30 protein-coding genes (1 of these 30 cut by a window edge) are annotated in these 40,697 nt (G+C 57.4%); 13 read left to right on the forward strand and 17 right to left on the reverse strand.

Features of this window, described 5'->3' with window-relative positions; genetic code table 11:
• Positions 1-627, reverse strand: the beginning of a protein-coding gene (locus tag P1X16_RS26745; protein WP_277235530.1) for a sensor histidine kinase. It extends 2,421 nt beyond the left edge of the window; 627 of the gene's 3,048 nt are visible here — the first part of the coding sequence; the start codon lies at positions 625-627; its stop codon lies off the left edge, out of view.
• A gap of 254 nt (positions 628-881) precedes the next feature.
• On the opposite strand from P1X16_RS26745, the gene P1X16_RS26750 reads away from it, so the two are divergent.
• The 5 genes from P1X16_RS26750 to P1X16_RS26770 all read left to right on the forward strand — a co-directional run bounded on the left by P1X16_RS26750 (position 882) and on the right by P1X16_RS26770 (position 4,805).
• Positions 882-1,451, forward strand: a complete 570-nt coding sequence (locus P1X16_RS26750) for a hypothetical protein (RefSeq protein WP_277235533.1) — start codon at positions 882-884, stop codon at positions 1,449-1,451.
• A gap of 200 nt (positions 1,452-1,651) precedes the next feature.
• The gene (locus P1X16_RS26755) at positions 1,652-2,224 is read left to right on the forward strand and encodes a DUF3575 domain-containing protein (RefSeq protein ID WP_277235535.1); all 573 of its coding nucleotides are present in this window, start codon (positions 1,652-1,654) and stop codon (positions 2,222-2,224) included.
• Positions 2,225-2,327: 103 nt separating this feature from the next.
• On the forward strand, positions 2,328-2,939 hold the full coding sequence (locus P1X16_RS26760; RefSeq protein WP_277235536.1) for a hypothetical protein: 612 nt from the start codon (positions 2,328-2,330) through the stop codon (positions 2,937-2,939).
• 6 nt (positions 2,940-2,945) lie between these two features.
• Positions 2,946-4,115 (forward strand): serine hydrolase domain-containing protein, encoded by a 1,170-nt coding sequence (locus P1X16_RS26765; protein WP_277235538.1) that lies wholly within the window; start codon positions 2,946-2,948, stop codon positions 4,113-4,115.
• Positions 4,116-4,190: 75 nt separating this feature from the next.
• Entirely contained in the window at positions 4,191-4,805 is a 615-nt protein-coding gene (locus P1X16_RS26770; protein WP_277235540.1) for an FMN-binding negative transcriptional regulator, read from the forward strand.
• Between the two features lie 176 nt (positions 4,806-4,981).
• On the opposite strand, the gene P1X16_RS26775 is transcribed toward P1X16_RS26770, so the two are convergent.
• On the reverse strand, positions 4,982-6,835 hold the full coding sequence (locus P1X16_RS26775) for a T9SS type A sorting domain-containing protein (protein ID WP_277235542.1): 1,854 nt from the start codon (positions 6,833-6,835) through the stop codon (positions 4,982-4,984).
• A 68-nt stretch (positions 6,836-6,903) separates the two neighbouring features.
• Positions 6,904-7,110 carry a hypothetical protein gene (locus P1X16_RS26780; RefSeq protein ID WP_277235544.1) on the reverse strand — a complete coding sequence of 69 codons (207 nt, stop codon included), beginning with the start codon at positions 7,108-7,110 and terminating at the stop codon, positions 6,904-6,906.
• Between the two features lie 714 nt (positions 7,111-7,824).
• On the opposite strand from P1X16_RS26780, the gene P1X16_RS26785 reads away from it, so the two are divergent.
• Positions 7,825-9,765, forward strand: coding sequence for a PKD domain-containing protein (locus tag P1X16_RS26785; protein ID WP_277235546.1), 1,941 nt, complete (start codon positions 7,825-7,827; stop codon positions 9,763-9,765).
• A 386-nt stretch (positions 9,766-10,151) separates the two neighbouring features.
• Entirely contained in the window at positions 10,152-10,736 is a 585-nt protein-coding gene (gene nudK / locus P1X16_RS26790) for a GDP-mannose pyrophosphatase NudK (protein WP_277235548.1), read from the forward strand.
• Positions 10,737-10,933: 197 nt separating this feature from the next.
• Here nudK and P1X16_RS26795 read toward each other — a convergent pair whose 3' ends face one another.
• The 4 genes from P1X16_RS26795 to P1X16_RS26810 all read right to left on the reverse strand — a co-directional run bounded on the left by P1X16_RS26795 (position 10,934) and on the right by P1X16_RS26810 (position 17,050).
• Positions 10,934-12,301, reverse strand: coding sequence for a TolC family protein (locus tag P1X16_RS26795; protein ID WP_277235550.1), 1,368 nt, complete (start codon positions 12,299-12,301; stop codon positions 10,934-10,936).
• A 37-nt stretch (positions 12,302-12,338) separates the two neighbouring features.
• Positions 12,339-15,428, reverse strand: a complete 3,090-nt coding sequence (locus P1X16_RS26800) for an efflux RND transporter permease subunit (protein WP_277235552.1) — start codon at positions 15,426-15,428, stop codon at positions 12,339-12,341.
• Between the two features lie 35 nt (positions 15,429-15,463).
• The gene (locus tag P1X16_RS26805; RefSeq protein WP_277235554.1) at positions 15,464-16,576 is read right to left on the reverse strand and encodes an efflux RND transporter periplasmic adaptor subunit; all 1,113 of its coding nucleotides are present in this window, start codon (positions 16,574-16,576) and stop codon (positions 15,464-15,466) included.
• Positions 16,577-16,768: 192 nt separating this feature from the next.
• Positions 16,769-17,050 carry a metalloregulator ArsR/SmtB family transcription factor gene (locus P1X16_RS26810; protein WP_277235556.1) on the reverse strand — a complete coding sequence of 94 codons (282 nt, stop codon included), beginning with the start codon at positions 17,048-17,050 and terminating at the stop codon, positions 16,769-16,771.
• A 221-nt stretch (positions 17,051-17,271) separates the two neighbouring features.
• Between P1X16_RS26810 and P1X16_RS26815 the strand changes: the two genes are divergently transcribed.
• The 4 genes from P1X16_RS26815 (at position 17,272) to fabF (ending at position 20,210) form a co-directional block, all read left to right on the forward strand.
• Positions 17,272-17,862 carry a TetR/AcrR family transcriptional regulator gene (locus P1X16_RS26815; RefSeq protein WP_277235558.1) on the forward strand — a complete coding sequence of 197 codons (591 nt, stop codon included), beginning with the start codon at positions 17,272-17,274 and terminating at the stop codon, positions 17,860-17,862.
• Positions 17,863-18,011: 149 nt separating this feature from the next.
• On the forward strand, positions 18,012-18,752 hold the full coding sequence (locus tag P1X16_RS26820) for an SDR family NAD(P)-dependent oxidoreductase (RefSeq protein WP_277235560.1): 741 nt from the start codon (positions 18,012-18,014) through the stop codon (positions 18,750-18,752).
• Between the two features lie 40 nt (positions 18,753-18,792).
• Positions 18,793-18,927: a hypothetical protein gene (locus tag P1X16_RS26825; protein ID WP_277235562.1), complete on the forward strand. Its 135-nt coding sequence runs from the start codon at positions 18,793-18,795 to the stop codon at positions 18,925-18,927.
• A 29-nt stretch (positions 18,928-18,956) separates the two neighbouring features.
• Positions 18,957-20,210 carry a beta-ketoacyl-ACP synthase II gene (gene fabF, locus P1X16_RS26830; RefSeq protein WP_277235563.1) on the forward strand — a complete coding sequence of 418 codons (1,254 nt, stop codon included), beginning with the start codon at positions 18,957-18,959 and terminating at the stop codon, positions 20,208-20,210.
• A gap of 108 nt (positions 20,211-20,318) precedes the next feature.
• Here the strand turns inward: fabF and P1X16_RS26835 are convergent, their stop codons facing one another.
• From P1X16_RS26835 to P1X16_RS26880, 10 genes are all read right to left on the reverse strand, one after another.
• The gene (locus P1X16_RS26835; protein ID WP_277235565.1) at positions 20,319-21,650 is read right to left on the reverse strand and encodes a glycosyl hydrolase family 28 protein; all 1,332 of its coding nucleotides are present in this window, start codon (positions 21,648-21,650) and stop codon (positions 20,319-20,321) included.
• 298 nt (positions 21,651-21,948) lie between these two features.
• Complete coding sequence (locus tag P1X16_RS26840) at positions 21,949-22,407, reverse strand: hypothetical protein (RefSeq protein WP_277235567.1); 459 nt, start codon at positions 22,405-22,407, stop codon at positions 21,949-21,951.
• A 178-nt stretch (positions 22,408-22,585) separates the two neighbouring features.
• Positions 22,586-24,073: a CehA/McbA family metallohydrolase gene (locus P1X16_RS26845; protein WP_277235568.1), complete on the reverse strand. Its 1,488-nt coding sequence runs from the start codon at positions 24,071-24,073 to the stop codon at positions 22,586-22,588.
• On the reverse strand, positions 24,063-25,157 hold the full coding sequence (locus P1X16_RS26850) for a phosphatidylinositol-specific phospholipase C1-like protein (protein WP_277235570.1): 1,095 nt from the start codon (positions 25,155-25,157) through the stop codon (positions 24,063-24,065). The genes P1X16_RS26845 and P1X16_RS26850 overlap by 11 nt, the downstream gene beginning before the upstream one ends.
• 99 nt (positions 25,158-25,256) lie before the next feature.
• Complete coding sequence (locus tag P1X16_RS26855; protein ID WP_277235572.1) at positions 25,257-26,861, reverse strand: RagB/SusD family nutrient uptake outer membrane protein; 1,605 nt, start codon at positions 26,859-26,861, stop codon at positions 25,257-25,259.
• An 81-nt stretch (positions 26,862-26,942) separates the two neighbouring features.
• Positions 26,943-29,948 carry a SusC/RagA family TonB-linked outer membrane protein gene (locus P1X16_RS26860; protein WP_277235574.1) on the reverse strand — a complete coding sequence of 1,002 codons (3,006 nt, stop codon included), beginning with the start codon at positions 29,946-29,948 and terminating at the stop codon, positions 26,943-26,945.
• Between the two features lie 245 nt (positions 29,949-30,193).
• The gene (locus P1X16_RS26865) at positions 30,194-31,852 is read right to left on the reverse strand and encodes an alkaline phosphatase family protein (RefSeq protein ID WP_277235576.1); all 1,659 of its coding nucleotides are present in this window, start codon (positions 31,850-31,852) and stop codon (positions 30,194-30,196) included.
• Between the two features lie 242 nt (positions 31,853-32,094).
• Entirely contained in the window at positions 32,095-32,943 is an 849-nt protein-coding gene (locus P1X16_RS26870; RefSeq protein WP_277235578.1) for an endonuclease/exonuclease/phosphatase family protein, read from the reverse strand.
• A 183-nt stretch (positions 32,944-33,126) separates the two neighbouring features.
• Positions 33,127-34,902, reverse strand: coding sequence for a RagB/SusD family nutrient uptake outer membrane protein (locus tag P1X16_RS26875; RefSeq protein ID WP_277235580.1), 1,776 nt, complete (start codon positions 34,900-34,902; stop codon positions 33,127-33,129).
• Between the two features lie 21 nt (positions 34,903-34,923).
• Positions 34,924-38,184, reverse strand: a complete 3,261-nt coding sequence (locus P1X16_RS26880) for a TonB-dependent receptor (RefSeq protein ID WP_277235582.1) — start codon at positions 38,182-38,184, stop codon at positions 34,924-34,926.
• A gap of 625 nt (positions 38,185-38,809) precedes the next feature.
• On the opposite strand from P1X16_RS26880, the gene P1X16_RS26885 reads away from it, so the two are divergent.
• Together P1X16_RS26885 and P1X16_RS26890 are read left to right on the forward strand one after the other, a co-directional pair.
• On the forward strand, positions 38,810-39,409 hold the full coding sequence (locus P1X16_RS26885) for an RNA polymerase sigma-70 factor (RefSeq protein ID WP_277235583.1): 600 nt from the start codon (positions 38,810-38,812) through the stop codon (positions 39,407-39,409).
• A 125-nt stretch (positions 39,410-39,534) separates the two neighbouring features.
• Positions 39,535-40,587, forward strand: coding sequence for a FecR family protein (locus tag P1X16_RS26890; protein WP_277235586.1), 1,053 nt, complete (start codon positions 39,535-39,537; stop codon positions 40,585-40,587).
• Positions 40,588-40,697: the final 110 nt, after the last annotated feature.

A 40,697-nucleotide genomic window follows, 5' to 3' on the forward strand; every position in this document is an offset into this window, starting at 1 on the left:
GATGGCACCCTGGCTGATCAGCCACACGTTGCCTTGCGTGGCGGGAACGGGCAGCGGACACTCATTAGGAATGACATAGGGCAGGGCAAAGGCAGTCCGCCGCAGCGTGCGCGGATCAATTCGGTAGAGTCGGTCGATGGAAGCAAACCAGCCCTGACCGGCGCTGTCAAACCCAACCGGCGACACAAAATCGTTGTCGGCCAGTTGGTCGCGCAACTGCGGCAGCGGCACCAGTTGGCCCTGTTCGCGCACGGGGTCGAAGCGGCACAGGCCCCGGATGGTGGCAATCCATAGGTAGCCTAAGGAATCGGGCGTGATGCCGTTAGTAAGAACGTGGTTGGCTGGCAGACCGGCCGCGCTATCCGTACGCTTAAACACTTTGAATTGCGCGCCATCGAAGCGGTTCAGGCCATTCAACGTACCCACCCACAAAAAGCCTCGTTTATCGCGCGCCAGGGCCGTTACCTCGTCGCGCGACATGCCCTGCTCGGTGGTGAAGCGGCGAAATGAGGTTTCCGACGTTTGGGCGCCTGCTGGCTGCGGCAGCGCCAGCAGCGCCAGCAGCAAGCAAAACGAATAAAAAAGGTGTTTCCAGTTGCGCACAAGCAGGATTTGTGGGAGTGGCAAAGGTTGAGAGTGCCGCCTACAAAGCCAAGCCGGCGGCCTCGCATAAAGATGCTAACGCAGGCCCACAATTGCTCGGTTCGCCCACTCAACACAGCAGCAAGCGACCAAGCAAACCAAGCGAAAAATCCGGCAGCGGTAAGTTGAAATCCGTTTGCAAAAAGTAGGCGGCAAGCAGGAAACCTAGTTTTGAAGCAGCCAGAACCGACACCACGTGTAACCCTGGCGCGCTTTCTTTTCACCTTCATTTTTTGCCTATGCCCCTCCTTCCGGTGCCTATGTATCCCTTCGCAGTCGGGCGCGTGCCGGTTGATACCGAGCAAGGCACAGCTGCTGGTCCTGCTTTCGGGATGGGGCGCTATTTCTACGTGGCAGGCCTAACCTGCCAAAGCAAATTCTACGAGGCCCCAGCCATTATGGGGCGGGCGGTGCTGGCCGCGCGCGGGCTCCGGCTGCACTTCCGGACTTTCCCCGATGCCATACATCTGGTGCTCGACCGTACGCAGCTCTTGCCCGAGTGGGTGGGCGCGTATCCGCTGAGCAGCCAAACCAACCCTACGGCACCCGTTAGGGGCATGCTTTGCTATTGCCTCGATACTGAAGCCAGCTACGCCAACAACCGGCTGGCACTAAGTGCTTGCGTATCGTCGCTGACGGGCGGGGTTACCATCACGAGCTACGACCCGCAGCGCCGGCAACTGAGCGGCTACTACGAAGTACGCACCAGCGGGCCGCGCGACCTAACCCGCACCACTGACCCTGCTGGGCCGCGCTGCACCTTAGTGGTAGCCGGCGACTTTACGTCCCTGCAAGTGCAAACTCTTTAAGCAACGCCTACTGCTTAGCAGCGCCCACTGCCGAGACGATAATCCGGGAAAGGAAAGTTGTAATCCGTTTGGCGAAAACTGCTGAAAAAGAGCCCCTCTAGCTTTGTACCCATCAAAACAGCCGCTTAAAACCACACGGTGGCCAACTGCTTACGGGCACTTCTTCAACCTCTTTTTCCCAAACCATTCTTTTTTCACTGATGAAAAAACAACTCCTCACTGTCTGCCTGCTCACGGGTTTTGCTACGGCCGCTTCCGCCCAAACGAATGCCGTGAAGGTGAACATTTTTAGTCCTTTGGTGAAGACCGGCTCGTTCTTCGTGGAGCACAAACTATCCGACCAACGCAGTGTGCAGCTCGGAGCCCTGTTTACCAGCTGGAACACCGGCGGCACCGACATCAGCGGGTTTGCGCTTACGCCCGAGTACCGCCTGTATTTGTCGGATAAAAAGCCCGCGCTGCAAGGTTTTTACCTGGGTCCGTTCGTGCGCTATCAAAACCTGAAGCTGACAAATGAGGACCTGACTTACTCCGAAGATAACGGTAGCGTTTCCCAATCGGAAGGCAAAGCAACCCTCAACACCCTGGGCGGAGGCGTGGTAGCTGGCTACCAGTTTATGTTCAAGCGGCGCTTCACCCTCGACACCTTTCTCGGCCCATCTTACAACGGGGGCAAGGTCAAAGTGACGACCGGCGGACAACAATCATTTGACACTGACGTCTTCAGCGGCTTCGGCGTGCGCACCGGCGTGACGTTTGGGGTGGCCTTCTAGCCTCCAACTAGCGCTGGGGCCGCCGGAAGAAGTGGTGCAACATCAGGCATGCCAAGGTGTGAAGCAGCACCTTTCAACTAAGCACTTCCCAATACCCTTTGTCGTGATAAAACCGTCTTTTCTTTCTGCTAGCTTTCTGGCTCTGCCGCTGCTCGTTGAAGGCCAAGTACCGCCCCTGCCCTCGGCAGGGGCGTTGTACCGCAACTGGCCGGTGGTAGTAGGGCTGCAATTTCACACGCTGGCCATGCCGTTTTCTGACGGCAAAAGCGCCTTTTCCAACCCTGGCCTGAGCGTCGGCACGGAGTTTCGCTACAACCGCCGCGCCACGCTGCTGCAAGGCCTACAGGCTGGCTACTACCACAACCGCTACGCCGGCAATGGCCTGTACGCAGCTCCGCAGCTAGTGTACCGCCCGCGGTTCGGGCCGTTGTATGCCGAACTGCGGGCCGGCGCCGGGGTGCTGTATGCTATGCAGCCGGGGCATTCCTACGAGCTAAAGGATGGTAGCTGGCAAACCAACAACCAGGGCGGTAAGCTCATGCTGATGCTGCCGGTGGGCTTGTCTCTGGGCTACAATGGGCGGCAGGCATCGCCCCGGATTTCTCCGTTTGTGAGCTATCAGGTGTTCGTGCTGCACGGCTATAACCCCGCTATTCCGGTCGTGCCCAACCGCTTGCTGCAAGCCGGCGTACGGGCCCACCTTTTCAACCACTGATTTGCTATGAAAACTGTTTGTCTGGGCCTGCTGCTGGCCCTAGGCGCCTGTACGCCCGTCGATTTCGTTGCCCCGGCCACTACCTGCACCGCCGAGACCAGCATCAACCCTAGCTTTTCCAAGGCGGCTGGGCTCCGGCAGGTGCTGCAGCACTACGCGGCCGCTGGCCTGCCGGGCTGCGTGGTGGCTGTGTACAGCCCGACCGAAGGTTACTGGGCCGATGCCGCCGGCTTTGCCCAAATCGAAAACCGCACGCCCATGCAGGTCTGCCACTTGCAGTACGGACAAAGCGTAGCCAAAACCTACGCCGCCGCCGCGCTGCTGCTGCTCTATGAAGAAGGCAAGGTGCAGCTCGACGCGCCCATCACCGATTATCTGCCCGCCACCCTGAGCCGCAAGCTGCCCGACGCGCAGAAGATAACCGTGCGCATGCTGCTCAACCACACCTCTGGCCTGCCCGACTACTCCAGCAACGCCGACTACATTGCTTACCTGCTGCAACACCCAAAGCACCGCTTCAGCAGCGCCGACTACCTCGACTTCCTGACTGGCAGCAAGCTAGAGTTCAAGCCCGGCAGTAAATTCAGCTACTCGAATACCAACTACCTGCTCGTCGCCCTGATTACTGATGCTATCCACGGCAATCATGTGCAGCTGATTCAAGACCGTATTCTGGCCCCCTTGGGACTGCAACGCACCTTTTACCACAACACGCCCAACTACCTGCGGCAGCCCGACGTGGTCAATAGCTACTTCGAGCGCTACGGCAACGGGCGAGTGGAAAACGTGTCGCAGATGCAGCAAATCAACGTCGAAACGCTGTATGGCGACGACGGCATCGTGGCCTCGCCGCTGGATTACGTGAACTTTCTACGGGCCCTGATGGAAGACCGGCTGCTCAAGCCCTCTTCCCGGCAGCTGATGATGAGCTGGGTAAACGACCCAAAAACCGGTCAGCCTAAGTACGGCATGGGGTTGTACCACATCGAGCACCAGGGCCAAGTGGCCTACGGACACGGCGGCGCGGGCCTCGGCGCCGGCTGCGCCCTGTACTACCTGCCCGATAAGCAGCTGTACTTCTTTCTCGGCGTGAACATGGGCACGCTCACCGAGGGTAAGCTGGTCAGCAAGACCGGTGAGCTGCGCGATGCAGTGCTGGATGAACTGGTAAAGTAACCTCTCGCGGGTAGCCCATTATTTCGCGTTCTTGGTGAATATTAAGCTCGCTTACCGCCCGCAACGTACCCGCTGATGTACATTCCTAAAAACTACCAAACCACCGACCGCGCCGAGATAGTGGCCTTTATGCAGCGCCACAGCTTTGCCACCATCATCACGGCAAAAGAGCAGATGCCAATAGCCACGCATTTGCCCTTCGTCGTGACCGAGCACGACGACGACACCGTTCGGTTGGTTTCCCATTTTGCCAGGGCCAACCCGCAGTGGCAACAGGTGGCAGCGCATCCAGTGCTGGTCGTGTTCAGTGAGCCGCACGCCTACATTTCGCCCACGCACTACGACCACGAGCAAAGCGTACCCACTTGGAATTACTTTGCCGTGCATGCCTACGGGCACGGCCGCCTGATAACCGATGCGGCAGACACTTTCCAAGTCCTGGAAACTACCATCAACACCTACGAAGCCAGCTACCGCCAACAATGGGAGCAACTGCCCGCCGAGTTCAAAACGAAAATGGCGAAAGGCATTGTGGCTTTTGAAATAACAGTAACCGAGCTGCAAGCCCAAAAGAAGATGAGCCAGAATAAGTCAGCAGCGGAGCAGCAACGCATCATCCACACGCTGGCAGCTAGCGAGTATGGCGCCGCCCGCGACCTTGCCCACTACATGCAGCAAAATCAACTCTAATACGCACCAAAGCGGCAGTGAGCTGGCAGCCCTGGTTGCCGATTCACTACAGCTTTGGTGCATCCGGCAACCAGGGCTGCCGAGCAAGTCATTCGTGAATAGCGCCACTGTATTTCGGGCGCTAGGTGCGCTCTAGTTGTGCAGCGCCTGTAGTGCTGTTCAGGCGCAAATGCATGCTAAGGCTTGAGCACCACCAAGCGGTGGGTTTGGGGCCGTTCGTGCTGACTTTCCACGCGCACCACATATAAGCCGGCCGGCAATGAGGCCGTGGCAAAACGCAACGTAGTACGACCCGCGCGCACCCAATCATGTAGCAGTTCCGCCACTGTTTGCCCGCGCGGGTCTAGCAAGGAAATACGGGTGTGGCCGCCGCGCCCTTGCTGAAACTCCACCGACACGTAATCGGTGGCGGGGTTGGGGTAGGCAACAAGCGGCGGGCGCACCTCCGCTGGCCGGGTGGCGGTAACCACGCCGGGATGAGCGAGCCGTGAGATATGCGGACGCCTCTCCCCGCCCCCACCTAAGCCGGTAGTAACCGGCACGCACCCCTGGGCCCACACTTCTCCCGGGTGGTTGTAGCGCGGACTCAGCCCGAGGTAGTCGCCCCAAATAGCGAGGTAGTCATCACCCGTATGCAAACTTATGGGAACCGACAAGTCGCCGGTATCATCGACGAATACGGCGGAGTATCCTACGTGCTCGGTTGGCGAGGCGTGGGAATAAACGATGAGGGCGCTGTTTTCGGCTGGCGTGCGGCCACAATAGGCAATGGCCGGAAACGCTGCCTCACGCCCCTCTGGCAACACCTGCGCCTGGGCGCTCGGTGTGGGAGCCGTGAGGTTGATGATTTGGCCGTAACATACACCTGCCCGCGGCGAACCGGCTGTTTGCAGAACGTTCAGCACGAAGTGAATTCGTTGGTTGTGTTGAAAGGCACTCATAACCCGGGCATCGTTACGGCCGAGGGTTAGCGAACTACCAAGCTGCCGGACATCGGGCGGCAGCGTGTAGGGCAGCATACCGGCGCAGGCCCGCACCTCGAGGTCGGGCGTGGCGCTCAAGGCCGCGCCTATGCGCACTAGCAGCAAGCGCTGGGAGTTTTGGGCGCTCAGGGCATCACTGGAAAGAAAATACGCTGGTAATGGCCCAAGGCCAGTACTGCCTCGCACCGGCGTTAGGTTGAAGACTGGCTGCCCGTTGGCGGTGATGTTGTGGTAGTAGCGCACATCGCCGCTTTGCAGCGCCTGACCAGCTAGCAGCTTTTGCTTGCTAAGCTGCCAGATAGTGGACTGCCGAAAGCCGGAATTGTTAGTGGAACCATCGGTGAAGGTGTTGCCGCTAATGAATAGGTCTTCCCGCGTCAATAGTATGCTTGGGTAATCCATCCAGGTACCGTCGTTGAGAGGCGAGCCGCTGAGCTGGTAGCTGTGCCACGCACCCTGCGGGTCGGCACTGGCCGACACGGCCACGTGCACCACACTGGCCGCGGCCACGTTGCCGGACAGGAATACCACCACAAACCGGTCAACTTCAGGGTCGTAGAGCACGTGCGGATCGAAGCCGCGCACCCCGGGCGTGGCCGTGAGGGCCGCCAGGTTTTGAGTACGCAGGAGCGTGCCATCTTCGGCGTGCAGAGCTATGCGGCCATTCATCACGCTGACCACCGTCCCATCGTTGGCTACGGCCAAATCGTCGTCGTTGGGCGTGCCGGGTAATTCGTAGCCGAAAAAGCTGCCCAGCACCTGCGGAGCCGCGGCGGTTCGGGCACTGCTTATAGGTAAGGAGGGCGAGTTGGCGGCGCGTTGCAGACGGGCAAGACTGTCTTTGAGGGCTACCAGCTTGGCTTGGGCACCCGCAATGCGCGGAGCGGCAACCGGTACGGTGCGCAAGGTGGGTTGCCAATCTGATACTGCCGTTAGATCCACATGCGTAGGAGGCGCCACTAGCGGTTGGGCTACGGCAAACGTGCCCTGCCCGCTCGCAGCATGAGCCCCCAAGAACAGCCAGTACCCACTAATTAGCTTTACCAATATCCTACTAGTATTCATTGCTTTACCTTGATTCAGGAGTTAACTATAGAGCACGAACCCACGGTGTTTTAGTTCTCAGTCAGAGTAGCAGCCGGTTGGCCGAGAACGGCGAAAACCGAAACCGTGCACGGTAGAAAGCCGCCATTCGCCCTACCGACTTTGCGCTGCTTGTTGGCGCTTGACCGGGCTTGGTTGGCCGCACAGCACTGCTTGTTGTTACGGCCGCCGAGCAGGGCCATTCCATCGAGGAAAGCATCAACAAAGTGAGAATTCATAAGGGAAGAGGCGGCCGTTTTACTCCGCTGCTTTTTTCATGATCGAGCCACTGTACGCGTATTTACAAAGCTAGAGCAGCACCTCACCGCAGGCTTTCGCGAAACGGAGTTCCGCTTTTGTCTCCCGGATTTTCCAAGGGTAAGCCTCCCGAAGCAGCAGGTTGAACCGATTGCCTACCGCCGCATTCCAGTGCGCGCAACTTGCCTAAAGCAGCAGCAAACAGCAATGAATGGGGGTGTAGACGCTGTTTTAGGCTGCCGCAGAAAACAGCCAGCGTTGTGCCGTGAACTGTCTTGCTACAACGGCCCGGCCCAAAAAATCCGGCAGCGGCAAGTGGAACTCCGTTTCGCGAAAGTTTGCGGCAAACGGTCCACCTAGTTTTGCAAGCACCAAAGCAATGGTTGGCGCGTGCTCTTCCCTACTGACTATCAAAGCCCCGGTGGTGGCGGGTTCACCGAAGCTTTTCCTTGAATCCTACCGCTTGGCATCAGTTGCCTGGGGCTACCTCGTTGCCTTTATCTACCCGCGTCAAGCTCCGGCGCTTTCCTGAAGCCTACTGCCGGGCCAGCAAATAAGCAGTGCTGATTTCACACCCACCTAGCAGGCTGGGCTGGCGGGCTGTTGTCTGCGCTTTCCATTGAAAATCAACGGCCAGCCGAGAACTGGCCGAGTCATTCGCAAACCCATTTATCATCCTTTTCTTCTTTCCGCTTATGTCCTTTTACCCTTACCGTCTGCCTGTTTTGTTGGCCACCTTGTCCGCGCTGACGCTCGGCGCCTGCGACGACGACAACGAGAAAACCGAAGCTTCGCCCAAACCGAAAGCCGCCTTCACCTACACGGCTGGCACCTGCCAGGGTGGCTGCCCGGTAGCCTTCCAGAACACTTCCCAAAACGCCACTTCCTACACTTGGGACTTCGGCGACAACAAAACCGGTACCCAAACTGAAGCACAGTTCAACCACGCTTACGCCCAAGCAGGTGTGTACCGCGTGAAACTAACGGCTACCAGCGCCGGCGGCACCGACACCACCAGCCAGCGCATCACGGTAGGTGGAAACTCGGGCTGCATGCGGCAAATTGTTCAGGTCAGCGGCAACATCACGACGGCCACTACCTGGGAATCGTGCAATGTGTACGTGGTGGATGGCGACGTGGGTGTGAGCAACGTGCTAACCATGCAACCAGGCACAGTTATCAAGTTCAAGCCGGGCAGCCAACTGACCCTGAACGGTGCGGGCCGCTTTGATGCTACCGGTACCGCCGCTGCCCCCATCGTTTTCACGTCCATTAAAGACGACGCCCACGGCGGCGACACCAATGCCGACGGCACCGCCACTACGCCCGCCCGCAAGGATTGGGACCACATTAACCTGAACGGCAAAAACGGTTCGCGCCTCGAGTATTGCCAGTTCATGTACGCCGGCGGGGGCGGAACCAACAGCTATGCTGTAGGGCTAAACGGAGGCTCGGCTACTATCCGCAATTCCACCTTCGCCCACAATGGCGGCGGGGCCCCGAGCATGCAGGGCGCCCTGGACGCCGGGGAAGCCACGGCCGCTATTGAGTTGAATAACAACACATTCTTCGACAACGAGATGCCGTTGCGGGTTAACAACTTGTTCAGCCTCGACAACTCCAACACCTTCCAAAATGCGCAGAACGCTAGCCAGAAAAACGACTACAACGGCATTTGGGTGGAAGACACCCCGGCCCGGTCGATGATGCTTACCTGGGGCGAAACGGAATTACCCTTCGTGCTCGACAACACCGGCTGGGAAGCGCAGCTGACCTTGGGCGCGGGCGTGACCTTGAAAATGCTGCCCAACGCGGCCATGCAGTTCAACAGCGGTGGCTACCTCGTGGCCAAGGGCACGGCTACGGCCCCCATTATTTTCACATCCTACAAAGACGACACCCACGGCGGCGACACCAACCACGACAACACCGCCTCGGCCCCAGCCAAAAAAGATTGGCGCAACATTATAGCTGGCAGCTCTGCCGATTCGGAATTAGCGTACTGCCAGTTTCTGTACGGCGGCAACGGCGGCAACACCATCAGCTTGTTTGGTGCCGCGGCCAGCATCACGCACTGCACATTTGCGCATAACGGCCAAGACGATGGCATAACCGAAGCCAGCCTCGACGCCTCCCGCGCTAAAGCAGGCACGGTCATCCAAGAAAACACCTTCTTCGACAACGTCCGGCCGCTGTCCATTGCCTCTAGCTTCGACCTAGACAACTCCAACACCTTCCACGACCCGGCCAATGCTAGCCTAAAAAACCAGTACCAGGGCATCGTCACGTTTTGGGACATCAACGCCACCAAATCAAACGTGAGCTGGGAAGAAACCGAAGTAGCCTACGTGAACACGGAAACCATCGACCTGGTGGCTGGCAAAACCCTCCGTCTCGGCAACAACGTGACGCTCAAGTTTCTTCCAAACGTGCAGGTGTCTTTGCGCAGCAATGCTAACCAACTGCAAAATGCCGATGGCACGGGCGTAACCTTTACTTCCTACAAAGACGACGCCCGTGGCGGCGACGCCAATGGCAACGGGGCAGCCAACAGTGCGACTGCCGGCGATTGGAGAGGCGTGTACAGCAACGGTTGGCTGATGTGGCCCAACATCTACTACGCCTCCAACAAATAACTCTACCTCGACCAGTCCGCCCTATTGACGGTAAACATCCCATTTGCAGCACCACCTCCAACTGCGATGTATCAGACCGCAAGCAGCGTCGAGCTTTCCACCCACGCCTTTGGTCGTGACTCTCGGTTGTACATGTTGTTTCATGCGGCTACTCTCACTTTCCGGACCAGTGCTTCAGGCGCTAGAATGCTTGAATGGAGAGTAGCCGCGCTGAAAATTTCGTGGCTTCACGCTTGGTGCCACAGCTTCATCCTCTCCTTGAGTTGCTCTTGAGTCCGTCCTCCGCTTGTGCTACCAACAGCCTCTACCTGAAATGGCGGAAAAGGACACACAAGGCTTATAACGGATTGCAATAGAGCCTAAAACAAATAATTTACTTTTACTATATGCATATCCCCGAAATCAAGACCACGGCCGTTGAGGTATTGTCCGACAACTGGTACACACTCCGCAAAATCACCTTCGAGCTTCGGCAGGCCGACGGACGATGGTCCACGCAAAGCCGGGAGGCGTACGACCGGGGCAACGGCGCGGTTATTCTGCTTTATAACACAAGCAAAAAAACGGTCATCCTAACCCGGCAGTTCCGCATGCCTACCTACTTGAATGGCAACAAAACCGGCATGCTCATCGAGGCGTGCGCCGGGCTGCTGGACCAGGACAACCCCGAGGCCTGCATACGGCGCGAAACAGAAGAAGAAACCGGCTACCGGGTGCAAAATATCCAGAAGGTTTTCGAGGCGTACATGTCGCCGGGCTCCGTAACGGAACTGCTGTATTTTTTTGTAGCCGAGTACACCGAACAGCAGCGTCTGCACGACGGGGGGGGAGTTGCGGAGGAAGAAGAGAATATTGAAGTTCTGGAGCTACCCTTTACGCAAGCCATGCGCATGGTCCACGACGGAGAAATTCGGGACGGCAAAACGATTATGCTGCTCCAATACGCGCATATCAACCTCCAGCTTGCCTAAATGCGCAGGTGCCACGCGGCCTTGCCAAGGTACCCGGCGCGGTAGCTGTCGCTAAGAATAAACGGCTTCGGCCACGTGCTGACTAGAATTAGTCAGCACGTGGCCGAAGCCGTTTATTCTACTTGATGTCAAGCGACTAAAGCCCCCTTCTGCCAGCCAGCAAAGCCGGTTTACTACCCAGCCGCTGCACAAAGCTTTTATTGTGGGACTGCGCGGCCTACTGCACGGTCCAGGTTGATGGTGGCCGTTTGGTAGTCATACACGGCTTGCAAATACCCTAGTTTGGTGCGAGTCAAAGCCAATTCTGCATCGGTTAGGTCGAGGCGGGAGGCCATACCGGCGCGCCACCGGTCGCGGGTAATGCGGTAGCCGAGCGCCGCTGCGCCCACGGTTTGCTGCTGGCTTTCCACGCGGCGGCGGGTTTCCTGCACGCTTGACACGCTAGTCAGCACCTCCGCCCGAATTAGCTCCTGCTGGTTGGCCAGTTCTCGGTCGGTTTGCTGCCGTGTGATGCGGGCTTGCTCGGTTCGCGCCTGCACCCGGCCGCCGCTGTAAATGGGCACTGCCACCTGCACCCCGAGAAAAGAGCTTACCGGCCACTGATAATCGCCCAGCCGTAGGTTGTAGGCTTGGGCCTGGGCTTGCACCAAGCCATTGATGGCCAGTTGGGGCCGACCAGCCGCCGAAATTTGCCGGATTTGCTCTTGGTTGAAATCCTGCGTCAATTTCAGTTGACGCAATTCCGGGCGGTTTTCTAAGGCCAGAGCGTAGGCTTGCGCACTAGTCAGCGACTCGGCTTTATTATCGAAATACAATGAATCCTGCAAAGTCAGCGGTTCGTCGGCATCCAAGCCGATGGTGGTGGCCAGCAAGGTTTTGGCGATGCCGATGCCGTTGGAAAGACGCAGAATTTCGGGGCGCAGGTTCTCCACGTTGACGTAGGCCCGCAACGTATCGACCCGGGAAGCGCGGCCCTGGAGCAGCAGCGAGCGGGCATCGCGCAGCGCTTGCACATTGCGCCCTAGGCTCTGCTCTTGCAGCCGCAGCTGCTCTTCGATAATAAGCACGTCCAGGTAAGCTTTGCGCACGGCCGTCACTACGTTGTTGGCCGTTACGGCTGCCTCCGCGGTGCTGCGTACTTCATCAATGCCAGCCGCCCGAATTCCCGACTTCACTCCCGCCTGAAACAGCGGCTGATACACCCCTACAGACCCCACAAACGCTTGGTCGCCGCCCACGCGCAGGGCGGCTATCTGGTTGTCGGCCAAGCCGGCAAAGCTGCCCGGCAGGAAAGATACCGGCCGCTGAAAGTTATACAGGTACTGCCCGGTACCCGAGACCGTAGGCAGAGCCGCGCCCCGGGCTTCACGGGTGCGTTGGCTGGCTTTGGCTACCGCCAGGTTGGCAATTTGCAGGTCTCGGTTTTTCTCTTGCGCCAAAGCTACGGCGCCACTGATGGTAAGGGGTTTTGTTTGCGCAGCCGCGGTTTCAGCGAAAGCCAACAGGCCGGCAAGCAGGACGTAGCGCCAACTGGCGGGTGCGCCCAAAAAGGCAAAGAATTGCATAAGAAATGACTTGAAAAGTCAGCTGTAGAGAAGATAGTTAGGCCGTGATGGCCTCCGCGGCGTGCGTTTCTTCAACCGGCGTGGGTTGGTGCTTGCGCGAGAGGAAGGAATACACCGCCGGAATAATGTAGAGCGTCAGCAAGCCGGCAAACAGCAGCCCGCCCACGATGACGGTACCTAGCGAACTGCGGCTGTTGACGGCCAAAGCAATGGGAATGGTACCGAAAATCATGGCCAGGGAGGTCATCAGAATCGGGCGGAAACGCGAGGCGGCGGCAGCTTGCGCGGCTTCTAAAGGCGTTAGGCCCTGCTCCTTGGCTTGGTTGGCAAATTCCACGATAAGGATACCGTTCTTCGTAATCAAGCCAATGAGGGTGATGATGCCGATTTGGCTGAACACGTTCAGGGTCTGGTCTAGCAGCCACAAGCTGAGTAGCGCCCCCGTGAGTGCCAGCGGTACGGTAAGCAGGATGATGAGCGGGTCAATCAGGCTCTCAAACTGCGCCGCCAAAATCAAGTAAATCAGCACCAGCGCAAAGCCGAAGGCGAAAATCAAACTGGAAGCACTCTCGGCAAAGTCGCGCGATTCACCGGCCAGCGAAGTTTTGATGGTGGGCGGCAGCACTTGCTTGGCAATGCGGTTCATCTCGGCCACGCCGTCGCCCACAGTCATGCCGGGCGCCAAACCAGCCGATACGGTAGCCGACAGCGCTTGGTCGTAGCGGTAGATAGCGGCCGGGCTGATGCTCTCCTTGAAGGTTACGAGGTTGTCGAGCGACACCATTTCGCCGCTGCGGGTGCGGGCGTACACGGCGCGCAACGCCGCCGGCGTGTTGCGGTCTTGGCGCTGAAGCTGACCGACCACGTCGTACTGCCGGTCGTTGAAGATAAAGTAGCCATAGCGCTGTCCGCTCAGGGCCAACTGTAAGCTGCGGGCAATTTCCACCACCGAAATACCAAGCTCGGCGGCTTTGTCGCGGTTGATGCTGAGCACCAGTTCCGGCTTATTCACCTTCAAATCCGAGTCGACGAAGCGCAGTATGGGGCTCTTGCGGGCCTCTTCCAGGAACTTAGGCAGCACGTCCGTAACGGCTGCTAGGTTTGGCCCTTGTAGCACAAAGTTGACGGGCTGCCCACCCCCGAAGCGGCTGCCGATAGTGGGCGGCTGCGAGGGAAACACCAGCACGCCCCGGAAATTCTGGGCGTTGCGACCGAGCACGGCCGCTATCTGGGCTTGCGTGGCGGGGCGGTCTTCGGCTTTTTTCAGGAAGGTTTGCTGAATGGCCACGTTTACCGGTGCAGGCGGGCCAAAAGTCAGCGCCAGCAGCGAGTACGTCTGGAACAAACCCAGACTCTTAGTGGAGTCGACCACGAACTTCGACAGCTCGTTCATGTACTTCTCGGTGTACTCGTACGACGAGCCTTCTGGCGCCACCACTACCATCGCCACCTGCGACCGGTCTTCTAGCGGAGCCAGCTCGGACGGCAGCAAACGGCCCACGCCGTAAATCAGGGCCACGCTGGCGACCAGTACGGGCAGCGCCACCCAGCGCTGGCGCAGAAACCACGCAAGGGAGCGTTCATAGCCGTGGTTCAGGCCCACAAACAGCGGTTCGGTTTTGCGGTACAGCCAGTTCGGCTGGTCCTGATGCTTCAGCAGGTAAGCACTCATCATCGGCGACAAGGTCAGGGCCACGAAAGCCGACACCGTGACCGAGCCGGCCACCACCACCGCAAATTCCTGAAACAGCTTGCCCGTGATGCCCGGCAAAAACAGGATGGGTAGAAACACGGCCGCCAGCGTGATAGTAGTGGAAATTACGGCGAAGTAAATTTCAGCCGAGCCCTTGAAGGCGGCTTCCAGCGGCGTCATACCGGCTTCCACCTTGGCATAAATGTTTTCCAGCACCACAATGGCGTCGTCGACCACCAGCCCGATGGCCAGCACCAAGCCCAGCAAGGTGAGTACGTTGATGGAATAGCCGGCCAGGTACATAATAAAGAACGCCGACACAATGCTGACCGGAATGGCTACCACTGGAATGATAGTAGAGCGCCAGTCGCGCAGGAACACGAACAAAATAAGTACCACCAGTCCGAAAGCCACAAGCAGCGTTTCTTCCACCTCCGAGATAGACGCCCGAATCGACTCGGTGAAGTCCTTACCGATGGTCATTTCATACTCGGGTGGCACTTCCTTGCGCAGTTCTTTGAGGCGCCGGTTGAACTCGTCGGCAATGGCAATTTCGTTGGCCCCGCGCTGCGGCTCCACGAATACGCCCACCGAGGCCGAATTGCCCCGCATGCCGTTGAGCACGGCGGTACGTTCGTTCTCGGCACCTAGCTCGGCCGTGCCGATGTCGCGAAAGCGCACGATGCTGTTGCCGTCCTGCTTAACAATCATGTTGTTGAAATCCTCGGCCTGCACCAGGCGGCCCAGCGTGCGCACCGTCAGCTCGTTGCGGTCACCTTCGATGCGGCCGCCGGGTAGGTCCACGTTTTCCTGGCGCAGGGCCTGCTCCACATCGGCGGGCGTGAGCTGGTAGGCGGCCAGCTTGGCCGGGTCGATGCGCAGGCGCATGGCGTACTTTTTCTCGCCCGCAATACCCACGCGCTTCACGCCGGGAATAGTCTGCATGCGCTCCTTGATGATGGTAGAAGCTATGTTGCTGACTTCCAGGATACTTTTGGTTTTGCTTTCAATCAACATAAACACCACGGCATCACCGCCCGAGGCTTTTTCCACCACCGGCGGGTCCACGTCGGCGGGCAGCAGGCGAATGGCCTTGGCCACCTTGTCGCGTACATCGTTGGCGGCCGCCTCTAGGTCGGCATCTAGGTTGAACTCCACGGTAATCACGCTGGCTGCCTCCCGCGACACCGACGAAATGGTGCGAATGCCGTTGGCCTCGCCAATGGACTCTTCCAGCGGCTTGGTAATCTGGTAGGCCACCACATCGGGGCTAGCGCCGGGGTACGACGTGGTAACAGTCACGATGGGCGAATCGGTGACGGGGTACTCGCGCACCCCCAGGTAGGAAAAGCCCACCAGCCCAAACAAAATAATAAGGACGGACAGCACCCCGGCCAACACGGGCCGCTGAATGCTAACGCTCGATAAACTCATCAGCTACAACAATGAAATCAAGAAGAAAAAGGAGCTTACTTGGTTGAAGCCAAACGCACCGGTACGCCCGGGCCTAGCCGCAGCAGGTTGGTGGTGATAACCGTGTCGCCAGCGGCAAGCCCGGTTAGTACTTGCACCAGGTTGCTGCTCCGGGAGCCGGTAGTTACCTCACGGTAGTCGGCCTTGCCGCCTTTGATGGCGAACAGGGCGTAGCCTTTGGCAGTAGGAATCAGCGCCTGTGTGGGCACCATCAAAGCATCGGTGCTAGCGTGCAAGGCAAAGCTGATTTTGGCCGACATACCCGGCACTAACTGGCGCTTGGCGTTGGGGCTGATGGCTTTTACCAGCAAGCTGCGGGTGCTCACATCGGTGCGCGGCTCTGTGGCAATGATGCGGGCCGATTGCGCGGCCGTCCCGTTTTCGGTGGTGAACTGAATGGTTTGGCCGGGTCGCACTTCGGCGGCGTAGCGCTCTGGCACCGTGAAAGATACTTCCACCCGGCTTACATCTTCCAAGGAAGTCAGCACCGTGCTTGGCGTTACGTAAGCGCCCACATCCACTTTATTCAAGCCAATTCGGCCGGCAAATGGCGCCCGGATTTGGGTCTTGGCTAGGTCCACATCCACAGCCTTGATATCGGCCTGCAGTACTTGCAGGTTGGTTGATACCTGGTCGTATTCCTGCTGCGTCACCGACTCGGTGCGAAGCAGGCCGCGCATGCGCCCATCGTCGAGCAGGGCCAGCTTTTCCTGGAGCTTGAGTTTGTGGCGCCGCGCTTGTAAGTCGGCATCATCGAGTTTGAAAAGTAGCGTGCCTTGGGCTACGGTGGTGCCTTCGTGGGCGTAGATGCCCGTCACTTTGCGGGCTACTTCGCTCACCAGCTGCACTTCCTGGTTGGCCTGAATGGTGCCGGTGGCTTGCAACTCGTCGGAGGAGGCGGTGGGACGCACCACGTACTCATCTACGAGCACAACCGGGGGCGGGCCAGCCGCAGCCGGCGTGGCGGTAGCTGCGGCGGCTTTCTTGGCTGATAACACTTTGGGCAGGCCGAAGCCAAGCAAAACGACCAGTACGAGGGCGCTTAGGAGCAGCACCCGAGGTTGGGTGAAGTTGAAGGTCATGGGTTGGTTAAGGAAGATGAAACGCATCGATTCATAATAATGCGTTGATGTTTTTGGTAATAGAAAATGGTTAACTCCTGGTATTACCCCGCTTAGTGAACCAGTTTCGGCTGTAAGCTCAGGTTAGCGGGTTTACTTTTCCATCAACACATGTACAAGTGTTAATGTTTTAAAATAAAAAAATCAGCTGCCTATTTCTAGCAACTGATCAGGCGAAAACTACTTCGTTTTCAGTAACTGTAAGAAGACTTCCAGCTCTTCGAGCTTCTCGGCATTCACCGACAGATACACGCAACGACCTTCTTTGTGCGACTCCACTAACCCTGCCTCCACCAATGCTTTGACGTGGTGCGACATCGAGGGCTGACTGACCGGCGCTACGTCAAACAACTCTGAACAGCCAACTTGCGGAGCCTGCGCCTGGGCAATCTCCTGCAAGATGCGTAGGCGGTTAGGGTCACTGAGGGCTTTAGCGATTTTGACGAGCGACTTGGTATCCATTGCTTGTAAAAGTACTCAACACATGCACATGTGTTGATGGGTGTTTAACTGCATTGCTCATTGATTGGTTCTACTTATCTCTTTCAAAGAGTCTTTTCCATTTCATAGAGTAGCCTTATTGTACAAGTAGCCAAGCTGTTCTGACGGCTTCTAAATTTTAAATAGATTTTTGGAAATAGACTAAAAGGTCTATTTATTTGCAGCAGCTAACAAGCAGAATCATGAGCAAAGCCGAGCGCACCAAGCAACGTATTATCGAGCAGGCCGCGCCTCTTTTCAACCAGAAGGGAATTGCCGGCACCACCATCGACGATGTGTTGCAAGCGGCGGACGTAGCCAAAGGCTGCCTCTACAGTCACTTTGAAAGCAAAGAAGACTTATCGCGGCAAACTGCTGACTTCCTGCTCGATAAGATTACCTGCCGCATCCAGTTGGCCATGAGCCAAGCAACCACGGCCAAAGGCCGCATCTTTGCCTACCTGGACTTCTGCAAAAATCCGCTGGATACGGCCATCACCGGCGGTTGTCCGATCTTCAACCTTGCTGTGGAGGCAGATGACAATAACCCGGCAGTGAAGCAGAAAGTCGGGGCCAAACTGTTGGCAGCACAGGCCATGTTCAGCAACATTTTGCAAGAAGGCATTACGAACGGCGAGTTTGCCTCTACGCTGAACGCAGCAGATTTTGCGTTCAAAATGTTTTCGGCCATTGAAGGGGCTATAGTGATTTGCCGAATCCTCAATACCAGTCTACCTATTCAACAGCTAATCAAAAGCCTTAAAGCCGAGTTGGAAGCTCACGTACCTAGCTGAGCTTTTTTTTGGCATCGAAATAGACTAAAAAGTCTTTTTCTAGCTCCAAGTGGCTTCCTGACCTCAGCAAAGAGCACCTAGCCTTCGCTTAAAAATAGACCATAAAGTCTTTTTTTAAATTTTTCACCTCACTTTTTTCTCTTACTACCATGAACGTTTCCAACAAAACCATCTTAATCACCGGCGGTGGTTCCGGTATCGGTTTTGCCACTGCTCAGCTTCTAAGCCAGCACGGCAACCGCCTCATCCTCACGGGTCGCAATGAAGTGAGGTTGCGCGAAGCCGCTGCGCAACTGCCCAATGCCACCGCTATTGCTTGCGACCTGAACGATGCCGCGGCCGTAGCCCAACTAGTAAGCCGTGTGCAGCAAGAATTCAGTGACCTGAGCCTGCTAATCAACAATGCTGGCCAAGCCTACACCTACCAACTGTCGGCCGCAGCCGACGCCGCTAGTAAAGCCGGCGAGGAAATTGCCACCAATTACTTGGCCGTGTTGCGCCTGACCGAGCACCTCTTGCCGCTATTGAGTCAGCAGCCAGAAGCTGCCATCGTGAACGTGACGTCCATTGTTGCATTTGCGCCGAGCGCAGCTGTTCCAACTTACTCGGCTAGCAAAGCCGCCTTGCACTCCTACACGCAGGCACTGCGCCATACACTCGCTCAATCAACCAGCATCCGCGTGTTCGAGCTGATGCCGCCATTGGTTAACACCGATTTCTCGCAAGAAATCGGTGGGGCAAACGGGATACCTCCGCAGCAAGTAGCCGAGGAGCTGCTGGCAGGCCTGGAGCAAGATTCCTACGAAATTCGTGTTGGACAGACGGCACAGTTCTATGAGTTTCATCGAGCGTCGCCAGCTGAGGCATTCGCCTCCTTGAATCTAGGCTAGGTCCCCTGAAAGACTTTGCACAGGGCGCGGCGCTATCAACATGATGCAGCAGCTTGGCGGCTCGTTCGGCATTGGCATCGTCAATATCTCTCTGGCGGCCATGCCCTTGCTGCTACTCGTGCTACGCCGACCCAAAAACAGTGCGCCGGTAACCGTCAGCTTATCGGACCACTAAGTGCGATTTTCATTTCTACGTGCAAACATATGCCTGATTTCAAACGTGTAGTCGTGACGGGGGTGGGAGCCTTGACGCCCATTGGCAACGACGCGGCTAATTTTGGCCGCGCCCTCGTAGCTGGCGTGAGCGGGGCGGCTCCCATTACCCATTTCGATGCTACAAAATTCAAAACTCGCTTCGCCTGCGAGGTAAAAGGCTTCAATCCGCTCGATCATTTCGAGCGTGCCGAAATCCGCAAATACGACCCATTCACGCAGTATGCCTTGGTAGCGGCGGATGAGGCTATCCGCCATGCGGAGCTAGATTTCAATAAGTTGAACCGCAACCGTATTGGTGTCATCTGGGGTTCGGGGGCGGGCGGGTTGCTAACCTTGCAAGAGCAGATAAGTGAGTTTGCCCGGGGCGAGGGTACGCCGCGCTACAACCCGTTCTTCGGTGCCAAAATGATTGTGGACATTGCCGCGGGCGTAATTTCCATCAAACATGGGCTGCGGGGGCTGAACTACGCCACTGTATCGGCCTGCGCCACTTCCACCACGGCTTTGATTGATGCCTTCAATTACATCCGCTGGGGCAAGGCCGACGTGCTGATTTCCGGCGGCTCGGAAGCTCCAATCAACGAAACCGGCATCGGCAGCTACAATGCCCTCCGTGCCCTTTCCACCCGCAACGAAACGCCCGCCACAGCCTCCCGCCCCTTCGATGTCAGCCGCGACGGCTTCGTGGTAGGCGAAGGCGCCGGGGCCTTAGTACTGGAAGAGTACGAGCACGCCCGCCGGCGCGGCGCCCCTATCCTGGCCGAAGTCGTGGGTGGGGGCATGGCGGCCGATGCCTACCACCTGACGGGCACGCACCCCGAAGGCGAAGGTGCCTACCTCAGCATGCAAGCCGCCCTCGATGATGCTGGGCTGCACGCAACGCAAATCGACTACCTGAATGCCCATGCTACCTCCACGGAGCTAGGCGACGCCAGCGAGCTGCACGCCATCGAGCGGGTGTTTGGCCCCGCGCCTCACTTGCACATCAGCGCTACCAAATCCATGACCGGGCATTTGCTCGGTGCCGCCGGCGCCGTGGAGGCTATTGCCTGCGTGCTCGCCGTGCAGCAGGATATCATTCCGCCTACGATCAACACAACACAGGTAAATGCGGGCTTAGCCAGCCACTTGCACTTGACTCTTGGCGAGTGCGCCTACCGATCCGTGGAATATGCCATGAGTAATTCTTTCGGTTTCGGCGGCCACACGGCCACGCTGGTGCTTAAGAAGTATAGGGAGTAGTGCTCCTTGAATTGTGAGCAGCTGCGAACAAGAACGTCCTGCTTCGGCAAGCGCAGCAGGACGTTCTTGTTCCAATCAAAAGGTACTCTCCGTTACCTATTCGTTCGGCTAGTCCGGCCTGAGGGGATTCACCTCTGCGCCTTCCCGCACAGCTTTAGATGCTTTTAAAGGCGCCCCGTTGAGGGTGACTTTCTCGAATTTCACGTCTGGGTACTTGTTTGGGAAAGCCACTTTTTCGGCCGTGGCCACCACATTTTTGAAGTTAATATTCGTCACCTTGTCGGTTGGGTTGCCATCCAATACCGCAAACTGCTTGCATTGCACCTTGACGTTGGATACGGTGATGTTACGAATGGTGCCAAAGGGTTTTTCGGTGCTGCCCGCCATGTTGTAAAACTGCGTCCAGGGCGAAAGCGTGACGATGGTGCCGCAGCGCCCGGTCACGTTTTCGACGGTGATATTCTCGTAAACCTGGTAAGTATCGGGGCGCATTTTGAACAGTAGCAGCGGCCGGTCGTTTTCCACTTTGCAGTTGCGCATTGTAATGCGGTTGGCGTGGATACATTCGCTGCCGCAAGTCATGGCCGCGTGTACTTCGCCGAAGGTGCAGTTCTCCACTAGCACGTCTTCTATGGGGCCATTCTCAGGGAGCTTATGGGCGTTAGGGCCTTTGCCTCCCTTCATGACGATGCCATCGTCGTTGACGGAGATATAGCAGTTGCGAACAGTGACTTTCTTACACACGTCGATGTCTACGGCGTCGGTGCTAGGGGCCTTTACGGGCCGGAAAGGCGACCGGATATCGCAGCCGTCAATAAGCACGTTGTTGCACTGATACAGATGCGTGGTCCAGAAGCCGGCATTGTGCAGCTTCACTTTCTCGATGGTCACGTTGTTGCAGCCCCAGATAAAGAGCAGCCGCGGCCGGTGCACCTCTAGGTTGGTGGACGATTTGCCGATTTTCTGCATGGAGTCTCGGTGCGCCCAGAAGCCTTTCCAGAACCGCAGCCCATTCCCGTCAATGGTGCCGGGACCGGTCACCCGAAAATTATTGACTTGGTAGGCGTTGACGAGTGCCGCATAATAATCCAGCTTCTGGCCTTCCATCCGCGACGGAACCAGCGGGTAATCGGCAATATTATCGGAGCCTTTGAGCTTGGCGCCTTCCTGCAACCGCAGCTGGGTATTGGGCTTGAAAAACAACGCCCCGCTCAGAAACACCCCTTTGGGAATAACCACGGTGCCTCCCCCATTGGCAGTGGCCTGGTCGATGGTGCGTTGAATGGCTTCTGTATTCAGCTTGGTGCTATCGGTGCCCGCCCCGAATTGGGTGATGACATAGTCTTTGGGGGCGGCTGCTTTCGCTGAAGGAGGCTCTGCCCGGAAAGCCAAGGAGAAGGCAGTTAGCCCAAGAGGTAGCAGTGCAAGGAGAACTTTCATGAGGCGGGGAAAATGAGGAACGGCGTAAAGAAGCAGGTTCCCCGCGGGAGTACTGTTCTGTAGTCACCTGATACTGCGTTTAGGTAGCCGCAACCCAACTAGCTCGTATTTCTGACTGATAACCGACAAAAGCATCTAGAAAAGCGTGAGGCTGATAGGCACTCCCTTTCTGCTTCCCACTGGATAAGCATTTACCGAAACTTGGCAACAAAAACGCCCTCCTTTCTGAAGGAGGGCGTTTTTGTTAGCGGACACCTAGTTACACAGGCTACTCACCTAAGAGGCAGAAAACTGTTGCTTAGTCTGGCAGTGGCATGGCTACTTTATTCCCAGTTTGGATGCTCCATTCTCCGATAAAAGCATTGTCGCGGTAAATACGAACCCGCAAATCAGAGGTCGTAGTGATGGGCTGTTGCAGACGATTGTCGATGCCGGTTAGCTCATCGGCATTGGTTTGCAACTGCTTATAAGAGAAGCCGCCCAGGGCCTCAAAGGTGTTTCCTTGGTAGAGCCGATAGGCTACTTGCATGAGGGCTGGCTTGCCTGTGTGCCGGAAATGGAACAGCACCCGACCGTTTGGCTCATATTGGTTTGGCTCGTAGATACCGTAGTTGGTTTCTCCAAACTCACTGGTTTTCACTGGCTTGTTGCTCAAGCGAGACAAATCGGTGGGAGTGTCAGGAGTAACGTCGTCTTTCGAGCAACTAGTAGTAGCGAGCAGAGCAGAGGTCGCAAGGAGAAGGAGAAAATGTTTCATGAACACGATGTTGGTCAGCTTATAATGCAGGCAACAAATATACCACTTTGCCTGATTGTATTCTTTTTTGAAAAATTTGGCATCTCCCCCTCCTTTGCAAAGGATAATCGGAGTAGATGATTAAGCGCGCGAGTTGCTACCAGATACTACAAACATGCAATTCAAGCAATACGCAGCGCTACTGACTGCTTACCCAAATAGGATTGGTTAGGGCGAGCATAGCACCTTGGGGGGTACGCACTTCTACCCGCAGGTAGCGAGGCAGCCCGGGCGGCAGCTGCCACTGCACGGTTGTGGAGCCGCTGGCCGCCACCGGGCTGGTTGCCAGCACACCGTTAGCGCCAAGCAACCGAACGGTGCCAACGGAAGCGCCTCGCAGCTTGAACGCTACTTTGATTCGCTGCCCGGCACCCATGGTTAGCGTGTCGCCGATGCTGGCCTGCGCCCTGCCGGCCTGCGCCGTAAACATTAGGTTGAGGTAACGGTCGGCTACCAGGTAGGCACGCCGGGCGCGCAGGCCCTGCATGATACCGGCGCGCGACAAGCTGCGGGCCTGCACCACAGTGCGGGGCCGGCCGAGCTGATTGGGAGAAGGCGCGGCCGTATGGGTATCACTAGCGCCTACGGCCAACAGGGAGCGGCCCTGGCGTAGCAGTTCGTCCCACCAGCGCAGGGCTTGCTCGTTGCGGGCGTCCCAGCTGCCGTTCCACACTTCTATGCCATCAAAATGCCGCACCCCGAACTGGAAGCGGTTGACGGTATCCGGGAAGAACGGGTGATTGATGATGGCAAGGCCACCGAGGGCGCGCACCTGCGCCGTATAGGTGGCAATCGCGCTGTCCTGGGGCGCGTAACGCCAGTCGATGAGCGTGGTCGGGGCGAGGCCGAGTGCGTTCCAGTGGCCAAAGGCAGTGGTGGTTACTTCCTCTCCGTTTACAACCAGCAGGTTGGGACGGGCGTAGCGGCCCCAGCTCAAGTTGGCACTGTTGGTGTTGTGCTCGGTTGAAACAAGGAAATCAAGCCCTTGCGCGCTGGCCTCGTCCACCAATTCGGCGGGCGTGCGCCGCCCATCGGAGTGCAGCGTGTGCATGTGCAAGTCGCCCTGGTACCAGCCTGGTTGATTGTTGACTGCCGCCACGGCGGGCGCAGCCACGAATGCCGAACCCGCGGGGCCAGACACCAGCGTCACGGTTAGTTTCCAGTCGAGGCCACTCGGGGCAATAGTGGAAGGATAAAGCAGTACGTGCCACGTACCGGGTTGTACGGAGCCCGGCACGTAGCCGGTGGAGGCCGACTGGGCATTAATGAAAAACGCGGTTTTCGCTCCGCCCGACCAGCCGCGGAAGCCCGCCGTGGTGCCTGGCCGGTAACCCGCCGGGTCGTAGACGCCCATGTTGAGCACATTGCCGCCCTGGCGGTTGTAGTCTTCCTGCACCCGGATTTCGGTGGTGCCCGCAGGTACTTCAATGGGCACGTAGAATAGCTTAAATAAGCTGTCGGCCGGCACGTGCCCCTGCCGGACTACTGTCGTTGGGGGTGCCTGGGCCGCAGCCGGGCCCGCCAGGCAGACTACGCTTACAAGTATGGCGAGGAGCAGCGCCCAGTTGTACTGCGTGCCCACGCGTTGTAACCGTTTTTGGTGTACCAGTTGTTCGTTATTTGACAACGGCCGAAGTTGACTGGCGTGCATTGACCGGGTTCGGTCGGAAGTAGGTGCCGTTGGCAAAGCTAATGGTATAAGCTGATTTGAAATGCGTGCTCGGCGCGTAGTAGTCGGTGCTGATGATCTGGGCTCCCGACTGCTGGGCCGCCACAAAGCTGCTCTTGTCGTTGGCGCGGGCTTCGCGGGTGTCGCTGTCGGCACGGGTACGGATGATGTAGCCTTTTTCCACCAAGCTCTTGATGGCAGCTTGGTCTTTTTTGGCGTTGTTCATGATGTGGATGGCGGCTTCGGGCGTGCCCGGTTCGGCATCGGCAAACAGCACCCGGCCTTTCAGCGACGGGTGGCCCTTGATGTAGGTGGCGCGCTTCTCGCCTAGCTCATCCAGCACAAACACAAACTTGCCTTTTGCAGCGCGCAAAGTGGGCCAGTTGCGGTGCAGCACGGCACTTTCCAGCGTGGGATACTGGCCCCGCACCTGGTCGGGCGTAATCACCTTATCGGCCCCCAGGTTGTCGAGAATTTCCTGGTCCAACGCCTCGAAAACGGCCGCCGTGAACGGCTCGGGCACCGTGAAGCCCGGCTGCTTCATGGCTTCACTTTTGGCGTTCATGGTGATAAACACCGGATGGTGCGTAGGGTGCGCCGCCGACCATTTTTTCAGCTCCTGCAAGGCCAGCTTGAACGTAGGAGCATTGCTTCGGTAGTCCAGGTCCTGGATGTGGAACACCTTGAAGCCGGGCAGCTTCATCAGGCCGGCCGCATCGAAGGGCGCCTGGCCGGGGGCCATGTCCAGGCCTTTGGGGTGCGCATATTTACCTCCCTGCGTATCGGCGTACACGTCGATTTCTAGGGCCAGCAGCCCTTTGTTGAGTTGCTCGGTTAGTGTGGCGTGCTCGTAGTCGATTTTGCTCATGCTTACCGAATCGTTTTTCTGCAACACGGCAAACAGCTTGGGGTCAATGGCTTGCTTGTAGCTGTTGTGCGAGCCAATCACCTGGATTTGGTTGAGCAGCGGCTCGGCCGCCCGCTGGGTAGCCGAGCCGAGCACGCCGGCCGCTAACACGCCAAAGAAGAGAATACCTTTCATGAGTTGATGCTACTGTAGTGTTAGCCAAAAGCGTAGCCCCTTCACGACCTACTCCCTGCTAAAGAACTGGAATAGGCCGCGAAGAGGCTACGCTTCTGCTTAGTAACCAGGATTTTGCTGAAGATTGGTGTTGAGTTGCAGCTCCACGGTAGGTATGGGGTAGAGGCGGCGGAATTCGCTTTTCTCCATCTTGAGCGCGTCGTTGGGCAGCGGATATTCCGTCTCGAACTGACCGAAGCGAATCAAGTCGTTGCGCCGCCAGGCTTCCCAGCTTAGCTCGCGGGCCCGCTCGTCGAGCATCCCGCTCAGGGCAATGCTGGTGGCAGGCCGGGCCCCGGCCCGGGTCCGGATTTTGTTGACGAGTACCAACGGCGTTTGCAGTTCGCCGTTGACGACGGTGGCCGAGGCCCCGCGCAAGATGGCTTCCGCCTTCATTAGGAGCACGTCGGCTAGGCGCAAAACGGGCACGTCGTTGCCGTTGAGGCGGGTAGATTGGATGATGGCCGGGTCGGGGTAGTACTTGATGGAACGCACTCCTTGCGACTGAGAAGCCAGGGTGTTGCCTAGGTCCATGGGTTTGGGCGGCACCAGCGTCAGCACCGGATTGATAACCACCTGGTTGGTGGTGCCAGGGTAATACACAGGGGTGTTGGTGAACCCACCGTTGCCATCGGGCACGTACTGCGGACCCGAAAGCCAGGTATTGTTGCGGGAGTCGCCGGGCAGGTTGAACCGCGCGAAGAACTCGGGCGTAGTGCTCATGGCAATGCTGAGTCCCACGTTGAAGCCGTAGGCCTGCGTGAGGTAGTAGAAGAAGCCGAAGCGGGTGAACTGGTTGCCCGGAATCTGCTGGTCGTAGGGAATAGCGAAGATGGTTTCCCGAATCTGGGGCCCATTGTTGGGCAGGAAAATATCCCGGTACCGGGCATCGAGGGCGTAGTTGGTATTGGCTTGCACGCTGTCGGCCATGCGCACCACGTCGGGGTAGCGGGCGGGGGCTCCGTACACTTCCGCGTTGAGGTAAAGCTTAGCCAGTAGGGCGTACACCATGCCCTTGGTCGGCCGCCCGTACTGCTGGGTGTTGGTGGCGGCCACGGCCGATTTGGCGGGCAGCTTGGGCGTGAGGCTCCGCAGCTCGCTTTCCACAAACTCGTAGATCTTGAGGCGGGGCTGCGTGGCGGGCAAGGGTGCCGTGGGGTAATCGGTTACCAGGGGCACGTTGCCGTACAAGTCCAGCAGGAAAAAGTAGTACAGTGCTCGCATGGCCCGAATTTCAGCGAAGCGTGCTTCCTTCTCGGCGTCAGTGAAGTTGAAGGAGGCCGTCACGTTGAGCAGCCGGTTGCAGGTGGTGATGCCCCCGTAGGCCCACTGCCAGATGGAAAGCACGTTGGGGTGGTCGGGCGTCCAGGTGTGGTAGTGCAGCTGCCGGTACTGGCCACCGTCGTCGAAGTTGCCGTCGCGGGCGGGCAGAATGGCCTCGTCGGTGGACAGCGTTTGCATGCGCCAGTACGGCACGGCGTAGTTCGACGACAAGTTGGAGTAGATGGCCCCCACTGACGCATTGTAGTCGTTGAGAGTTTTGGGGAAGTTGGAGGCCACAAACTGCGACTCAACCGGCACATCCAGTTTTTCGCAGCCAAACAAGGTAACGGCCAGCCCGCCCGCTAAAAGCAAGGCGCGGCCTGTTGCAAATATTTTCAACACGACGATGTAGTTGGTTGTCGACTGATGATTGTTAGACTAAGGGGTTGGCCAGCAACTGACAATCAGGCAATCGACAAATGATTAAAAGGTAGCCGACAGCCCCAGCGTGAACGTCCGGGTCTTGGGGTAGAAGTTGTTGTTGTCGATGCCCGGCGTGAGACCCCCGATGTTGATTTCGGGGTCGATGCCCCGGTACTTGGTGATGATAAACAGGTTGTTGGTCGCCACGTAGAGGCGCAGGGCCTGTACGTACTGCGTGTGGGGCCGAAGGGTGTAACCAAGCGTGGCGTTGTCGAGGCGCAAGTACGAGCCGCTTTCCAGGAAACGGTCGGAAATGAGGTAAGCGTTGATGTCGGTGAAGGCCTCGCCCTGCGTGAAGCGCGGAATGTTTTGCAGGCGCGCGTCGGCCGGGTTGTTGAGGCCGGCCAGGGTGGCGTTCAGGATCTTATTGCCGTATACCCCGCGCACCAAGAAGTTCAGGTCGAAGCCCTTGTAATTGAAGGTGTTTGCCCAGCCATAGATTAGCTTGGGCTGGGCGCTACCCGCCAGTTGCATGTCGGTGGTGAGCGGCTGGGTGGCCGTTAAGCTGCCGTCGGCCTTCTGGTAGGTGCTCACGCCCTGCTCGTTTTTGCCCAGGTAGTGCCACAGCCTGAACGTGCCCAGCGGCGAACCGGGCTGCACAATCTGGCTGTAGTTGCCGCTCTGCCCTTTCCCGCCTAGCTGCGCCGTTTGGATGTAAGGAATCGTGAAACGGTCGGTCGACAGGTTGTCGATGTTGTTTTTGTTGTGCGAGAAGTTCAGCGACGAGCGCCAGGTGAAGGCCGTGGTTTGCACCGGCACCACGCTCAGGGCCACCTCCACGCCGCGGTTGGTCATTTCGCCCACGTTGGCGGTGTAGGTGGTGTACTGAAACTCGGTGGACGACACCGGCAGCACGTCGTCAATTAAGTCGCTGGTTTTCTTGACGTAGTAGTCCACCGAGCCCGTAATGCGGTTCTGGAACAGGCCGAAGTCCAAGCCGACGTTGGTGGTGGCGGTACTTTCCCATTTCAAGTCGGGGTTCTCGTTGCGCACGGCATTCACCACGTTGGCAATAACCCCGTTGTTGAGGTATTTGCTGCTGCCGGGCGGCGTGCCATAAATCAGAATGGCCGAGAAGGCATCAAAGCCCTGGCTGTTGCCCGACACGCCATAGCCGGCGCGCAGCTTGAGGTCGGAGAACAGCTGCTGGTTGCGCATGAAGTTCTCGTTGATGAGGCGCCAGCCCAGGGCCGCCGTCGGGAAGTAGCCGTAGCGGTTGTTGACACCGAACACCGACGAGCCGTCGCGCCGCAACGACACCTGCGCCAAGTAGCGGTCGGCGTATTGGTACTGCACGCGGGCGTACTGCGAGGCGAGCCGCAATGTGGAAATCGGGTTGTTGTCGAAGGAAAGTTGGGCCAGCGACGAGGGGTTCGACAGGTATAAGTTGTTGGCGCCTAGCGCGTCGTTGGCAAAGTTCTGGGTCGTAATGCCGAAGCCGTCGTTGGTGCGGTCTTGCTGGTAGGAGTAGCCGCCCAGCAGTTGCAGGCTGTGTTGCCCAAACGCCCGGTCGTAGTTGGCGTAGGCTTCCAGCACGTCGTTGGTGTTCACGTACTCGGCACGGCGGGCCACCCCGCCCAGGTTCACGGCCAAGCCCGACTGGCTGTTGAGGTAGCTGCTTAGGTTGGTTTGGGCGCGCTGCGTGGAGCCGCTCAGCGTCAGCTTGAGGCCGGTAAGCACGTCCACCTGCACCAAACCATTCACCAGCGTTTTGTTGTCTTTGGTAACGTAGCGGTTGTTGTTGGCCAGCGAGAGGGGATTAAGCGGCCCACTGCCCGTGCGAGTGTAGTTTTCCTTGTACGTGCCGTCGGGATTGAAGGGGCTTACCGTGGGCAAGTAGAACAGCATGCCCTGTAGCGTGCTGTTCTGCGGAATATCGTTCTGGGTGGTGCTGCTGTTGATGATGTTGACGCCCAGCTTGAGCCGGTTATTGAAAAAGCGCTGGTTGATGAACCCCCGGTAGATCAGGCGCTTCAACGATGTATTGATCAACACGCCGTTGTTTTTCAGGTAGTTTACGCTCGCGCCGTAGTCGGTGGCAGTAGCCGAGCCCGTGAACGACAGGTTGTGGTTGGTGGAGTAGCTGGTGCGCTCAATCAAGTCCTGCCAGTTGGTGTTCGAACCGTCGTCGTCGGTGGGCGTGGCCAGCGGACGGGTGTTGTTGTTGGCCAGGTACTGGCGTAGCTCGTCGCCGCTGAGCATTTCGATTTTGTTGGACACCTTCGATACGGCGCCGTAGGCGCTGTACGTCAGGCGCGACTGGCCCGCTTTGGCCCGCTTGGTGGTGATAATGATGACGCCGTTGGCCGCCCGCGTACCGTAGATGGCCGTGGAAGACGCATCTTTCAACACGTCAATGGTGGCAATGTCGTCGGGGGCCAGCAGGTCGATGCTCGCGCCCGGCACCCCATCGATGACATAGAACGGCTCGGTTACGCCCCCGTTTACGGTGCGGATGGTGCTCGGGCCGCGCAGCACCACCGACGGCCGCTGATTGGGGTCACCACTCTTGCTGATGTTGAGGCCCGCCACTTTGCCTTGCAGCAGCTCGGCGGGCGTAGTCAGCACACCCTGGTTGAATTCCTCGGACTTAATAGAAGTTACGGCGCCCGTAATGTCCTGGCGGCTAGCCGTACCGTAGCCGATAACCACCACGTCTTTCAGCTTCTGGGCATCGGGCAGCATCGTTACGTTCAGGCTGGTCTGGGTGCCGACTACCACCTCTTTGCTTACCGAGCCTACAAATGAGAATACCAGAATATCAGCGGGGCCCGTAGTCTGGATGCTGTACGAGCCATCAGAGTTGGTGGCAGCGGCCGTGCTGCCGTTCTTAATCCGGATAGTAACGCCGGGCAGCGCCGCATTTTTCTCGTCGGTTACGGTGCCCTTTACGGTCTGTTGTGCCAGTGCCACCGCCGGGGCGAGTAGCAGCGGCAAAACCAGTTTGCAAGATCGAAGACGATTGAATTCCAGCCATAACAAGGGCGTGGAGTAGCATTTTTTCATGCGTGCACAGTAAAATTTTGATGCTTGCTTTGAAGCTGCAAAACAACGGCGCACTTGTTATGGCAACGTGACCCAAGTGTTACGGTTAGTATATATACAATATCTAATTGTAAAGAATTTAATAACAGCTGCTTCACACTTTGGGGCGCAACCACCCTATTCTTTACATAGAAAAGCCACAGAAACAACGCTTGCTTGGTAGCAGCAAGCGCCGTTTCTGTGGCTTAAGGTTTGGTAGGCTAAAGTTACTTGCGGCCCTTTTTAGGGGTAGGTCCGCTCAATACTTCCACTATGGGCTGCCCGGTGCAGGCGCTTGGCAGTTTGCTGTTGAGCAGCATAGCGGCAGTGGGCGCAATGTCGGTAATAACGTGCGGCGCGTAGCTAACGCCAGTGGGGATGCCCATGCCGTACCAGAGTAGCGGTACGTGGCTGTCGTAGGCGTAGCCGGTGCCGTGGCTGGCGCCCACCCCAATGTCGCCGGTCCAACCGGGCTGCAACTCGAAGCGCACATCACCGAAGAGGGGGAAGTACAAGCCGTTTTGCAGCTTCGTTTCGAGGTAGGTGGTGTAGCTGGCGTTTAGCAGCTGGGTGGTAGTATTGACCTGAACAATACCGGGCTGCTCCCGCAGAAAATCGGCTAGCAGTTGTTGCGCCCGGGCCGGCTCCACTTTTTGCTGCTTCATCAGGGGCCGGTTGAGGTAGTACATGCGGCCACGCTCGGCTTCTATCCACTGGCCGGGGCCGAGCTGGGTTACTAAGTACGCGTTAGCGGCTTGGTTGAGAGCCGCTTGCGAAAAGGAACCCACGGGGGCTTGATGGTCGGCCAGGTAACGGGTCACTTCGCTGGCGCCGTGGTCGGAGGTCAGAAACACCGTGTACTTGCCTTTGCCCACCGTTTTATCCAGAGCCTGCAGAAGCCGGGCAATTTCAAGGTCGAGGCGCAAGTACAAGTCGTTTTCTTCTTTGGAAAGCGGACCGAACGCATGGCCTACTGCATCGGGGCTCGAATAGCTGATAGCCAACAAATCGGGCACTTCGTCGCGGCCAAGGTCGGTGCTTTGCAAAGCGGCCAGTGCGAGGTCCGTCACCAAATTATCGCCGAAGGGCGAAGTGTACATGCTTTCGTAAGCGGGCGGGTTGAGTGGCGCTAAGGTTGCCAGCGGATACGGGAAGGTAGCGGCCGTTTTGCCTTTGAAAATACGCTCGTAGCGGTTGGAGTCGGGCAGGCTGTTGAGATAAGCGGCTGGCTCGCGCAGGGGCGTCCAGGTTTGCTGGCGGTAGGCGTCGGCCTTTTTCTGGGCGTTGAAGTCGCGCACCCAGGCCGGCAGCTGCGGCATGTAGTAGGTACTGGAAATAAAGTCGCCGGTATTTACGTCTAGCCAGAACGCGCCATCGGCCATGTGCCCAGCCGGAAGGGCCGAGCCCCGGTCTTTGAGCGACAGCGCTAATACCTTGCTACGCCCGCCATACGTCATCTTCAGCTCGTCGCCGAGGGTAGTGCTTACTTGATTGCGAGCCGACACCCCTAGCCCTTTGCTGGTGGTGCCTACCAATTGCACAGTGGTATCGTCGGTGCAATACACGTCGTGGCGCAGACGGCGGTCGTACCAGGAGTTGCCCACGATGCCGTGGTAGCGCGGCGTGGTGCCCGTGTACACCGACGCGTGGCCTGGACCAGTCACGGTAGGAATGTAGTTGTACTGCGTGTTGCGGCACTCGAAGCCTTCTCTGCGGAGCCGGTTAAAGCCATCCGGCCCAAACTGGTCGCCGTAGCGAGTGAGGTAGTCGGTGCGCATCTGGTCAACCATGATGCCCACCATGAGCTTGGGTACGGGGCGGTTTTGAGCCGGCAGCATCGTACTGCTTAGCAGTAGGCCAGCGGCCAGCAAGAATTTCAAGGTCATACTAAAAAAACGCACTCCACGTAAGGGAGTGCGTGCTAACAGGATGTAAATGGTTCAGACTGATTTTGGCGCATAGGTAACATACTCCAAGCCTACACTTCTTCGGTTTCAACGCTCTCGTCGGAAGCTTGTAGTCACCGCCTACGTCGGACGACGAGTCGAAGGCAGCTAGCTTCCGTGCTCGGCCTGCCGACAACGGCCAAGCACGGAAACTACTCTGCTTTATTAGCTCGGGCTACTACCTACTTTTTCTTGGCCTGGTATTGCAATTCAATAGCTACCGGGTAATGGTCTGATGGAAATTTGCCGCCGCCGTAGGTATCCGTCAGAATGCCGTAGCGGGTGGCAGTAAAGGCGGGAGTCAGGAAAATATGGTCGATGCGGGCGTCGGTTTTGGCTTTTATATTGAACCCGTTGAACGTGCCGTTGGGCGCATACACCACCTTGGCCGTTTCATAGGCGTCTTTGAGGTTGCTGGTCGTGCCGAGGATGGTATAGCTCTCGTTGGTTTGGTCGATGTTGAAGTCGCCGGTCAGAATGGTGGGCGTGGTGCCGGCCATCTGCTTGATCTTGGCCAAAATCAACTTGGCGCTTTCCTTGCGCGCTTCTACACCCACGTGGTCGAAGTGGGTGTTAAACAAATAGAACGTGAAGCCGGTCGCCTTTTCCTGAAACTGCCCCCACGAGCAGACCCGCGGCAGGGCGGCATCCCAGCCCTTGCTGGGCACAGTGCTGGTGGGCGAAAGCCAGAAGGTGCCTTGCTGAAGCAGCTTGAACTTGTCTTGCTTGTAGAAGATGGCTGAAAACTCACCGGATTGCTTACCATCGTCGCGGCCTACCCCGAGGTGGGCGTAGCCGGGGAGCTGACCGGCCAAATCCTGAAGCTGATTGTAAAGCACTTCCTGCGTGCCAAACACGTCGAAGTCCTGAAAGCGGATCAGTTTGGCCATGTGAGGCAAGCGGTTTTTCCAGGCGTTGGCCGTGTCTTGCTTGTTGTCGTAGCGGATGTTGTAGGTGGCCACCTTCAGGGTTTGGGCCGGCAGCTTAATTGAAACCAGCAGCAGGACAGCGAAAAAGAGCCGTTTGAGCATAAGAAGCGGAAAAAATATTGTTTCGGTGGAGAGTAGCGAGAGTGGGTAATAACAACGGTCATGCTGAGCGCAGTCGAAGCATCTCGCTAGTGTAGTAATCTCATTTAGCATTACAACGATTCGAGCGAGATGCTTCGACAAGCTCAGCATGACCGTTCTTATTACCCACTACTCACTACCAATTTATTTCCAGCCCGGATTCTGCCCTAGCTTGGGGTTGAGCAGGCGGTCGGATTCTGGAATTGGATACAAGTAGTACTTTTCTTCCCACTTGCGGGTAATGTTGTTGAGCCAGGTGATTTCGCCGTTGCTGCCGTTGCTGAGCCGCTGGGGGTTGGTGCCGCTCCCGGTAGTGGGTGCCACGTTCACGTAGGTTACGCCTGGGGTGCGCGTGGCTGGTAGCGTGGTGTAGAAGGCAACATCAAGAATACCGTCTTCATTTAAGTCCAGAGGTTGGTTGAGGGCGGGCACGTAGAAGCCGTTCCAAGGCATGTCCATCAGCTCGCCGCGGTGCCAGCGCACAATGTCGTAGAAGCGGAAGCCTTCCAGGGCCAGCTCTACGCCCCGCTCCCGGCGCACTTCCAGCAAGGTGGGGTCGGTAATGCCGGGAAAATACTTGGTTTGCAGGTACGGATCCACCACGGTGGGCTTGGCCGTCAGGCCGCCCGTGATGCCGGCGCGCTGCCGCAACGCCCCGATGGTACGGGCCCAATCCGCGTCCGTGAGGGTGCCAAGTTCGGCTTTGGCTTCGGCGTAGTTAAGCAGCACCTCAGCATAGCGGATGGTGGAAATGGAATTGGTGTTGCGCGTGCCGCCGTCGGGGTACGTGTCGTCCACGGTCCACTTGATGGGCTGGTAGCCGGTGTAGGTGTAGGAAAACACCGGCGGCGCGGGCTCCGGTGTGCCGCCGTTGAGGCGCTTGTAGGTGCCCATCCGGATAGTTTGCTGCAGGCGCTTGTCGCGGTTTTTCACTTCCTGGGCAAACGGCATCGTTTCATAGCCTGGCTTGCTGGTAAAGGGCGTGCCATCTTGGTTGAGGTAGGTATTGACAAAGGTGCGGATCAAGCTGCCGCGCACGCCGTAGGTGGCACTGGTCCAGTACCAGTTGGCATCATTGTACACGCTCAGGGCCGGATCGGCCACGGCCGCCAGAATGATTTCGCTGGCCATTGGTGCCTGGCTGACGAACAGTTGCCGGTACGACAAGTCAGTTCCGCCTGCCGTGTTGAGGCTGAAGCCCCCGCTGGTCATGACGCTGTTGGCCGCCGAAGCCGCTTCGGTTAGCCAGAAGTTGGCGCTGCTACCCAGGTTATAACTGGTATGATACTTACGAAATGTGCCTTCAAACAAGCACACTCGCGACTTGAAAGCGAAGGCCACTTGCTTGGTAATCAAACTGCGGCTGTTGTCGGGCGTGGTATTGATATTGGCGCAGGCAAAATTCAAGTCGGCCAGCACCGAGTCCATCACCAGGGTGCGCGGGTCGCGGCCGTTGTAGAGGGCCGGATCGGCCATGTCGAGCGGCTTGCTGATCCAGGGCACATCCCCGAAGCGCCGCACCTTGTCAAAGTAAAACCAGGCCCGGAAAAACCGCGCTATCCCCACGTAATTGTTGCGGACGGCCAGCGGCACGGCGGGGTTTTTGGCGTTGGCAATAAAGAAGTTGATGTTGCGCAGGGCCCGCCAATCCCAGCCGCTGCTTTGCCGGGCGTTGTACACGCCGGTTACTAGCAGATCGGGCACCTGCGTGCGGGCCAGGTAATCCGACATGGCGTCGCCCCGGTGAATGTCGTTGGCCGTGGGCAACACGTCGTAGAACGACGTAGCGTACAGTTCCATGCCCCGTTCACTCCCAAACACGGCGTCGCCCGTGACCGTGGCTTGCGGTTCCTGGTCTAGCTTTTCGCAGCCCATCAGCGCGATGCTCAGGCATAAGAGCCAACCAAAATAGTGCTTCATGACGTTGCTGTTTTTCATCCCTTAAAAAGTCACGGACAACCCGAGCGTCAGGCTTTTCAGAATCGGGTAGTTGTTGCCGTTGCCGCTGTTGTTGTTGTTGGGGTCGGTACTGGTGGCGCTTGGCGGGCTCAGCACCACATCCGAGCGGCCAATATTTTCCACGTCCAAGTCCTTGGTGACTTTGTAGAGCGGCGACCAAGACCAGAGGTTTTCGCCGGACAAGTACACCCGGGCCGCGGTCATCTTCACGCGGCTGATCAAGGATACAGGCATGTTGTAGCCAAGCTGAATGTTTTTCAACCGGATATACGCCGCATTTTGCAGATACTTCGTTTGCGTTTGGGTCAGCGTACCGCCCCCGTTTTGGGCGATGTAGCCGCGGTAGCGCGGGAAGTAGGCATTGGGGTTGTCTTCAGACCAGATGTTGCCGAGCTGCGACTTCGGGATTTTGTTGTAGGGCCGGTTGTACTGGCCCCAGAACACGCCCGCTTCCGCCCCCGGATACCAGTCCTGATGCCCCACGCCCTGGAAGAAGGTCGAGAAAAAGAAGTTGTTCCAATTCAGGTCGAGCATGGCGCCGTAGGTGTAGCGCGGCAGCGCGTTGCCTATCACTTGCCGGTCGCCGGGGCTGTCCACGGTGTTGTCGCCGTTGTTGATGACCCCGTCACCGTTCACGTCTTCAAACTTGATGTCGCCGGGCAGCAAACCCGAGGTGCCGCCCAAGAAGAGGGCCTGCGATGCCGAGTTGGCTACGTCGTCGGGCGACGTGAAATACCCCGCCGTGGTGTAGCCCCAGATGGCGCCGAGCTGCTGGCCTTCGTAGTAGTCGGTGAGCCGCTTGTTGGGGTTGTTGTACTTGGTGATTTTAGCTTGGTAGTCGGCTAGCGTGAGGCGGAGGCCGTAGCTGAGCGGCTTGGCGCCCGCGCTGAACTCGTCGCGCCAGCTCACGGCCAGTTCCCAGCCTTTGGTTTCAAGGTCGGCGTAGTTGCCTTTGGGCACATCAGTACCGAAAACGGCCGGCAACGTCATACCCACCGTAAACATATCGGTGGTGTTGCGGATGTAGCCGTCGGCGTTCAGCGTTAGGCGGTTATTGAGCGCGCTCAAATCCAGGCCAATGTCCTGCGTAGTCGAAGTTTCCCAAGTGAGACCCGCCGGAATAACGCCCGGTTGGCTGGTATACTGCGGCCGCACCCCGTTCAGCACCCGCCCCGACTGCAGGATGGCGAACTGCTCCTGATACGCATAAGAAGCAATGTTGCCATTGCCCAAGGCCCCGTACGAACCCCGAATTTTAAGCTCGGAAATCAAGTCCGGCGACACCTTCCAGAACCCTTCGTTGGACACGCGCCAGCCCGCCGAAAACGACGGAAAATAAGCATAGCGCTGGTTTTGCGGAAACTTCGAGGAGCCGTCGTAGCGGCCACTGGCTTCGAGCAAGTACCGCTCTTTAAACGAGTAGTTGAGCCGGTAGAAACCCCCGAGGATATTCCACTGCTCCCAGCCGCCCTGGGTGGTAATGGCCTGGCCCAGGGCCAAGTTGAGGTCGGAGGCGTCCGGGTAAATCAAGCCGTTGCGCTGCGTTTGCAGGGCCTGGTAAGTGGATTGCTCGTAGTTGTAGCCCACCATGGCCTTGAAGTAGTGCGCCTCGTTGAAGGTGGTCTCGTACTCACCGAAGAGGTTGGCCGCCAGGTAGCGGGTTTGGCGGTAGTTGCGCAGCAAATCATTGGTGTTGGTGCCTACGTACTCAATCACGCCGGGCTTGCGGCTATAGGGCACCGGCACCCGGGTTCGGGTAAGGTCGTTGTCGGTGTTGCGGAACGTGAAGTTGCCGTTGAGGCGGAGCTTATCCTGGAAGAAGTGCGCTAGAAAACCAGTGGTGTTGCGCGTGACCCGCTCATCGAAGTCGATACCGTTTTTGCCGTACCAGAAGTCGCCCACCGTATAGGCCGCCGAGTAGCTGAGCGTGCCATCGGGGTTGAACATGGGCGCCATGGTGTGACCCTCATCGGCAATGTTGCGCCAGATGCTGCCGCCCTCACCCACGTTGAGCGGGTTGTGGTAGCGCATGCTGGAGTAGTCGGTGTTGTTGTCGATGCGCAACCAGGGGAACAGGTCGATAGAACCCTTCGCCCGGAAGTTGTACATGCGGTAATCGTCGGAATTGTAGCGAAACAGCCCGTCTTGGTTGAAGTAGCGGCCAGTGGCGTAGAAGCTGGCCTTGCCGCTGCTGCCCGACACCGATACGTTGTGCTCGGTGGAGCTAGTGCGCTTTTTATACAGTTCCTTGTACCAATCGGTGTTTTCGTAGTACACATACTCGCCGTTGTCACCTACCTCCACTTTAGGCAAGGTTGGGTCTTCGGCGCGCCGCTTGAACTCAGCCAGGTACTGCGGCGAAAACCGCACGGTTTTGTTGACGTTCTGCGGAGTTTGCGAGTAGTTGCTGCCCGCCGACCAAGCCTCGTTGAACATGGTGGCGAACTGGTAGCCGTCGGTGACAAAATCGGGTACCGTAGTAGGGCTCTTAATGGCCTGATTGAACGAGTAGGCCACGCTAATTTTATCTTTGGCCGGAGCCTTGGTGGTAATGAGCACCACCCCAAAAGCCCCGCGTGCCCCGTAAATAGCCGCTGCCGACGCATCTTTGAGCACCGACACGGTGGCCACGTCATTGGGGTTGATCCGACTCGGGTCGCCCTCCACCCCATCAATTAGCACCAAGGCGTTGCCGCCTTGCCCAATCGAGGTGGTCCCCCGGATGTTGTAGGCCGGCGACTGCGTAGGCTTACCATCGCCGGGCACCAAGTTCAGGTTGGGCAGCACGCCTTGCAGCCCCTGCGTTAGATTTGGCACCGAGCGGTTTTCCAGCACTTCCGCGCCCACTTGGTCCACGGCCCCGGTCAGGTTCACTTTCTTTTGGGTGCCGTAGCCCACTACCACCACCTCATCGAGGGCCTTACTGTCCTGGCTGAGCGTGACGTTGATGGTCGAGCGCTGGTTGATCGGTACTTCCTGCGACTGAAACCCTAGGAACGACACTACCAGTGTACTCGCCTCGGCTGGGGCCGACAAGCTGTAATTGCCGGCATTGTCGGTTGCGGTTCCAGCGGAGGTACCTTTCACCAGCACAGTAACACCCGGCAACCCTTCCCCGGCTTTATCGGTCACCCGCCCCGTAATGTTTTGGGCTTGCTGCGAAAATGCCGGGATACTAGCGCACACTGCCACTGGCAACAGAAAACTGCGTTGCCAGTTAAAAAGAAACGTAGATGTTTTCATGCACTCGTTGGTATTATTTGATGACAAAGCATACCCCTAACGCCAACACGCGGGGCGCCTGCTTCACAGAAAGAAATACCTTGTTCAACCGGCTGCCTTAGCACCGTTGCAACTACTTATATGTAGCGTAAGTAGCCTGTAGACCCTTTCGAATCCTATTCTATTACTTGATCGTGCAAATATAGAGGGCAGCCACAAGCAGTATTTTATTGTGGCCAGACTTGACAAATTGGTAACACAAAGTCATCAATAACTTTTTGTACAAATAATAGTAGCGTAACCTTACAGCTTGTAAAGGCTAGCAATTGCTTGCTTTCAATTAAGCCTCAAACGAAGGGTTAGGCTTGCGTCCGGGTCCATGAATAGTCGGTGAACAACGTGAACCGCACAGCTATGGAACCCGGCAAATCGTTGGCTTCCTTTTCAGGCAACAAGCGTGCAGGTAAAATAAAGTGTTTTTTAGAGCAGGCAGTATGTATTTACTCGCGCAGTTCATACAGATGTCAGTTTTATACGCTCCTGTATTGTCGAGATAAACGCCAAATTACTACTATTACTATTTCATTATAGATTAGTACATTTATCTTGCTCTTAACTGAAATTCCTACCCGTACTACTTACTCGAGTGAGTCCTTCACCTATCCGGTTATATGCTTCTTGGACTGATGCTGCCTTATTGGAAGCATTGGCGCTGGATAATCGGGGAGCCTTCGCCGAAGTGTATGAGCGGTACTGGTATCGGGTGTTTGCGTTAGCCTACCGCAAGCTGAAGTCGCGGGAAACGGCGGAAGAGCTAGTGCAGGACTTATTTGCAACGCTTTGGCATAAGCGCGCTCAGCAGACTATTACGCAGCTGGATCATTACTTACTGGTTGCTATCAATCACCGCGTGCTGGGCTACATTCGCGCCAACCGGGTACGAACCCACTACGCCGACTACTGCCGCAACCTACTGGTCGAGACGACACACGAAACCGAAGAAGCGCTGGCCGCCACCGATTTGTCGGCGGCCTTTCAGCGGGGTGTTGCGCTACTACCCGAAAAGTCGCGGGAAGTATTCCAATTAAGCCGATTAGAGCACAAGTCGGTAGAGGAAATAGCCACCCGCCTGGACGTAACCCCCAAAGCAGTTGAGTACCACCTCACAAAATCGTTGAAACTGTTGCGTACCTACCTGCGCGAATTCCTGGTTACGGTGTTACCCTTTCTGCTTTTTATCCACTGAACAACAGCAGAGCTAGCAAAAACAAGCTGCTCGAAGTAGTTGCCAGAAAAAAAGTTTCTGTACCCTTTAGGGGTAAGGCCGAGGTAGGCGTCTTTCTTTTTGGACGCTCACCTCAGGCAATTGCAATGACTGAAGCCGAATTCGAAGACATGCTCCAACGCTACCTCGACGGCACCAGTCGGCCAGGAGAGCGAGAGTTGGTTGAGTTATGGAGCAACCAGCTTGGAGCACCCGAAAACGTACGCCTTCCTCGTTCCGAACACGAACAGGTACGCGTAGCTATGTGGCGTCAAATCGAGCATCTTACCAATGATGCCAACGAAAATGTAGCGCCTACCGGTCGCGTGCTACAACACCCAGCCTCCTTTTGGCATGCGCCAGTCGTACGCTGGGTAGCAGCAGTTTTACTCTTGATTGGAGCAGCGTTAGTGGCAGTTCTGCCCCACAAATGGCAATCGGAAACCGCTACATCAGCAAGTACGGCCGCAAGCAGCTGGGTGCAGCACCGCAATGCTGGCAAACAAGTCCAGTTACTTACCCTGGCAGATAATAGCCGGATAACATTATATCCGGGTAGTAGCCTGCAATACAAGTCCGGCCTAGCTGGGCCGCGCCGTGAGGTCAAACTAAAAGGAGAAGCCTTCTTCCAGGTGGCAAAAAATCCGGCCCGGCCTTTTCTCGTTTACACCGACCAACTCGTGACGACGGTGCTCGGTACGAGCTTCCGGGTGAAGGCCTACGCTGGCCGCAAAAACGAAGTAGCCGTGCATGAAGGAAGGGTGTCGGTCCAAATACGTCAGGGTGCCGAACTGAGCGCCACTCCCGTGCGGCCCGCTACCCGGGGCGTTGTATTGCTGCCGAATCAGCAAGTGGAGTATTCTGCTTTAGCGCCGCGCCCACTGCGTAAAAAGTTGGTCGCAAACCCGCTAGTCCTGGCTCCCCTGACCCTTACGTTTGAAAAGCAGCCCGTAAGTAAGGTGTTGGAGGCACTGGAAAAATCGTACGGGGTCGACATTGCTTACAACCAAAGCAAACTCATTAACTGTACCATCACAGTTACTTTCTACCAAGAATCGCTCTACGAGAAGCTGGATATGCTTTGCACCGCGCTCGGCGCCAGCTACTCTCCTACCGACAACGCTCGAATTCAGTTCGATAGCAATGGCTGCTCGCAATAGACCTTCGTCATAGCCGGCAGCAGCGCCTTGCTGCCCCTTCCCTTTTGATCCTTAGTTGCAGTTTAACTAGTTGGTTTTCTGCTAAATAGCACGCTTTCAACAGGCGTAAT

Origin of the sequence: Hymenobacter sp. YC55 (assembly GCF_029433095.1) — a bacterium.
Lineage (GTDB): Bacteria > Bacteroidota > Bacteroidia > Cytophagales > Hymenobacteraceae > Hymenobacter.

Excerpts from the sequence above, each read along its gene's own strand:
- P1X16_RS26750 (WP_277235533.1), top strand. The coding sequence starts at position 882 with ATGCCCCTCCTTCCGGTGCCTATGTATCCCTTCGCAGTCGGGCGCGTG.
- P1X16_RS26755 (WP_277235535.1), top strand. The coding sequence starts at position 1,652 with ATGAAAAAACAACTCCTCACTGTCTGCCTGCTCACGGGTTTTGCTACG.
- P1X16_RS26765 (WP_277235538.1), top strand. The coding sequence starts at position 2,946 with ATGAAAACTGTTTGTCTGGGCCTGCTGCTGGCCCTAGGCGCCTGTACG.
- P1X16_RS26770 (WP_277235540.1), top strand. The coding sequence starts at position 4,191 with ATGTACATTCCTAAAAACTACCAAACCACCGACCGCGCCGAGATAGTG.
- P1X16_RS26780 (WP_277235544.1), bottom strand. The coding sequence starts at position 7,110 with ATGAATTCTCACTTTGTTGATGCTTTCCTCGATGGAATGGCCCTGCTC.
- P1X16_RS26785 (WP_277235546.1), top strand. The coding sequence starts at position 7,825 with ATGTCCTTTTACCCTTACCGTCTGCCTGTTTTGTTGGCCACCTTGTCC.
- nudK (WP_277235548.1), top strand. The coding sequence starts at position 10,152 with ATGCATATCCCCGAAATCAAGACCACGGCCGTTGAGGTATTGTCCGAC.
- P1X16_RS26795 (WP_277235550.1), bottom strand. The coding sequence starts at position 12,301 with ATGCAATTCTTTGCCTTTTTGGGCGCACCCGCCAGTTGGCGCTACGTC.
- P1X16_RS26800 (WP_277235552.1), bottom strand. The coding sequence starts at position 15,428 with ATGAGTTTATCGAGCGTTAGCATTCAGCGGCCCGTGTTGGCCGGGGTG.
- P1X16_RS26805 (WP_277235554.1), bottom strand. The coding sequence starts at position 16,576 with ATGCGTTTCATCTTCCTTAACCAACCCATGACCTTCAACTTCACCCAA.
- P1X16_RS26810 (WP_277235556.1), bottom strand. The coding sequence starts at position 17,050 with ATGGATACCAAGTCGCTCGTCAAAATCGCTAAAGCCCTCAGTGACCCT.
- P1X16_RS26815 (WP_277235558.1), top strand. The coding sequence starts at position 17,272 with ATGAGCAAAGCCGAGCGCACCAAGCAACGTATTATCGAGCAGGCCGCG.
- P1X16_RS26820 (WP_277235560.1), top strand. The coding sequence starts at position 18,012 with ATGAACGTTTCCAACAAAACCATCTTAATCACCGGCGGTGGTTCCGGT.
- P1X16_RS26825 (WP_277235562.1), top strand. The coding sequence starts at position 18,793 with ATGATGCAGCAGCTTGGCGGCTCGTTCGGCATTGGCATCGTCAATATC.
- fabF (WP_277235563.1), top strand. The coding sequence starts at position 18,957 with ATGCCTGATTTCAAACGTGTAGTCGTGACGGGGGTGGGAGCCTTGACG.
- P1X16_RS26835 (WP_277235565.1), bottom strand. The coding sequence starts at position 21,650 with ATGAAAGTTCTCCTTGCACTGCTACCTCTTGGGCTAACTGCCTTCTCC.
- P1X16_RS26840 (WP_277235567.1), bottom strand. The coding sequence starts at position 22,407 with ATGAAACATTTTCTCCTTCTCCTTGCGACCTCTGCTCTGCTCGCTACT.
- P1X16_RS26850 (WP_277235570.1), bottom strand. The coding sequence starts at position 25,157 with ATGAAAGGTATTCTCTTCTTTGGCGTGTTAGCGGCCGGCGTGCTCGGC.
- P1X16_RS26860 (WP_277235574.1), bottom strand. The coding sequence starts at position 29,948 with ATGAAAAAATGCTACTCCACGCCCTTGTTATGGCTGGAATTCAATCGT.
- P1X16_RS26865 (WP_277235576.1), bottom strand. The coding sequence starts at position 31,852 with ATGACCTTGAAATTCTTGCTGGCCGCTGGCCTACTGCTAAGCAGTACG.
- P1X16_RS26870 (WP_277235578.1), bottom strand. The coding sequence starts at position 32,943 with ATGCTCAAACGGCTCTTTTTCGCTGTCCTGCTGCTGGTTTCAATTAAG.
- P1X16_RS26875 (WP_277235580.1), bottom strand. The coding sequence starts at position 34,902 with ATGAAGCACTATTTTGGTTGGCTCTTATGCCTGAGCATCGCGCTGATG.
- P1X16_RS26880 (WP_277235582.1), bottom strand. The coding sequence starts at position 38,184 with ATGAAAACATCTACGTTTCTTTTTAACTGGCAACGCAGTTTTCTGTTG.
- P1X16_RS26890 (WP_277235586.1), top strand. The coding sequence starts at position 39,535 with ATGACTGAAGCCGAATTCGAAGACATGCTCCAACGCTACCTCGACGGC.